Genomic DNA, 57,671 nt, shown 5'->3' on the forward strand with positions numbered 1-57,671 from the left:
TTTTTTAAAGCGGTCAATTATTTTAATTTGTAAAAAAACACTATCTTTGCACCGTTATTTATTAAAAACTAGATAATGAGGGGACGAATAGTCCCCTCTTTTTATAAAAATATGACATTTAAAGAAAAGTTACATTCAGTTTTGGGCGATTGCTTAGCAGAGAAGCCTTCGATATTCCTAATTGACCTAGTGGTTACAGATGCTTTTAAAGTTATCGTTGCGCTAGATGGAGATCAAGGTGTGGCCTTGCAAGACTGTATTGATGTGAGTAAATTTATTGACAGCAAGCTGGATAGAGAAGAGCAGGATTATTCTCTGGAGGTGGCCTCAGTAGGAGTTGGATCTGCCTTGAAACAAGTAAGGCAATACAAGAAAAATATAGGTAGAACCTTGATTGTGAAGACAAATGCAGAAATTATTGAAGCAGAATTAGTAGATGCTAATGATGATTTTGTAATTTTGTCATGGCAAGCAAGAGAACCTAAAAAAATAGGTAAGGGGAAAGAGACAATTCAAAAGGAATTACAACTTCCTTATGGAGATATTAAAGAAGCAATTGTTACAGTAACATTTTAATTAAAGAATTCGCATGGAAAATTTAGCATTAATCGATTCATTTTCAGAGTTTAAAGATGATAAACTCATTGATCGTGTAACGCTTATGGCAATTTTAGAAGATGTATTTAGAAATGCATTGAAGAAAAAGTACGGTTCAGATGATAATTTTGACATCATCATAAATCCTGACAAAGGAGATATGGAGATATGGCAAAGAAGAGTAATCGTTGCGGATGAAGATTTAGATTTTGATCACCTTGAAATAACTTTAACAGAAGCTAGAAAGATTGAACCAGATTTTGAAATTGGTGAAGAAGTATCTGAAGAGGTAAAACTTATTGATTTAGGTCGTAGAGCTATTCTTGCTTTACGCCAAAACTTGATTTCAAAAATACATGAGCACGACAATACGAATCTTTACAAGCAATTCAAGGATTTAATTGGTGATATTTATACTGCCGAAGTACATCATGTACGCCCTAGAGTTGTTATTTTAGTAGATGATGAAGGTAATGAAATTGTACTTCCAAAAGAAAAACAAATTCCATCTGACTTTTTCCGTAAAGGTGATAACGTTAGAGGTATTATAGAAAGTGTTGAATTGAAAGGGAATAAACCGCAAATAATTATGTCTAGAACTTCTGAGAAGTTTTTAGAGAAATTATTTGAACAAGAAATTCCTGAAGTTTTTGACGGTTTAATAATGGTTAAAAAAGTGGTAAGAATACCTGGTGAAAAAGCAAAAGTAGCCGTAGATTCTTATGACGATAGAATTGATCCTGTAGGTGCTTGTGTGGGAATGAAAGGTTCTAGAATTCATGGTATTGTTCGTGAATTAGGAAATGAGAATATTGATGTTATCAATTATACTAGTAATATTCAGTTATTAATAACACGTGCTTTAAGTCCAGCAAAAGTTTCTTCAATTAAAATTAATGAGGAAACTAAAAGAGCTGAAGTTTTCTTGAAATTAGAGGAAGTTTCTAAGGCTATTGGTCGTGGAGGACACAATATTAAATTAGCTGGATTATTGACAGGATATGAATTAGACGTGATTCGTGAGGGTGATGTAGCTGGTGCTACTGCTGATGAGGATGACGTTGAGTTAACTGAATTCTCAGATGAAATTGAGGATTGGGTTATTGAGGAATTTGCTAAAATTGGTTTGGATACTGCAAAAAGTATCTTGAGCCAAGATGTAGATGACTTAGTTAGAAGAACAGATCTAGAAGAGGAAACGATCTTAGATGTAATGAGAATATTAAAAGAGGAATTTGACAGTTAGTCAACAGGTCTTCAACTATAAACATGCCATTTTACAACAAATCTAGTTCGGTAGGTATCGAATAGGAGTAAAATGAGGAATAACAAAAAAGGTAAATATAAAAAGGTTTTATGTCTGAAGAGAGAATTATTAGAATAAACAAAGTTTTAAGGGAATTGAATATTTCTTTGGAAAGAGCTGTGGATTATCTAAAAGATAAGGGAATTGCAATCGATGCAAATCCAAACGCAAAAATTTCTGACGATATATACAATGTTTTGTGCGGTCAATTTGCTGGTGACAAAGGGAATAAAGAAGCTTCTAAAGAAGTGGGAGAAGAGAAAAGAAAAGAGAAGGAAGCATTACGTTTAGAGCGAGAAAAAGAAATCGAGGATAAACGTAAACTTGATGAAGAACGAGCAAAACAACAGGAAGTTATCAAAGCAAGAGCGGTGATATCTGGACCTGTTCAAGTAGGTAAGATTGATTTAAATCCAAAAAAAGCTGCAATTGTCCCTCCTGTAAAAGAAGTGCCAAAAGTAGAGTCTGCACCTAAAAGTGTAGAGGTTCCTGCTGTAAAGATTACGCCAGCAGAAAATAAAATTGTTCCGAAACCTTTGGATACTAAAATTACTTCAGATGCGAAAGAATCAAAACCTGTAATTACTCCTAAAGAAGTAGCAAAGGAACCTGTAGCTGAAATACCTGAAGCTCCTAAGGTTGTTGAAAAAGTTGAACCGGTAAAATCTGAAGAGGTTGCTGCTGACGAAACTATTACCACTCAATACCAAAAATTATCTGGTACTACTCTAACAGGGCAGATTATTGATTTATCGCAATTTAATAAGCCTAAAAAGAAAAAAGAAGAACCAAAGATTACACCTAATAAGCCAGGTGCTCCAGGTTCTGCGGCAGCTAATGCCAATAAGAATAAACGTAAAAGGATAGCTCCTAAACCAGGTGCGCCAAGGCCTCCTGCTGTTCCAGGTGCTCCAAATCCAAATAAAATTACGCCTAACACAGGTGGTGGTGGATTTAATGCAAATAGAAGTGCAAGACCTGGTTTCGTAAAAGGAAACAGACCTGCAATTGTTGCAAAAGTTGAGCCAACAGAAGAAGAAGTTAAAAATCAAATTAGAGAGACTTTAGAAAAACTACAAGGTAAAGGTGGTAAATCTAAAGCTGCTAAATACAGAAGAGATAAAAGGGATACACACCGTCAGAAATCTGATGATGAGCAAAGAGCTTTAGACGAAGGAAGTAAAACTATTAAGGTTACTGAATTTGTAACTGTAGGTGAAATTGCAATCATGATGGATGTGCCAATTACCAAAGTTATTGGTACGTGTATGTCACTTGGAATCATGGTTACCATGAACCAACGTCTTGATGCAGAAACGTTGACTATTGTTGCTGATGAGTTTGGTTATGAAGTTGAATTTATCACTGTTGATATCGAAGAAGCAATTCAGGTTGTTGAAGACAGAGAAGAAGATTTAGTTTTTAGAGCGCCAATTGTAACGGTAATGGGTCACGTCGATCACGGTAAGACATCGTTACTGGATTACATTCGTAAAGAAAACGTAATTGCAGGTGAGTCTGGAGGAATTACACAACATATTGGTGCCTACGGAGTAACTTTGGATAACGGACAAAAAATTGCATTCTTAGATACACCGGGTCACGAAGCGTTTACTGCGATGCGTGCGCGTGGTGCTCAAGTTACCGATATTGCTATTATTGTGATTGCTGCTGATGATGATATCATGCCGCAAACTAAAGAGGCAATTAGCCATGCTCAAGCAGCTGGTGTTCCTATCATATTTGCTATCAATAAAATTGATAAGCCAAATGCTAATCCTGAAAAAGTAAAAGAAAGATTAGCAGGTATGAATTTACTTGTTGAAGATTGGGGTGGAAAAATTCAATCACATGACATTTCTGCGAAAGTAGGAACAGGTGTTAAAGAATTATTAGAAAAAGTATTGCTTGAAGCAGAACTTTTAGATTTAAAATCAAATCCAAACAAAGCGGCACAAGGAACTGTTGTTGAGGCATTCTTGGACAAAGGAAAAGGATATGTTTCTACGATTTTAGTTCAAAACGGAACTTTGAAAATTGGAGATTATATGTTGGCTGGTAAGCATCATGGTAAAATTAAAGCCATGCATGACGAAAGAGGGAATATTGTAACTGTTGCGGGTCCTTCGACTCCGGTTTCAGTTCTTGGTCTTGATGGAGCAGCAACAGCGGGTGATAAGTTCAATATTTTTGAAGACGAAAAAGAAGCGAAACAAATTGCTTCAAAACGTTCTCAATTGATGCGTGAGCAATCTGTACGTACTCAACGTCATATTACATTAGACGAAATCGGACGAAGAATAGCATTGGGTCAATTTAAAGAATTGAACATTATCCTTAAGGGAGATGTTGATGGATCTGTTGAAGCATTGTCTGATTCGTTCTCTAAATTATCTACTGAAGAAATACAAATTAATATTATTCATAAAGGTGTTGGAGCAATTACAGAAACTGATGTAATGTTGGCTTCTGCTTCAGATGCAATTATTATCGGATTTAATGTTCGTCCAGCTGGAAATGCAAGACAATTAGCAGACAAAGAAGAAATAGATATCCGTTATTACTCTATTATCTATGCAGCTATCGATGACTTGAAAGATGCAATGGAAGGAATGTTAGCTCCTGAAATGAAAGAAGAAATCCTTGGTACAGCTGAGATTAGAGAGATTTTCAAAATTTCTAAAGTTGGTTCTATTGCCGGAAGTATGGTTATGGATGGTAAAATTGTTAAGAATGCCAAGATGCGTGTTATTCGTGATGGTGTAGTTGTATTCACTGGAGAGTTATTAGCTCTTAAACGTTTTAAAGATGACGTTAGAGACGTAGCCAAAGGATACGATTGTGGTATTCAAATTAAAGGATATAATGACATTGAAGAACGTGATGTTATTGAATCTTACCATGAAGTTGCTGTTAAAAAGAAATTGAAATAATTTTTTCTATTATAGTTTTAAAATCCCGATTCGTCGGGATTTTTTTATTTTAGTACTTTTTATAAAATGCTATTTTGTAATTGAAGAGGTTTAAATTTATTAATGATATTCAGTAATACCTATCATTTTATGCGTTTTGTAATTTTTCAATCCTATGCTCTTTTAATTAAATTTTTTTACTTCTTTGTGTATAAAAAAAAGCCATTCAAAAAGAACGGCTTTAGTGGATGTGTTTAAGAGTTTTATACAATCTTTATTTGTTGGGACGAATCAAATTGAGATTTGGATACTTTTTTTTGATAGCTACTATATGTCTTTCGGCTTCTATTCTAGATTTGAAATTCCCTATCCAAACTTTATAATTTGGCGCAAAGAATACGATGGTTCCCTCAATGTCATTAAACTCTTGTCTAAATTCATTTAATGTCGATTTTGCTTTCTCACTATCGCCACTGTAAATTTGAATTTTAAAACGGTCATTTACAGTGTTTGATTGATTTGTTTTTCTTTTTTCTGTAAGTAATTGCTCAAATTTTGAGTCTTGTTTTATGGAAATATTTTGCTGTTGTGCAGTTGATTTCGAATGAAAAAATGCTGTTGAAATAAGGGCGATAAGTGAAGCTTTCAGGCTTAAAATTCTCATAATGTGTATGTTTTTATGCAAAATTAATATTTAGTGTTTAATACCAAATCAAATACGTTATTTAGAATAAATATAAATTGAAATTAAGACTATTTTAGGGTTTTGAGAATAGTTCTTATATCGTATTTTTGTCCAATATTTTAAACAAAGGAGCAGTCCTTCTAAGTCTATTAGTAAAGACTGTGCCAATTTTTAGTAGATAATCATTATACTATATGAAAAAGGTGGGTAACCATAATTCGATCACAAGAAAATTATTTTTAGGCGTAGCCTTATCGTTAATTTTCTCTTTCACTTCATTTGCTCAAGAAGCTGCCGCTGTTGCTGCTCCTGATGCGGCCGCGGCTCCTGCTGCTGCTTCTGGTGGAGATGCTGCTAAAGGTAAAGAATTGTTTAATGCAAATTGTGCTGCATGTCACAAGTTAGATGCTAAAGCTACAGGGCCTGCACTTAGAGGTATTGCTAGTAAGTACGAAATGGCATGGCTTTATAAGTGGGTAAAAAACAGTTCAGACTTTATTAAATCAGGTGATGCACAAGCTGTTAAGGTTTTTGAAGAAAACAACAAGTCAGTAATGTCTTCTTTTCCTCAATTATCAAATGCTGATATTGATAACATTATAGCTTACACTTCTGAGCCAAAAGCGGATAAAGTTGTTCCGCCAACGGATGGTGCTACTGCTGTTCCTGGTGGTCCAGTTGCTGATAGCGGTATTTCAAACAATCTTATATTAGCTGCTCTTGCACTAGTATTAGTGGTGTTGGTGGTAATGTTAGTTTTAGTAAACAAAGTGCTGTCTAAAGTTGCAAAAGCAAACGGGATAGTAGTTGAGCCAAAAGCTAAAACAACTCCAATTTGGCAAGCGTTTGCTAAAAATCAATTTTTGATTTTGGTAACTGTTATTTTCTTACTTCTTACAAGTGCTTATTATGTGTATGGTTTCTTTATGCAGGTAGGTGTTGATCAAGGGTATGAGCCAATACAGCCAATACATTACTCACACAGAATTCATGCTGGTGATAATGAAATAAACTGTAAATACTGTCACTCAGCTGCACGTGTAAGTAAAAACGGAGGTATTCCATCACTTAATATATGTATGAACTGCCATAAAAACATTGCTGAAGTTGCTGAGACAACTGCCACTCCAGAGTACAGTAAGGCTTTTTATGATGAGCAAATTCAAAAGTTATACACGGCTGTTGGTTGGGATCAAGCAACTCAAACATATACTGGGAAAACGCAGCCAGTAAAATGGGTTCGTATTCACAATCTTCCAGATTTTGTTTACTTTAATCACTCACAACACGTAACTGTTGCTGGAATTGAATGTCAAACATGTCACGGTCCAGTTCAAGAATATGAAATTCAAAAACAGTTTGCTCCGTTAACAATGGGATGGTGTATTGATTGTCATAGAAAAACTGAGGTTAAAATGGAGGGTAATGAATATTACACTAAAATCCATGATGAGCTTTCTAAAAAATATGGTGTAGATAAGTTGACTGCAGCACAAATGGGTGGTTTAGAGTGTGGTAAATGCCACTATTAATCAAATTATTAAGATTTTAATATTTATATATGTCATCAAACAAAAAATACTGGAAAAGTGTTGAGGAACTAGACCAAAATAGTTCTATTGTTGAGGCGCTAAGAAATAACGAATTTGTTGAAGAAATTCCTACTGATGAATTTTTAGGAAATAGTGATGCATTATCATCTTCTTCAACATCACGTCGTGATTTCTTAAAGTACGTTGGTTTTAGTACTGCTGCTGCTACTTTGGCAGCATGTGAGGGTCCTGTTAATAAATCAATACCATACGTTCTTCAACCTGAGCAAATTATTCCTGGAGTTGCGGATTATTACGCTACTTCAGTTTTTGACGGATTTGATTTTGCAAATCTTTTGGTGAAAACCAGAGAAGGACGTCCTATTAAGATTGATAATAATACTATTGCTGGAGCTAAATTCACAGCAAATGCAAGGATTCATGCATCTATCTTATCGTTGTATGATAGTATGCGTCTTAAAGAGCCAAAGATTGAGGGGAAAGATTCAACTTGGTCTGCTGTTGATGCTAAGATTAAATCAAGTATTGCAGATGCAAAAGCTAAAGGAGGACAGGTTGTTCTTTTAACAAATACATTAGCTAGTCCATCTACTGAAAGATTGATTTCTGAATTTGTATCAAAAAATCCTAATTCTAAACATATAGTTTATGATGCGGTATCAGAGTCTGAAGCTCTTGATGCTTTTGAATTGGTTTATGGTGAAAGAGCATTAGTAGATTATGATTTTTCTAAGGCTTCTTTGATTGTTTCTGTAGGAGCTGATTTCCTTGGAGACTGGCAAGGAGGAAGTTTTGATACTGGTTATGCTAAAGGTAGAATACCAAAAGCTGGAAAAATGTCACGTCATTTCCAATTAGAGTCTAATATGACTTTATCTGGAGCTGCTGCTGACAAGCGTTTGCCAATGTCTGTTTCAGCCCAAAAGCAAGCTTTAGTTCACATATATAATATTGTAACAGGTTCTTCTGTTTCAGTTAAACTTGAAGATAAATTTAAATCAGAAGTTACCAAAGCTGCACAGCAGTTAAGAGCAGCTGGAAGTAAAGGTGTTTTAGTTTCTGGAATTCAAGATAAAAATGCTCAATTACTAGTTTTGGCGATTAATCAAGCTCTTGCTAGTGAGTCATTTGTTACTGCAGGTTTAAGACAAATTAGAAAAGGTTCAGCATCTAATGTATCTCAATTAGTAGCTGATATGAAAGCTGGGAAAGTTCATACTCTTATCATGAGTGGTGTGAATCCTGTATATACTTTGTCAGATAGCGTAAGTTTTCAAGAAGGTTTAAAGAAGGTTAAAACATCTGTTGCATTCTCTTTGAAAGAAGATGAAACTGCTTTGTTGTCTACAGTAGCTGCTGCTGTTCCTCATTATTTAGAATCTTGGAATGACTTAAGTTTGGTAAAAGGAACTTATTCTTTGACTCAGCCAACTATTCGTCCGCTTTTCAATACAAAACAATTTCAAGATGTTTTGATGTCATTAAACGGAACTGCAGGTTCTTTTTATGATTATATTAAAAATACTAGTTCTTCAATTATTTCAGGATCATCTTGGAATAAAGTATTACATGATGGTGTTTTTGTTTCTACTGTACCAACTGTAGGTACAGGAAGTGCTGATTATTCTGCTGCTGCAAATGCTTTAGCTGCTACTAAGTCATCTCAAGGACTTGAGTTAGTTTTATATACTAAAACAGGTTTAGGTGATGGTCAACAAGCAAATAACCCTTGGTTACAAGAGTTTCCAGATCCTATTACAAGAGTGTCTTGGGATAATTATGTAACTGTATCTAATGCTGACGCAATTAAATATGAATTGTCTAATGAGATTGTTGCTAACGGAGGCTTAAACGGAAGTTATGCTACAATTACGACTGCAGATGGTTTAAAACTTGAAAATGTACCTGTAATTGTACAACCTGGTCAAGCTGTTGGAACTGTAGGTTTAGCTTTAGGTTATGGTCGCAAAGCTGCTTTGAAAGAAGAAATGATGGTAGGTTTAAACGCTTACTCTTTATATAAAGGTTTCAATAATGTTCAATCTATTACATTAGCTAAAGCTGATGGAGAACATGAGTTTGCTTGTGTTCAAGGTCAAAAGACATTAATGGGTAGAGGTGATATTATTAAAGAAACTTCTCTTGAAATATTCAATACCAAAGATGCTCATATTTGGAATGAACAACCGATGGTTTCTTTGGATCACAAAGAAGTTGAGGCAACTAAAGTAGATTTATGGGATTCATTTGATCGTTCTACAGGTCATCATTTTAATCTTTCAATTGATTTAAATGCTTGTACTGGTTGTGGAGCTTGTGTTATCGCTTGTCATGCTGAAAATAACGTTCCTGTTGTAGGTAAATCTGAAGTTAGAAGAAGTCGTGATATGCACTGGTTGCGTATTGATAGATACTATTCATCAGAAAGTACTTTTGAGGGAGATAATGAAAGAAAAGAAAATATTGCTGGTTTAACAAGTTCTTTGTCTACATTTAACGAAATGGAAAAAGCAGGAGATAATCCTCAAGTTTCTTTCCAGCCTGTTATGTGTCAGCACTGTAACCATGCGCCTTGTGAAACTGTTTGTCCAGTTGCTGCAACTTCACACTCTCGTCAAGGTCAAAACCACATGGCTTATAACAGATGTGTTGGAACGCGTTATTGCGCTAACAACTGTCCTTATAAAGTACGTCGTTTTAACTGGTTCTTGTATAACAAAAACAGTGAATTTGATTATCATATGAATGATGATTTAGGACGTATGGTTTTAAACCCAGATGTTAATGTTCGTTCAAGAGGTGTTATGGAGAAATGTTCTATGTGTATTCAAATGACACAAGCAACTATCCTTAAAGCCAAAAGAGAAGGAAGACCAATTGTTGATGGCGAATTCCAAACTGCATGTTCAAATGCATGTTCTACAGGAGCTATGATTTTCGGAGATGTAAATGATAAAGATGCTGTAGTTGCAAAGCTTGCAGCTGATGATAGAATGTATCATTTATTAGAACATGTTGGAACTAAACCTAATGTGATTTATCATGTTAAAGTTAGAAATACTTAGTACAAAAAAAATTAATTAAGAATCAATATAAAGGATTATGTCGTCTCACTACGAAGCAACCATTAGAAAACCCTTAGTTATAGGTGATAAAACTTATCATGATGTAACTGTAGACGTAGCCGCACCTGTTGAAGGTAAGGCAAATAAACATTGGTGGATTGTATTTTCAATTGCATTAATAGCCTTCCTTTGGGGACTTGGGTGTATCGTATACACTGTATCTACAGGTATTGGTACATGGGGTTTAAACAAGACAGTAGGTTGGGCTTGGGATATTACTAACTTCGTTTGGTGGGTTGGTATTGGTCACGCTGGTACACTTATTTCAGCTGTACTTTTACTTTTCCGTCAAAGATGGAGAATGGCAATTAACCGTTCTGCTGAAGCAATGACTATTTTTTCGGTTATTCAAGCAGGTTTATTTCCAATCATTCACATGGGTCGTCCTTGGTTGGCTTACTGGGTTTTACCAATACCAAATCAATTTGGATCATTATGGGTAAATTTTAATTCACCATTACTTTGGGATGTATTTGCAATCTCTACTTATTTATCTGTATCATTAGTTTTCTGGTGGACAGGTTTATTACCAGATTTTGCAATGCTTAGAGATCGTGCTGTAACTCCTTTTAATAAAAGAGTTTATTCAATTTTGAGTTTCGGTTGGAGTGGTAGAGCAAAAGATTGGCAACGTTTTGAGGAAGTTTCTCTTGTTCTTGCTGGTTTAGCTACTCCTCTTGTATTGTCAGTACACACTATTGTATCGATGGACTTTGCTACCTCGGTTATTCCAGGTTGGCATACCACTATATTTCCTCCATATTTCGTTGCTGGGGCTGTATTTTCAGGTTTCGCTATGGTTAACACGTTGTTGATCATTATGAGAAAAGTTTCAAATTTAGAAGCATACATTACAGTACAGCACATCGAGTTAATGAATATAGTAATCATGATTACGGGTTCTATCGTGGGTGTTGCTTATATAACTGAGCTTTTTGTAGCATGGTATTCTGGAGTAGAGTACGAACAATATGCTTTCTTAAACAGAGCTACTGGACCTTACTGGTGGGCCTATTGGGCAATGATGACTTGTAATGTGTTTTCACCTCAGTTTATGTGGTTCAAAAAATTACGTACAAGTATTATGTTTTCATTCATAATATCAATTGTTGTAAATATTGGAATGTGGTTTGAAAGATTTGTAATTATTGTTACCTCTTTACATAGAGATTATTTACCATCTTCATGGACTATGTTTTCACCTACCTTTGTTGATATTGGTATATTCATTGGTACAATTGGTTTTTTCTTTGTGTTGTTCCTTCTTTATTCAAGAACTTTCCCGGTTATTGCACAAGCTGAAGTTAAAACAATTTTAAAAGCAACTGGAGATAATTACAAACGCGCAAGAGAAGCAAATAAAGATTCACATCATGAGTAATAAAGTAATATACGCCATTTATAATGACGATGATATTTTGATGGACGCAGTAAAGAAGACTAGAGCAGCTCATCATCATATTGAAGAAGTTTTTTGTCCATTTCCTGTTCACGGTTTGGATAAAGCTATGGGGATAGCCCCTACAAGATTAGCTATTTGTGCTTTCTTGTATGGATGTGTTGGAATTTCGGTAGCAACTGCTATGATGAATTTTATTATGATTCAAGATTGGCCTCAAGATATTGGAGGTAAGCCTAGCTTCAGTTACATTGAAAACATGCCTGCATTTGTGCCAATTATGTTTGAGCTTACTGTATTTTTTGCAGCGCACTTGATGGTTATTACTTTTTATATGAGAAGTAAATTATGGCCTTTTAAAGAAGCTGAGAATCCAGATGTAAGAACTACAGATGACCATTTTTTAATGGAAGTTGCTGTACATGATAACGAAGAAGAATTAGTTTCTTTCTTTCAAAATACAGGTGCGGTTGAAGTTAAAGTAATAGATAAGCATTAATTATAGTTATGAAAAGCATATATAAAATAGCACTATTATTTGGTATCGTAATTTTAGTTTCATCTTGCCATGATAATAAGGCACCGAACTATCAGTATTTTCCAAATATGTATGAGTCTTTAGGTTATGAGACCTATTCAGAGTCTGATGCGTTTAAAAATGGTCAAGAAGCACAATTACCTGCAAAAGGTTCATTGAATAGAGGTTTTGTACCTTATGAGTATGAAAATACTACAGCTGGTTATGAATTGGCTAAAGCCAATTTGAAATCTCCTCTTGATTCTTTAGGTAGAGATCTTGAGAAAGGTAAAGCACTATTTGAAATTTATTGTATTAGTTGCCATGGTGCATCTGGTAACGGTAAGGGTAAATTAGTTGAGCGTGAAAAATTCCTAGGTGTACCTAGTTATAAAGACAGAGTTATTACTGAGGGTAGTATATTTCATGTTATAACTTATGGTTTGAATTCAATGGGTTCACATGCAAATCAGTTGAGTCCCCAAGAGCGTTGGTTAGTTACTGACTATGTTCTGAAATTAAAAAGTGAATTATAATTGTTGAACAAACTGATCGTAATAGATATGTATACATTTTCAAGTAAATTAAAAACTGTTTCTTTTGTCTTAATGGCCATTGGTTTATTAGGTATAGGTTATGGTTTTTACACTGCACCAAAAGATATTAAAGAAGTTGAAGAACTTCTTGCTGCTGATAGTCATGGTACACACGCTGTTCAAAAAGAACATGGAAGTTCCAATGAATCAGATTCTCATGAAGTTCATGGTTCAACAGAGGAAAACCATACTGAAGCTAAGTCTTCTTCACAAAAACATGAAGTTTCATCTGATGATGAACACACTGAGCATTTAAATCATGTTTTGCATCAATTGCAAAATAAACCATGGTCTGCCTTGTATGTTGCCTGTATATTTTTTATGCTTGTTTCATTAGGTGTTTTAGTTTTTTATGCAATCCAACAAGTTGCTCAAGCGGGTTGGTCTCCTGTGCTTTTCAGAGTTATGCAAGGTATTACATCTTACCTACCTGTGGGAGCTGCTTTTTTCTTTGTTTTGTTAATCTTATGTGGTTTACATTTTAATCATATTTTTATTTGGCTGGATCCTGAAGTAGTTGCTACTGATAAATTAATTGCTAATAAAACAAGTTTTTTAAATTTTCCTTTTTGGATTGTTAGAGCTGCTATATTTTTGACAGGTTGGTGTCTATATCAATTCTATTCTAGAAAAAATTGTCTTGCACAAGATGAGGCATCTGATGATTTGTTGTATAAGAAAAACTTTAAACTTTCTGCAATGTTTCTTGTGTTTTTCATTGTTTCTGAATCTATAATGTCTTGGGACTGGATTATGTCAATAGATCCACACTGGTTTAGTACTTTGTTTGGTTGGTATGTTTTTGCAAGTTTCTTTGTTAGTGGTGTTACTACAATAGCATTAGTGACTTTATATTTAAAGTCAAGAGGTTATCTAGAATTCGTTAATAATAGCCATATACACGATTTAGCTAAATTTATGTTCGGCCTAAGTGTTTTTTGGACATACTTGTGGTTCTCACAGTTTATGTTAATCTGGTATGCTAACATTCCTGAGGAGGTAACTTATTTTATAACTAGAATTCAATTATACAATTTGCCATTCTTTGGAGCGGTAGTTATGAATTTCTTGTTCCCATTGTTAATACTTATCAATACAGATTTCAAGAGAATTTCTTGGGTAATTGTTATGGCTGGTGTTATTATATTAATGGGTCATTATTTAGATTTTTTCAATATGATTATGCCAGGTACAGTTGGTGACAGTTGGTTTATAGGTGTATCTGAAATAGCTTCAATCCTTTTCTTCCTAGGTTTGTTTATTTATGTAGTGTTCACTGCTTTATCTAAATCCCCTCTGCTAGCAAAAAGAAATCCGTTTATTGAGGAAAGTAAACATTTTCATTATTAATTTTTAAAGAAAAAAACAGATGACAAGTTTGTTAGTAATTATAGTTTTAGTTTTATTAGCTATTGCTTTATGGCAATTGACTAAAATCTTCGACCTAACGCAAGTTGGATCTACTTCAGATAATACAGAAATCGCAACTGATAACGATAACAATATTCAAGGTTATTTAATGTTTGGTTTCTTAGCTTTTATCTATATTTTCACCATTTACGGTTTAATAAAATGGGGTCCTTTAGTACTGCATACTCCTGCTTCAGCACATGGTGGTCAAGTTGATAATTTAATGAACATTACTTGGATACTTATTTTTATTGTTCAAGCTATTACACAGGTTTTAGTTCATTATTTTGCTTTTAAATACAGGGGTAAAGAAGGTCAAAAAGCTTTGTTTTTTGCTGATAATAATAAGTTAGAGGCTGTATGGAGTATAATTCCAGCCGTAGTACTTGCTGGTTTAATTTTGTATGGATTGTATGCGTGGACAAATATAATGTTTGTTGATGAAGACGAAGATACAGTTGTTATTGAGCTTTATGCACAGCAATTTAACTGGAAAGCAAGATATTCAGGTGAAGATAACGTTCTTGGGAAAGCTAATGTTCGATATATTGAAGGCGTAAATGCTGTAGGTATAGACTTAGCAGATCCTTATTCACAAGATGATATTGTAGTTACTGAATTACATATTCCTAAGGGGAAAAAAATTCTTTTTAAAATGAGATCTCAAGATGTGCTGCACTCTGCTTACATGCCACATTTTAGAGCTCAAATGAACTGCGTGCCTGGTATGGTTACACAATTTGCTTTTGAGCCTATTTATACGACTTCTGAGTATAGAGAATTGCCTTTTATGGTTGAAAAAGTTGCTAATATTAATGCTTTAAGAGCAAAGAAAAGTGAGGCATTAGTTGCTAAAGGTGAACCAGCTCTTGATCCCTACACTTTTGATTATCTTTTATTGTGTAATAAAATTTGTGGTGCATCACATTACAATATGCAAATGAAAATTATTGTTGATACTCCAGAAGATTATCAAGCTTGGTTAAAAGATAAAGCAACAGTAGTAAATGAAGTTAAAGCTTCATTAGCTGCTCCAGCTGCAACTGGTGATACAAAATCAGTTGACAGTAGTAGTGCAAAAAAAGATGATGTTGCTGTAATGGCAGCTAAATAATTATTAAGAAAATTTAAAGTATAAATATATGTCAGCAGAAGGTCACGATCACGCTATAGATCACGAACACGAACACCACCACAAAGACACTTTTATTACTAAATATATTTTTAGTATAGATCACAAAATGATTGCTAAGCAGTACTTGATAACAGGTATTATCATGGGTATCATTGGTGTTGGTATGTCGATGTTATTTAGAATGCAACTAGCATGGCCAGAAGAATCTTTTAAAATATTTAATATTTTATTAGGTGATAAATTTGCTCCTAATGGAGTTATGGCAAATGATATTTACCTAGCTCTTGTTACCATACACGGAACCATAATGGTTTTCTTTGTACTAACCGCCGCGTTAAGTGGGACTTTTAGTAACCTTCTTATACCACTTCAAATTGGTGCTAGAGATATGGCATCTGGTTTCATGAACATGGTTTCATACTGGTTGTTTTTTGTTTCTAGTATTGTAATGATTTCTTCTTTGTTTGTTGAAGCTGGTCCAGCATCATCTGGATGGACAATTTATCCTCCATTGAGTGCTTTACCACAAGCTATTCCTGGTTCTGGCATGGGTATGACACTTTGGTTAGTTTCTATGGCATTGTTTATTGCTTCTTCTTTGATGGGGTCTTTAAATTATGTTGTTACGGTTATTAACTTAAGAACTAAAGGAATGACTATGACAAGGTTGCCTTTGACTATCTGGGCATTCTTTGTTACTGCTATTATTGGTATTGTTTCCTTTCCAGTACTTTTGTCAGCTGCTTTGTTGTTGATTTTTGATAGAAGTTTCGGTACTTCTTTCTTCTTATCTGATATATACATTGCTGGTGAAGTATTGCATTATCAAGGAGGTTCTCCTGTTTTATTTGAACACTTGTTTTGGTTCTTAGGACATCCTGAAGTTTATATTGTATTATTACCTGCTTTAGGTATTACATCTGAAGTTATTGCAACAAATTCGCGTAAACCAATTTTTGGTTACAGAGCGATGATTATGTCAATTCTTGCAATTGCTTTTTTATCAACAATAGTTTGGGGTCACCACATGTTTATCTCAGGAATGAATCCTTTCCTAGGTTCTGTGTTTACTTTTACAACTCTTTTGATTGCAATTCCATCTGCTGTTAAGGCATTTAATTATATTACTACCTTGTGGAAAGGTAACTTACAGCTTAATCCTGCTATGTTATTTTCAATAGGGTTGGTGTCAACTTTTATTACTGGTGGTTTAACTGGTATTATTTTAGGAGATAGTACGCTAGATATTAACGTGCACGATACTTACTTTGTAGTAGCTCACTTTCACTTAGTAATGGGTATTAGTGCTCTTTATGGAATGTTTGCAGGTATTTACCATTGGTTTCCAAGAATGTTTGGAAGAATGTTGAATAAGAACTTAGGTTATATTCACTTCTGGGTTACTGCTATTTGTGCTTATGGTGTATTTTTTCCTATGCATTTTATCGGTTTAGCTGGTTTACCAAGACGTTATTATACTAATACTAACTTCCCTTTATTTGATGACTTACAAAATGTGAATGTTTTAATAACAACGTTTGCTCTTATAGGTGGTGCTTTTCAATTGATTTTCCTATACAATTTTTTCAGTAGTATTTTTTACGGTAAAAAATCTGTAATGAATCCATGGAAATCTAATACATTAGAATGGACTGCTCCAGTTGAACATATCCACGGTAACTGGCCAGGTGAGATTCCTGAAGTACACCGTTGGCCGTATGACTACAGTAATCCTAATCATGAAGAGGATTTCGTACCACAGAATGTACCAATGAAACCTGGAGAACAGGTTCTTCATCACTAAAATTTAAGCCTCTACTCTGTAGGGGCTTTTTTTTGTTCATTTTATTTGGTGAAGTGTATTCTCAATGGTCCTCTTTATTATCTTTGTATTATGAATGAGAATCTAGATCCTACTGCAAATAATTATAATATTGAAGATTTCGATATCGAAAGGAAGCTTCGCCCTTTATCCTTTGATGATTTTGCTGGACAAGATCAAGTTTTAGAAAATCTAAAGGTTTTTGTACAAGCAGCCAACCAAAGAAATGAAGCTCTTGATCACACTCTTTTTCACGGTCCTCCGGGACTTGGTAAAACTACTCTTGCCAATATACTTGCTAATGAACTTCAAGTTGGTATAAAAATAACTTCTGGACCTGTACTTGATAAGCCAGGAGACCTTGCTGGTTTGCTTACAAATCTAGAGGAGCGTGATGTACTTTTTATCGACGAAATTCACAGGCTTTCTCCAATTGTTGAAGAGTATTTATACTCTGCAATGGAAGATTTTAAAATTGACATTATGATTGAATCTGGGCCCAATGCGCGCACGGTACAGATCAATTTGAATCCTTTTACCCTTATTGGTGCAACTACCCGTTCTGGGCTGCTTACGGCACCTATGAGGGCTAGATTTGGAATATCCTCTCGTTTGCAATATTACACTACAGAATTGCTTACTACTATAGTTGAAAGAAGTGCTGCAATTTTTAAAATGCAAATTTCTATGGAAGCGGCTATTGAAATTGCAGGTAGGAGTAGAGGTACACCCCGTATAGCTAATGCATTGCTGAGACGTGTACGTGATTTTGCTCAAATTAAAGGAAATGGTTCTATTGATATAGAAATAGCTCGTTATGCTTTAAAAGCATTGAATGTTGATGCTTTTGGTTTAGATGAAATGGATAATAAAATTTTGAATACCATTATTGATAAATTTAAAGGAGGTCCTGTTGGTTTGAGTACTCTGGCAACTGCAGTTTCAGAGAGTAGTGAAACTATTGAGGAGGTTTATGAACCTTTTTTAATTCAAGAAGGTTTCATTATGAGGACTCCAAGAGGTAGAGAGGTTACTGATAAAGCGTATAGGCATTTAGGTAAAATTAAAACAAATATTCAGGGTGGTTTATTTTAGAATTCTTTAAAAATACAATTATTCAAACTAGATCGAATTATACAAATTTTATTAAGGATGAGGCTTCTAGACTTGGTTTCATGTCCTGCGGTATTTCTAAAGCTGAGTTTCTAGAGACAGAAGCTCCACGTCTTGAAAAATGGCTAAATTTAAACCATCATGGAAAGATGGCTTACATGGAAAATAATTTTGATAAAAGATTAGATCCTACTCTTCTTGTTGAAGATTCAAAAAGTGTTGTCTCATTATTGCTTAACTATTATCCTAGTGAATTTCAAAACCAAGAGAGTTTTAAAATTTCGAAGTATGCCTATGGTATTGATTACCATGACGTCATAAAGGGAAAATTGAGAGAACTTATCCATTCTATTCAAACTAATATTGGTGCCGTTTCTGGGCGTGCTTTTGTAGATTCAGCTCCAGTTTTAGATAAAGCATGGGCTGCTAAAAGTGGCTTAGGTTGGATAGGAAAAAACAGTAACCTATTGACTAAAAAAGTAGGTTCCTTTTATTTCATTGCCGAGTTAATAATAGATTTAGAATTAGAGTATGATTCGCCCACTACAGATCATTGTGGTGCCTGCACTGCATGTATTGATAGTTGTCCCACTAATGCTATTGTAGCTCCTTATGTAGTTGATGGAAGTAAATGTATATCCTATTTTACAATTGAATTAAAAGAGAATATCCCGACGGAGTTTAAAGGAATGTTTAATGACTGGGCTTTTGGTTGTGATGTGTGTCAAGACGTTTGTCCTTGGAATAAATTTTCAAAGCCACATAGTGAACCTCTTTTTAATCCAAATCCAGATGTATTGGCGATGTCTAAAAAAGACTGGATAGAAATAACAGAAGAAACATTTAAAGTTGTTTTTAAAAATTCTCCTATTAAACGTACAAAGTTTGAAGGAATAAAAAGAAATATTGATTTTTTATATTAGATATTATTTTTTTTAAAAGTAGACTCTCTTGCAATAACTTTTGTTTCGAGTTCAATAGTTCTAGGCGAAAAAGGAATTTCTTTTTTGTGGCAATTCATTTCTTCTAATAATAATTTAAAAGATGTTACTCCCATTTCATGACTAGGTTGATCAACTGTACTAAGTTTAGGGGTTAGCACTTGAGACATGAACCAATTACTGAAGCCTATAACGGCAACTTGTTCTGGAATTTTAATTCCTTTATCATTAAAATAAGAAAGTACTCCTACAGCAACAAGATCTGTAATGGCAAATATTCCTTCAACATCAGGATGGTCAGCCATAATTTGTTTTGCGAAATCTATTCCTTCTTGAAAAGTTACTTTTTCACAAGTATACACTAAAGAAGGATCAAAGGGGATGTTGTTTATTTCTAATGCTTTTTTATAACCAATAAAACGATCAATGGCATTTTGAGGATTTAAAGGCCCTCTGATGTGTGCAATTTTTCTATAGCCGTTGTCTATTAAATGTTGAACTGCATTTCTAGCCGCAATTTGATCATTAATAACAACCTTTGAACTGTGTATCAATTTTGCAATTTTGTCAAATTGTACAAACGGAATCTTGCGTGTTATAATTTCCTTGAGATGGCTATCATCATTAGATTCATTAGATAGTGAGATGATAATTCCGTCTACTCTTTTATTAAGTAGTAAGGCAACTTGTTTTTTTTCTAATTCTAATGATTCATTTGACTGCAGAATGATGACTAGATAGCCATTTTTTTCAGCCTCAGCAACAATCCCGTTTATAACATTTGAAAAGAAATGATGAACGATTTCGGGAATAATTAAGCCAATGGTTTTTGATTCTTTTGTTCTTAGGTTGACAGCGAAAGAATTTGGACTGTAGTTGAGTTCTTTTGCTAATGAAATAACCGCTTCTTTTGTCTTTAAACTAACATCTGGATAGTCTTTTAATGCCTTAGAAACAGTGGTAATGGATATGCCCAATTTTTCTGCAATTTCTTTAAGAGTAGCTTCTTTCATTAAACAAATATGGTGAAATATTTTTTTATATCAAATCGAAAACGTTTTCGGTAATTCGAAAACGTTTTCGTTTGTGTGATTCGTTATTTTATTTCTTTATAATTATACATTTGATAATTAAACCAACTAAAATTTATTAACTAATTTATTTTAAAACCATGAAAAAGTCTATTTCATTCATCAGGAAAATAGGGGTTATTGTAGCATTACTACTATTTAATCTTTCTTTTGCGCAAAATTCGACCGTTACAGGAGTTGTTTCGGATGTTAATGGAGCACCAATACCAGGTGTTAATATTTTAATTAAAGATTCCTCAAAGTCAGTTGTTACAGATATCGATGGAAAATATAATTTTTCAAATCTTAAAAATGGAACTTTTGATTTTATTGCTTCATACATTGGATATAAAAATGTTATGTTTAAAATTGAAGTAAATGGAAATGTAATTAAGAATATAACTTTAACCGAAGATAATAATGTGCTAGATGATGTTATTATTACAGGTGTAGTTAATCCTAGAACAAAAATTAAATCTAGTGTTTCTATTACTTCAATAAATACAAAAGAAATAGAGCAGTCTGCACCAAGATCTACTGCTGAGATTTTTAGAACAATTCCAGGTATACGCTCAGAATCATCTGGAGGAGAAGGAAATTCTAATATATCAGTTCGTGGTGTGCCAATATCATCTGGAGGTTCTAAATATTTGCAAATTCAAGAAGATGGCCTTCCGGTATTATTATTTGGAGATATTGCTTTTGCAACGGCTGATATCTTTACAAGATTTGATGGTAATGTGGCAAGAATTGAGGCTATTCGTGGAGGTTCAGCTTCAACATTGTCTTCTAATTCTCCTGGAGGAATTATCAATTTCATTAGTAAAACTGGGAAAACTGAAGGAGGAACTATGAGTACTACTTTTGGACTAGATTATGAAAATTTCAGAACAGATATTGATTATGGAGCTAAAATAGGTGATGGATTGTATTTTCATGTAGGTGGTTTTTATAGAACTGGTGAAGGCGTTAGAAAAACAGGATTTAATAGCAATAATGGTGGCCAAGTAAAATTCAATATTACAAAAGAGTTTGAAAAAGGATCAGTAACAGTTTATGCTAAATTTTTAAATGATAGAGCAGTAGCATATATGCCAATGCCTGTTCAGGTTTCTGGAACAAATGCTAATCCAAAGTGGACGAGCGTAGATGGCTATGATGCTACAAGAGGTGCCATGCAATCTATTTATTTAAATCATAATGTAGGACTTGGGACAGAAGGAAATGTAAGAAGAGAAAAAGTTGCTAATGGAATGCACCCTATTTCAAAATCCATAGGTGCAAATGCTACTTTTGATTTAGATAATAATTGGAAAGTTTCGGACAATTTACGTTACTCTGCTAACAGTGGTGGCTTTATATCTCCTTTTCCTGCTGAATTAGGAACGGCATCAGCTATTGCAAATTCTTTTGGTGCAGGTTCTACGCTAAGTTATGCAAATGATGGGACAGTTTTTAATACTCCAAATGGATTAGTTGCTAGAGTTCATATGTTTGACACACAGTTGAACGACATGAGTAATTTTATGAATGATTTGAGATTGACAAAGAAAATAGATAATTTAGGTGTCACTTTTGGATTTTTCAAATCGATGCAAAATGTTTCAATGTCTTGGTTATGGAACTCTTACTTACAAGAAGTATCAGACAATAATCCGCGTTTAATTAATGTAAAGGATGTTAACGGAAATCTATTATCTGAAAACGGACTCTATGCTTATGGAACTCCTGCTTGGGGTAATTTAGCCAGAAATTACGATACGCAGTATAACGTATCTGCACCTTACGTAAATGTTTCATTTGATTTATCTAAAAACCTATCTTTTGAAGGTGGGGTGAGATATGATAACGGAAAAGTTACAGGTTCTTTTACAGGCGGGACAGCAACAAGTTACGATATCAATAATGACGGAATATTATCAGCACCGGAGAACAATGTCTTTGCTGTGAATACTGCAAATGATACACCAGTTAATTATACTTACGACTATTTTTCATACACGTTAGGAGGGAACTATTTGTTAAATGCGAAACAATCATTATTTGCTAGAGTTAGTAGAGGAGCATCTGCAAAGGCTGATAGAATTTTATTTAATGGCTTGGATTATTTAGATGGAGATAAAATCAACGCTTTGGATTTTTTAATGCAATCAGAAATTGGATACAAACAAAAATTTAATAAAGGATATGTTTATGCAACAGCTTTTAGTTCTAAAACTGATGAGCAAGCAGGTTATGAGGCTGGTGCAAATGTGATTAGACAAAATAATTACAAATCTTTAGGTTTAGAATTAGAGTCAGCGTATGATTTATCAGACAATTTGAACCTTAGAGGGTCAATGACGTATACTAAAGCAGAAATAACATCAGGTGCAGATAAAGGAAATGAGCCAAGAAGACAGCCTAAATTGATGTATGGTGTAATGCCAACGTTTAAATTTATGGATAAGAAAAATACTTTAGGTCTAAGTTTTATTGGTCAGACTAAAGCTTTTGCTCAAGACTCAAATCAACTTGTAATGAATGGTTTTGTAATTGTAAATGGTTTTGTAGAAGTTGGTTTGACAAAAGGTTTATCAGTGAATCTATCTGGTAATAACATTTTTAACTCGTTAGCAATTACAGAGGCAGAAGAAGGAAGTATAACTGAGAATACAGTAAACTATGTAAGAGCAAGGTCATTGACTGGAAGATCAATTTCTATGGCTTTGTCATATAGATTTTAATGAAATGTTTCATGATTAATTAGTGATTAGACAATTCCTATATTTTTCAATGTAGGAGTTGTTTTTTTTAATTTAAAAAAAGAATAGGAGCATGTTTAAAAAGGTAAAACTTAATTTTTGGCAAATATGGAACATGAATTTTGGGTTCTTTGGAATTCAATTCAGTTTTGGGTTGCAACAAAGTAACATGAGTGCAATTTATAAATATCTAGGAGCTGATGAAGGCAGTTTACCGATGTTATGGCTTGCTGGTCCTATTACCGGTTTGATAATTCAGCCAATTGTTGGGGCGATTAGTGACGGCACGTGGTCACCAAAATTTGGTCGTCGAAAACCATTTTTCCTTATTGGAGCCTTACTATCTAGTTTGGCATTATTAGTTATGCCTTTTTCTAATTCTATTTTTATGGCAGCAAGTTTGCTGTGGATTTTAGATGCTGCAAATAATTTGGCCATGGAGCCATATCGTGCCTTTGTAGCTGACAAATTAGATCAAAAACAACAATCATTAGGTTTTTTGATGCAAAGTTTCTTTACAGGATTAGGTATAACATTGGCTAATTTTACCCCTGCTATTTTAGTGGCATTAGGGATTTTAGCAATTACGGATAAATTATCAAATGGAATTCCAACCTATACTTATTGGGCTTTTTTCATTGGAGCATTTGCTTCTATTACATCGGTTCTGATTTCAGTTTTTACAACAAAAGAATACCCGCCTACTGACGAGGAGTTAGCATTGATTATTGAGAAGAAAAAACAAAATATTTTTAATACGGTTTTAGTAGACATTGTAAAGGCTTTCAAAACAATGCCCTTAACAATGAAACAATTAATACCGGTTAAATTTTTTACTTGGTATGCCATGTTTTGTTATTGGCAATACATCACATCTACACTTTCAATTTCAATTTTTAAGACTACAGACCAAGCATCACAAGGGTTTTCTCAAGCTCAATTGTTGACTGGCAGCTTAAATGGAACCTATAATATCATTTGTTTTATGGTTGCTTTTTTATTGGTTCCATTAGCACTTAAAATCGGTGCAAAAGGAGTTCATTTTTTCGCTTTATTATTGGGCGGAATAGGTTTATTGAGTATTCCATTTTTAAACAATGTAGATGTTCTATTTGTAATGCACAATCCGTTTGGAGAAAACGTAGCCGTAACAACCATCTTTTTATACTCATTTGGTTTAGGAATTTCTTGGGCTTCTATGATGGCTATGCCTTATCAGCTTTTGGCTGGTTCTATTCCAAAAGATAAAACGGGTATCTATATGGGAATTTTCAACATGTTTATTGTTATACCAATGGCTATTCAAGTCTTGACCATGCAATACTTTGTGTATGACTTATTAGGAAGAAATCCATTGAATGTGATTAAACTAGCAGGTGTCTTTTTAATTTTAGGTGCAGTTTTCACTCTTTTTATAACTGTTAAAAACCGAAAAGAAGCTATAGTATAATGGAAAATATAGATTATAAAAAAGCAATTGAATTATTACATAATGCTTCGTCTAAAGAAGGGTTTTTAGCGAGTGCACAAAACATTTCAAATTACAAAAGAGTTTGGGCTAGAGATGGAGTTATTTGTGGTTTAGCAGCATTAGCCTCTGCCGATGAAAAATTGATTGAGACCTTTGCTGATACATTAGAAACATTAGCAAATAATCAGCATCATAACGGTACAATTCCTTCAAATGTAATGATAGATGGCGATGTTGTAGAAGTGAGCTATGGAGGTTTAGCAGGTAGAGTTGATGCAGTGACTTGGTTTATTATAGGTGTTTGTCAATACGCTTTTTATAAAAAGGATCACGCATTCATTCAAAAATATGAGAGTAATATTCAAAAGTGTTTGCAGCTTTTAGAAGCTTGGGAATTTAATAATAAACATTTGCTTTATGTTCCTCTTTCAGGAAATTGGGCGGATGAATACATAACGGATGGTTATGTGCTATATGATCAATTATTGAGAGTATGGGCTCTTAAAAGTTATAATTATTTTAGTAAAAGTGATTTGATAGCAAGTAAAATTGAACAAATAACGCAACAGTTAGTAATTAATTTTTGTCCTGATTCAGTAGGAGAGAAATACCATGAAAGGGCATATATGGAAGCTAATATTCAAAAATTCATGCCTTGTTCGTTTTCGCCAGCAGGTTATAAGATGCAGTTTGATGCTTTTGCTAATTCCTTAGTACTACTCTTAAAGATTGGAACACCTGCACTTCAAGAAGATGTAGTGTCGTATTCATTAAGCTTGAAAAACAAAATGCCATTAAAGTTGCTGCCTGCTTTCTGGCCACCAATAAAAGAGAATGACCCTGACTGGAACTTGCTTAAAAATAATTATAAATTCGAATTTAGGAACTTTCCAAACGAATTTCATAATGGTGGAAGTTGGTCTATGGTTAATGGTTTTTATGGACTCGCCTTATTATCTTCAGCAAAAAAAGAAGAAGCTATAGAAATACTTCAAGCTATAAATGCTATTAATAAAATTGATAATTATAGTTTTTACGAAAATTTCAATAGTAAAACCCAATTGCCTAATGGAGTTTTATATTGCACATGGAGCGCAGCTGCAACTGTAATGTTGCATCAAAGTATTTACAGTGATTTTAAATATTTAGTTTAAAAAAATGAAAAAATCTATTGATATAATTTGTATTGGGGAAGTTGTAATTGATTTTATAGGTCATCAAATTGACACTTCAATAAATAGAACTAAAGATTTTCATCGATTTTTAGGTGGATCCCCTACAAATGTTGCTGTTAATGCAACAAGATTAGGCTTGAAATCAGCTTTAGTAGCCACTTGTGGTCAAGATGGATTAGGAGAGTATATCGTTCGTAAGTTAAAGGCTAATAATGTTATTACGTCCTATGTTAAAAAAATTGATGATAAGCCAACTTCGGTAATATTTGTTTCTAAATCTACGGGAACTCCTGATTTTATTCCTTTTAGAGAAGCTGACTCTCAAATTGACCCGAGCCAGATTACAGATGATTTACTTGAAAGTGCTAAAATTTTTCATACAACTTGTTTTGCATTAAGTAAAGAACCTGCTCGTACCACCATTCTTGAAAGTGCTAAAAGAGCGAAGCAATTGGGACTAAAGACAAGTATCGATATTAATTTTTCGGAACGAATTTGGAAGGATAGAGAGGAAGCTAAATCGGTGTTGAAACAGTATTTAGCAACGGATCCATTAGTAAAACTAAGTGAAGATGATTGCTACAGGCTGTTTTCAGAAGCAAAAACCGAAGATTTTATTTTTGAATATTTTCATAACCTAGGTGCTTCAACCATTTGCTTGACAAAAGGAAAAGAAGGAGTGGTTTTGTCTGACAAAGAGTTTGGACTTTTTCATCAAGAATCAATTCCAGTTCTAGAGATAAAAGATGCCACGGGTGCAGGTGATGCATTTTGGACAGGCTTTTTATATGCGCAGCTTTTGAATAAAAATTTTAATGATACTATTACTATAGCTCAAAAACTTGCAGTTCTGAAATTGCAAAATGTTGGCAGACTTCCTACTAATATTGATATTGGTTCATTTATAGAATTAGAGTAGCTAACTGCCTAAAGATATTCTTATTGCAAATTATATCCTTTTATGTTTATTTTTTATAACTTTATCATTCACTAAATGAATTGATTATGACAGTAAACCAAATTTTAAGCACAAAGGGGAAAGAGGTATTCTCTATACTATCAACCCATACAGTCTACGAAGCTCTGACCATTATGAGTGAAAAAAACATTGGAGCCATCCTCATTATTGAAGATACAGAACTAAAAGGAGTTTTATCAGAGCGGGATTATGCAAGGAAAATTGTTTTAAAAGCTAAATCCTCAAAGAAAACATTGGTTCATGAAATTATGGAGACGAATGTGGTGACCGTAAAACCAACAGATAATTTGGATTTTTGTATGGAATTAATGAGTACAAAAAGAGTGCGTCACCTGCCCGTTTTAGAGAATGATATTGTAATAGGAATTATATCCATAAGTGATGTTGTAAAAGCAATAATAGAGTTGCAAAAAGATACTATTCAACATTTAAACACTTATATTACTCAGTAAATTAATATTTTATAATAAAGAAATAGCTGCATTTAAATGCGGCTATTTTTGTTTCTAAGTTAATAAATTAGCCCAAAATTGGAAAAGAATAGTATAAAAGCTGACTTTTTAAACCAAGTCTTCTATCTTTGTGATCTAGAATAAAAGCAAAAAAATGGACAAAAATAACAAAAGAAGAGAAGCATTATTATACCACGCAAAGCCTACTCCAGGAAAAATTCAAGTTGTTCCAACTAAAAAATATGCCACACAAAGAGATTTGTCATTAGCGTATTCTCCAGGTGTTGCTGAGCCATGTTTAGAAATTGCAAAAGATATCAATAACGTTTACAAATATACTGCCAAAGGAAATCTAGTAGCCGTAATTACAAACGGTACCGCTGTTTTGGGTCTAGGGGATATAGGTCCCGAAGCCTCAAAACCAGTTATGGAAGGAAAAGGTTTGTTGTTTAAAATTTTTGCAGATATTGATGTTTTTGACATTGAAATAGGAACTAAAGATATTGAAGAGTTCATCCAAACGGTTAAGAATATTGCTCCTACTTTTGGAGGAATCAATCTTGAGGATATTAAAGCACCAGAGTCTTTTGAAATAGAAAGACGTTTAGTAGAGGAGTTAAATATTCCTGTAATGCATGATGATCAACACGGTACAGCTATCATCTCATCAGCTGCATTGTTGAATGCGCTTGAACTTGCTGATAAGAAAGCCGAAGATGTAAAAATGGTGGTTTCAGGAGCAGGATCGGCGGCACTTGCTTGTGCTGATCTATATGTTTTATTGGGCGTTAAAGTTGAGAATATTTTCATGTTCAACAGCAAAGGTTTGTTGACAAGTGACAACCCGAGTTTGTCTGAACTGCAATTAAAATATGCAAAAAACATTCCTTCAATGTCTCTTGCCGAGGCTTTAGTAGGTGCTGATATTTTTCTAGGGTTGTCTACTGGCGGACTAATGTCACCAGAGATGTTGCTTGCAATGGCTGATAATCCTATCGTGTTTGCAATGGCAAATCCGGATCCAGAAATTGATTATAATGTAGCAATTGCAACCCGTAAAGATGTTATTATGGCCACAGGAAGATCAGATTTTCCTAACCAAGTTAATAACGTTTTAGGGTTTCCTTACATTTTTAGAGGTGCTTTAGATGTACGTGCTACCAAAATCAATGAGGCTATGAAAATGGCTGCAGTAAAAGCACTTGCTTTATTGACTAAGGAGTCTGTTCCAGAACAAGTAAATGTGGCTTATGGAGCTACAAAACTTAATTTTGGTAGAGATTACATCATTCCAAAACCTTTTGATCCAAGATTGATATCTATTGTTGCACCGGCTGTAGCCAAAGCAGCTATGGAGTCTGGCGTAGCATTAAACCCTATTACAGATTGGAAAAAATACGAAGAAGAATTGAATGATCGTTTGGGTAACGACAACAAAATGGTTCGTTTGATTACCAATAGAGCCAAGATGGATCCAAAACGCATCGTTTTTGCCGAAGCAGATCATCTCGATGTTTTAAAAGCAGCTCAAATAGTACACGAAGAAGGTATTGGTTTCCCAATTTTACTAGGAAACAAAGAAATTATATTGGAACTCAAAGAAGAAATAGGCTTTGATGCTGATGTGCCTATTATTGATCCAAAAATTAAAGAAGAAGAGGCGAGAAGAAATAAATTTGCTTCAACATACTGGTCTTCAAGACAGCGTCGTGGGATTTCACTTTTTGATGCACAAAAGCTCATGCGCGAAAGAAATTATTTTGCTGCTATGATGGTCAATGAAAATGAAGCCGATGCACTGGTAACAGGACATTCTAGAAGTTATCCATCAGTAGTGAAACCCATGTTACAACTGATTGATAAAGCGGCGGGAGCTTCAATTGTTGCTACAACAAATATGATGATGACGGCTCGTGGGCCAATGTTTTTATCAGATACCGCAATAAACATCAACCCATCAGCGGATGATTTAGCTAAAATAGCAATCATGACTGCTAAAACAGCTAAAATGTTTGGAGTAGAGCCCGTAATAGCTATGGTGTCGTTTTCTAATTTTGGATCTTCATCAAGTGAAAACGCCTCAAAAGTGCGCGAAGCAGTAGCTTTCTTGCATAAAAATTATCCGGATATGATCATTGATGGAGAAATTCAAGCCGACTTTGCTTTAAACCCTGAAATGTTAAAAGAGAAGTTTCCATTCTCTAAACTAGCTGGAAAAAAAGTAAATACTTTGGTTTTCCCAAATCTAGAATCAGCCAATATTACGTATAAACTATTGAAAGAACTTAACAAAGTAGATTCCATAGGACCGATCATGTTGGGAATGGGTAAGCCAGTACACATCTTTCAATTAGGCGCAAGTGTTGAGGAAATGGTAAATATGGCCGCAATTGCAGTGATTGATGCACAAGAAAAAGCTATCAAGAAAGCCAAACAAGTTTAATTTAATGCATTGTAAACAAATTGTATCGTAATTTTTTATCAGAAATTTATGCGTGTACAAATTTTGTTATATTTGGAACTATTTTATATACATCATGATAGCACACTTACAAGGGAAACTCGTTGAAAAATCGCCAACACATATTGTTATTGATTGTGGGGGCGTAGGCTACCATATAAATATTTCCTTACATACATATTCATTATTACCCAATACCGATTTTATAAAAGTATATACGCATCTTCAAATTAAAGAAGATGCGCATACACTTTTTGGGTTTATTGAAAAATCTGAAAGAGAAATTTTCAGACTCTTATTATCTGTTTCAGGTATTGGGGCAAGCATTGCTAGAACAATGTTGTCCTCACTTGATCCAAAACAAATTACAAATGCGATAGGATCTGCAGATGTAGTAACTATTCAATCCATCAAGGGAATAGGTAGTAAAACAGCACAGAGGGTGATACTTGACCTCAAAGAAAAAGTATTGAAACTTTATGATTTAGATGAAGTTTCTATGTCTCAAAGCAATACAAATAGAGATGAAGCGTTATCAGCATTGGAAGTATTAGGTTTTGTACGAAAAAGTTCGGAAAAGATTATTGAAAAAATTGTCAAAGAAAATCCAGATGCAACCGTTGAAACTATTATCAAACAAGCTTTAAAAAACCTCTAAAAGGGATTTAAGAAACAGGAGTTATATGCATAAAAATTGTATTTTTTGGCTTGTTCTATTGTGTGGTTACATATTGCATGCTCAAGTTAAAACGGGAACTCAAGATACGGTAAGTAAGGGTTTCTCTGTGGGGAAATTACAACTTAAAAATCCACCAAGTATACTCTCGTCATATACGTATGATCCAGCTATTGATAGGTATGTGTACACAAGTTCCTTTGATGGACTTTCCATCAATTACCCTATCATATTGACTCCAAAAGAATACGAAAAATTAGTTTTGAAAGAGTCTATGCGCAACTATTTCAAGACAAAAGTAGATGCAATTGACGGTAAAAAAGAGGGGAGTGAACTAGCAAAAAAAGATTTATTACCGAGATATGTAATTAAATCAGGTTTGTTTGAATCTATTTTTGGTAGTAATACAATTGATGTAAAGCCTACAGGATCTATTGAAATGGATTTAGGTTTGCGTTTTACAAAACAAGATAATCCTTCATTTTCTCCTAGAAACAGGTCTAATCTTTCCTTTGATTTTGATCAAAGAATCAGCATGAGTTTGATGGGGAAAGTAGGAACAAGACTTAATGTAAATGCTAATTATGATACTCAATCTACTTTTGCATTTCAAAACTTAATAAAACTAGATTACGCACCCACTGAGGACGATATCATTCAAAAAATTGAAGTCGGAAATGTGAGCATGCCACTAAACAGTTCTCTCATTCGTGGCGCCCAAAGTTTATTTGGTTTCAAAACCCAATTGCAATTTGGTAAAACAACTTTCACAGGAGTATTTTCAGAACAAAAATCACAAACAAAAAGCGTAGTAGCACAAGGCGGAGGAACGATTGAAAACTTTGAAATGTTTGCTTTGGATTACGACAGTGACCGTCACTTTTTCTTATCGCAATATTTTAGAGACAGGTATGATAAATCTCTAGCAAACTATCCTTTTATTGATAGTAGAGTTCAAATCTCTAGAATCGAAATTTGGGTTACCAATAGACAAAATAGGGTAACTACAACCAATAATAATTTAAGGAATATTATTGCACTTCAAGATCTTGGTGAAGCTCAGATCACAGGTATTCCAGATAATGAAGTTGTTGTGCTAGACCCATCTACAGGAATCTTTAATGCTCCAGCTAATACTCCCTCAAATAATGCTAATAACGATTATGATCCAGCTCAAATTGCTGCTGGGACAGGATTATTAAATGCTAATATTAGAGAAATTGCAACTTCAAATTCGGGTTTTAATACTACCGTAAGTGAAGGCCAAGATTATTCTAAACTGGAAAATGCTCGAAAATTAAACCCAAATGAGTATACTTTTAACCCACAACTAGGATTTATTTCTTTGCAACAACGTTTGGCAAATGATGAGGTTTTAGCAGTGGCTTATCAATACACCATTGGGGACCAAGTGTATCAAGTAGGGGAGTTTGGTAATGACGGTGTTGATGCTACTGTGGTTACAGGTAACACGCCCGCTACACAAGCCATTATTTCTCAAAGTTTGATATTGAAAATGCTGAAAAGCAATTTGACCAATGTTAAAAATCCCATTTGGAACTTGATGATGAAAAACATCTATCAAATTCAAGGAGGATATCAATTGAAACAAGAGGATTTTAGATTTAATATTTTGTACACAGATCCTTCTCCGCTAAATTATATTACGGAAGTTTCAGGAACTCCATTTCCAGCAAATCCTGATCCCGATTCAAAAGTGGCAGAAACGCCTTTATTAAAAGTTTTTAATTTAGATAAATTAAATTTCAACAATGATCCTCAAGCTGGTGGAGATGGTTTTTTTGATTTTTTACCTAATTTGACTATTGATGCGCAAAACGGTCGTATCATGTTTACCACTAAGGAGCCTTTTGGGGAATTATTATTTTCTAAATTGTCTAATACTGCTATTGAAGATTACAGGAATCCATCTACTTATAATGACAACCAGCGTAAATATGTGTTTCAAAGTATGTACCGCAATACACAAGCAGGCGCATTACAAGACAGTGATAAAAATAAGTTTTTGTTAAGAGGAAAGTACAAATCTAGCGGAAGTGATGGAATTCCTATTGGAGCTTTCAATGTTCCACAGGGATCAGTAGTAGTTACTGCCGCAGGCAGACGCTTGGTTGAAGGGGTAGATTACAGTGTTAATTATCAATTTGGGCGTGTGCAAATTCTTGACCCATCGCTTCAAGCTTCAAATACACCTATAGAAGTGTCTTTAGAAAACAATTCTGTTTTTGGTCAACAAACCAGACGTTTCATAGGCTTAAACGTAGAACATAAAATATCAGATAATTTTGTGGTAGGGGGAACATTTTTAAAAATGACCGAGAGACCTTTTACACAGAAATCAAGTTTTGGTCAAGAGTCTGTAAATAATACTGTTTTTGGATTGAATACAAATTACTCTACTCAGGTTCCTTTCTTGACACGTCTTGTTAACAAATTACCAAATTTAGATACTGATGTACCCTCTAATTTATCCATAAGAGGTGAAGTTGCATTTTTAAGACCGGATACCCCAAAAGCGGATCAATTTCAAGGTGAATCAACTATTTATGTAGATGACTTTGAAGGGTCTCAATCAACAATTGACATGCGTTCTCCAATGGCTTGGAGTTTGTCATCAACACCAGAAAGAACAGCAGCAAGTACTTATAATTTTAATGGTAGCGCAACTGATTTAAGCTATGGGTTCAAACGGGCAAAACTGGCTTGGTATGCTATTGACCCTATTTTTTATACCCAAAAACCACCTGGAGTTTCTGATGCTGATTTGTCATTCAATAAAACAAGAAGGGTTTTTAGTAGGGAATTGTATCCCTTAACTGATATTGCACAAGGGCAAACACAGGTAATAAGCACGCTTGATTTAACCTATTTCCCATCGGAGCGAGGACCGTACAATAACAATAGCGCTGTGGGAGCTAATCCTACTGAAAATTTTGGCGGAATTATGCGTTCTTTGAATTCAACAAATTTTGAGCAAGGAAATGTTGAGTACATTCAGTTTTGGGTTTTAGATCCGTATGTGGGTAATGGCCCAGCCCCACAATCAAATATAGGAAAGATCTATTTTAACCTAGGTGAAATTTCCGAAGACATTTTAAAAGATGGAAGGAAACAATATGAAAATGGTCTTGGGCCGGATCAAATTGTAGTAAATCCAAGGCCACTTTGGGGAGATGTTCCTGCATCACAATCCTTGATCTATGCATTTGATACGAATGTAAATAACAGGCAAAATCAGGATATTGGTCTTGATGGTTTGTCAAATTCTAATGAAGGGTCTGTTTATACTAATTTTGCATCAGAGCTTGATCCAGCAGCCGATGATTATGCTTTTTATTTGAATGCCAATGGTTCAATAATAGACCGATATAAAAACTATAATGGTGTAGAGAATAATTCTCCAGTAGATATTAATACAGCAAACAGAGGTTCTAGTACTGTACCTGATGTTGAAGATATCAATAGAGATAATACCATGAATACTATCAATGCCTACTATGAGTACAGTGTTGATATGCGTCCAGGAATGGATATTGGACAAAATTATATTACTGATATTCGCAACACACAAGTTACCTTACCAAATGGTTCAACTACTGAGGCTAGATGGTTGCAGTTTAAAATACCGGTTTCTCAGCCTGAAAATGTTATAGGTTCCATCTCTGATTTTAGATCTATTCGATTTATGAGAATGTTTATGACAGGTTTTAATGATGAGGTTACAGTACGTTTTGGTGCACTTGACCTTGTGCGCGGAGAATGGAGACGTTACACTAATGCACTTGATTTTAATGATACTAATCCTGATGATGACGGTACTAATCTGGATGTTCTTGCTGTTAATATTCAAGAAAACAACGAGCGATGCCCCGTAAATTATGTAACACCACCAGCGGTTCAAAGGGAACAATTATTCAATAACAACACGGTAATCAATCAAAACGAGCAATCACTTGCGTTACGTGCTTCGGGAGACGGGTTAGAGCCACAAGATTCTAGAGCAGTTTTTAAAAATGTAAGTATAGACATGAGACAATTTAATAAATTGAAAATGTTTTTACATGCTGAATCACTGCCAAATGAGATTGCACTAAGCGACAATCAAATGGTAGGTTTTATCCGTTTTGGAAACGATTTTAATCAGAATTTTTATCAAATAGAGATTCCATTAAAAGTAACATTACCCTCTGGTGGTAACACTTCAGATTGTGGTCCTTTGAGTCCAGAACTAGTTTGGCCATCCGAAAACGAAATAGACTTACCTCTTGAATTATTGACTAGAATGAAAATTTTAGCCATGAAAGTAAATCCAAATACACTTCCGCTAGACGGGATTTATTATCCGGATACTGATGCATCTCTTCCTGATGGAGATAAATCAACTACGCTTAAGTTAGGGATTAAAGGAAATCCTAACTTTGGTTTGGTGCGAACACTTATGGTGGGAATAAAAAACAATGATCCTCTAAATGACATAAAAGGTGAGGTTTGGTTTAATGAATTACGTTTGGCTGATATGGATAACAAAGGCGGAATGGCTGCCGTTTTAAATATTGACACTAATCTAGCTGATTTTGCTACCGTTTCTGCATCGGGTAGAAAAACCACTATAGGTTTTGGTTCCCTAGAGCAAGGACCAAATGAGAGAAGTAGAGAGGATACGCAACAATACAATATTGTAACCAATGTAAATCTAGGTAAACTATTGCCTCAGAAATGGGGTGTGAACTTACCATTCAACTATTCTGTAGGGGAAGAAACTATCACTCCAGAGTACGATCCGTTCAACCAAGATATTAAGTTGAAACAATTGTTAGAGAACACCACAAATCAAAAAGAGAAAGATAATATTGCAAACAGAGCAATTGATTATACAAAAAGAACAAGCATCAATTTTATTGGAGTAAAAAAAGAACGTCAACCAGAACAAAAACAAAGAGTGTACGATCCTGAGAATTTCACTTTTTCTCAGTCTTTTAATCAAGTAGAACGTCATGATTTTGAAATAGAGGATTATGTAGATCAACATGCTAATTCTGCGGTAGATTATGCCTACACTTTTAAACCAAAACCTGTTGAACCCTTTAAAAAATCAAAGTTTTTAAAGAAAAGTAATTATTGGAAAATGTTGAGCGATTTTAATTTTAATTATTTGCCGTCAACCATTTCTTTTAATACGAATATCAATAGACAATACAACCGTCAACAATTTCGTCAAGTTGAGGTTGAAGGCATTGGACTTGATCCTTTGTATAGAAGAAATTTTGCATTCAATTATCAATATGGTTTTAATTACAACCTTACAAAATCATTAAAGCTAAATTACACAGCTTCTTCCAGTAATATTGTGAAGAGTTATCTTAATGAGGATAATGAACCTATTGACAGTTTTACAATATGGGACAGTTATTGGGATATGGGTGACCCTAACCAGCACATGCAACAATTGGTTGTAAATTATGAATTACCTATTAACAAGATTCCGTTGTTTAGTTTTATAAAAGCAACCTATTCTTATACGGGTGATTACAGCTGGCAGCGTACTTCCAATGCTTTGTCACAAATTTCAATAGGAGGACAAGATTATAATTTAGGAAATACAATTCAAAATGCAAGTTCAAGTAATTTGAATGCAAGTTTGACCATGGAAACGCTTTATAAATATTTAGGTATTTCAAAAACCAGTACGAAAGCTGCTCCTAAGCCAAAAACAGGTCCGCCAAAACCGGGTGAGAAAATAGTAAATACAAATGTTGCTGCAGCCACAGCTAAAAAAGGTCCTTTTGTAGATGGATTATTAGGCGTACTTACAAGTGTTAAAAATATACAGGTAAACTACACGCACAATAGTGGTACTGTTTTACCAGGTTATACTCCGGGTTTAGGTTTTCTAGGTTCTTCTAGACCTTCATTAGGGTTTATCTTTGGAAGCCAAGATGATATACGTTTTGAAGCAGCAAAAAAGGGATGGTTGACAAACTACCCAGACTTTAACCAAAATTATACGCAAGTAGACAATAAAATTTTGAAGGCTACGGCCAATGTGGATTTGTTTCCTGATATGAAAATAGATTTAACCTTTGACAGAGCATTGTCTCAAAATGATTCAGAGCAATATGATGTCACTAACGGGATGTATAATGCTAGATCACCATTTAGCACAGGAATTTTTTCAATCTCTACCGTATTAATTAAAACTTCCTTTTTAACAAGCGATCAAAATTCGGCAGAAGCATTTGATGATTTTAGAGAAAACAGACTTGTAATTGCAAATAGATTAGCTACTGCGAGAGGAATAAATATCAATAATCCTGCAAATCTTGACGGTGAAGGTTTTCCTAAAGGTTTTGGAAAAAACAATCAAGCCGTTTTGTTACCTGCTTTTCTTGCTGCTTATTCTGGGAATGATGCTGGAGGCGCTTCATTGGGTATTTTTAGGAGTTTTCCGTTGCCAAATTGGTCTGTAAAATACAACGGATTAATGCGTTATGCTCCGTTTAAGAAGAACTTTAAACGCTTTTCATTATTACACAATTATAGAGCTTCCTATACTATTAATGCGTTTCGTTCTAATTTTGAATATGATAAAGATCCAAACGGTATTGATGCTAGTGGCAATTTTTTTAATAAAACCATTATGTCTAACATCAATTTAGTGGAACAATTCAATCCTTTGGTTCGAATGGATTTTGAGCTTAAAAGTTCGCTAAAAGTACTTACTGAAATTAAGAAAGATAGAGCACTATCAATGAGTTTTGATAACAATTTATTGACAGAGGTTAAGGGACTTGAATATGTTGTTGGACTTGGATACAGGTTTAAAGATGTAATTTTTTCATCAAGATTGGCTGATAATCCAACGGGAGTAATAAAAAGTGATATCAATCTCTCTGCAGATGTTACGTATAGAAATAATGAAACGATAGTGCGTTATTTGGATTATAATAACAATCAGTTGGCAGGTGGACAAAACATTTGGACCGTAAAAGTTAAGGCTGACTATGCATTTAGTAAAAACTTGACGGCCATTTTTTATTACGATCACTCTTTCTCTAAGGCTGTTATATCAACTGCTTTTCCACTTACCAACATCCGATCTGGATTTACATTGCGTTATAATTTTGGAAATTAATTTTTAAATTCTAATCGGTAATTGAAAAGAAGATTGTTACATTTGTCAATAAATTCAAAAAAAATAAAAACTAATAAATAATTACAATTTAAATGAACATACCTGCAAATTTAAAGTATACAAAAGACCACGAGTGGGTTAGTATAGAAGGCGATATCGCAACAATAGGAATCACTGATTTTGCTCAAAAAGAATTAGGTGACATTGTTTATGTAGAAGTTGAAACTTTAGATCAAACACTTGATAAAGATGAAGTTTTTGGTACTGTAGAGGCAGTAAAAACAGTTTCGGATTTGTTTCTTCCTCTTGCTGGCGAAATCATCGCTTTTAATGATGACTTAGAGAGCAATCCTGAAAGTGTAAACTCAGATCCTTATGGAGCTGGATGGATGATCAAAGTAAAAGTAGCGAATGTTGCTGATTTTGACTCTTTACTATCAGAAGAAGCGTATAAAGAATTAATAGGTGCTTAAAAAAATATATCCATGGGCGCTAATACTCTGGATAGGAACTATAACTTTTTTTTGTTTGGCAACCTTCAATAGTGTGCCCTTAGGAAGCGTTTCTAATTTAGATAAAATCGTACATGCATTTTTTTATTTGATATTTACAATTCTGTTTTACCTTTCTATTAAAAATAGCTTCTCAAATACGAGTAGTTTTAAAGCAATGGCATTATCGTTTTTTTGTGCGGTTTTGTACGGCATATTAATAGAAATTATCCAAGATAAATTTACAGCTACACGCCATGCTGATATGTATGACGTTTTTGCAAATACTATTGGAGCAACTATTGCGGTACTACTAATTTACTTTTCAAATAAAATACTATCATCAGAATCAAAAAAAATCTCACACTAGTGGGATTTTTTTTTGAAGTGAAGTCATTCTATTTTTTTTAAAATAGAGTTCTGGAGCATTTATTGCACCCCTTTCAAATTGTAACTTTTAAGTGTCCTTAGTGTGGAGATAAAATGTATTTTTGTAAACAAGTTTAGTAAAATCAATAATCAAGACGACTATGGATATTAAGCAATATTTAGATGCAACCTATTTAAAAACTGCGGAACAAGCTGGTCTTACTCCAGAAGAAAATACAGTTGTTGTTAAAAAAAATGTTCAGGAAGCAATAGAGGAGGGTTTTAAACTAGTGATGATAAGGCCAGATATGGTTTCACTAGCAAAAAAAATGATTATTGATGCTAATGCGGTCTTGCAAGTAGGAACTGTTATTGATTTTCCTAATGGTGAATCCTCAGTTGAAGATAAATTAGAAGAAGCCCAAATAGCCATTCAAAATGGAGCTGATGATTTGGATTTTGTGTGCAATTATAAAGCGTTTAAAAATGGTGAAATAGATCTTGTCAAGCAAGAAATATTTGAATGTACACAACTTGGTTTAGATCATAATAAAGTGGTTAAGTGGATCATTGAAGTGGCAGCTTTAACAGATAAAGAGATTATTCAGATTTCTAGTTTGATTAAAAATGTAGTGGTGACTGCTTTTAGTCAAGAACAATTTTCACGTGTTTTTGTAAAATCATCTACAGGTTTTTATGAGACTGAGATAGGTGTGCCAAATGGTGCAACTTTACACACCATAAAAATAATGTTAGATAACGCTTCACCTTTGCCTGTAAAAGCTGCTGGTGGCGTGCGTACTCATGAAGAGGCGGTAACAATGATAAATCTTGGTGTGAAAAGAATAGGGACTTCAGGAGCTAAAATAATTTCCGACGGTCAAAAGGCCACAAAAGGATACTAAATTGTACAAATATTAAGGATGAACAAAGTATTAATAACACTGCTATTTTTATTTTCTATTGTAAGTGCAACTGCACAAGACAACTCTAATAATGGAAACCGTCCAGTCAATACGTCTGAACGTTTTCCTGTGTTTGCGGAGTGTAATTCTAAACAATTCAAGGAACTAGAAAATTGTTTTTACAACCAAGTACAAACCTATATTACTTTGAATTTTAATGTGCCTGAAGAATTAGTTTCTTCTAATTTCAAAGGGAATATAAAAGTGCTTTTTGAAGTAGACTCAAACGGAATCTTTAAAGTGATTCATGTAGATGCAAATGATGAGAATCTTATTTTAGAAACCAAGCGTGTTTTTAGTAAAATACCTAAAATTCAGCCTGCAACATATAATGGGAATGCCACTTATTCTAGATTTACCTACACAATTGCGGTTCCTTTGGTAAACAATGTTGTGACTGAAAATGTTTCTTTGGCGAAAGCCAAATCCAGCATTACAAAAGATAAAACTTTGTCAGAACTTGATAGCATCGTATATAAAAAATTCGATAATCCAGAATTAGAAAGTCAATTGAATATTCCATTTTCACATGGTTATTATGCACAATTTGATGCAGCACTAAATCAAATGGGGAGTAATAATCATACAGCTTCAAAGCCATTTACATATGCAGAAGTATCGAAATATTACAATCTCAAAGCAGTGCAAGCGTCTCTAATGAAGAAAACTTCAAGCTGGTGGTCTCGAAAATTATGGAATGAGAACATGGTTGCCATTCAAGGAGAAGGATATTGGTTTACACTTAATCCTGTTGTAGATTTACAGTTGGGAAAGGCTAGTAAAAGTTCTGATTCATATACCTTTGTAAATACTAGAGGTCTTAATTTTAGAGGAGCTCTTGGTAAAAACTTGCATTTTACAACCACAGTTTTTGAAAGTCAAGGTCGTTTTGCTCCTTATTATAACGCTTATGCTTCCTCTATAAAACCAGCGGGAGGAAATCCCGCCATAATTCCTGGAATAGGAATTGCTAAGGATTTTAAAACAACAGGTTTTGATTTTCCTTCGGCAGATGCTAATTTGACTTTTACCCCAAGCAAACATATTGATATGCAATTAGGCTATGGCCGAAATTTCATTGGAGATGGATATAGATCGTTACTAGAAAGTGATGGCGCTAGTCCATACCCATATTTTAAATTGAATACAAATTTCTGGAAGATCAAGTATACTAATACCTACATGTGGCTCAAAGACGTACGTCCTGAGGTGACTCTTGAACGTACATATGCAACTAAGTTTATGGCTAATCATTATTTGAGTTGGAACGTGTCAAACAAGTTGAATTTAGGTTTTTTTGAATCGGTGGTATGGACAAATACAAATGATAGAGGGTTTGATGTGAATTTTGTTAATCCATTAATTTTTTACAGAGCAGTCGAGTTTACGTCTTCGGCAAGAAGTGGGAATGCAGTTTTGGGTCTAACTTTTAAATACAAATGGAACAACCAAATCAATTTTTATGGGCAGTTTATCCTAGATGAATTTTCATTGAATGATGTCAAAGAGCGAAATAACAGTTGGAAAAACAAGTATGGGTATCAGTTAGGAGCAAAGTATTATAATGCTTTCGATGTAGAAAACTTAGTGGTACAATTAGAATACAATCATGTTAGGCCATATGTTTATTCTCATAGCATGCCAATTACAAACTACGCACACAACAATCAAAGTTTAGGGCATCAATGGGGAGCAAATTTTAGCGAGTTAATCCTTTTAGCCCGTTATCGAAAAGAACGATATTACGCTGACGCAAAATTTACAATGGGAACCAGAGGTTTTGATTTTGACACCACTGAAGATGGATTTAATTATGGTGGTAATATCTACAAAGATTATGATGAAAAAAGACCTTTTGATTCAGATGTAAAAGTAGGTCAAGGGAATAAAACAGCAGTGTTTATTGCGGATCTTCAAGTAGGGTATGTAGTAAATCCGTCTACTAACTTAAAAGTATTTGGGAGTTATATATACAGGACATTTGACCCAACTAAAAAAATATTGACTGCACAAAATCAAGACACAAGTTGGCTTAGTTTAGGTGTTAGAACCGATATTTTTAATTGGTATTTTGACTATTAAAAGACATCCATTTATTTTTATACTTTTTTGTGAATTGTTTTTTGTCAAATCCCTTTTGATAGCCTACTTTTGCATAAGTTTTTAGAAATAAAATAAATAGTAGCATTGAGCGCATCACAAAGTACACTTTCATTAAAATCAGTTTATATAGACTTCAGAGAAATCACAAAAGCACGATTAGCGGTTAGTGTCGTTTTTTCGTCTGTTGCGGGTTTTATGTTGGGTATTTATGATTTTCAGTCTTTAGATTGGATGGTTTTATTAAAACTGGCAATTGGCGGGTATTGTATGGTAGGTGCTTCAAATGCTTTCAATCAAATCATTGAGAAAGATCTTGATGCTTTAATGGATCGTACAAAAGGTAGGCCTGTTCCAGCAGGACGAATGACACAAACCACAGCGCTATTTATAGCTGCGTTGTTGACCATAGTAGGACTTGTGTTGTTGTATACGATAAATGGAAAAACAGCAATGTTTGGTGCTATCTCTATATTTTTATACACTAGTGTTTACACGCCATTAAAAACGATGACTTCTTTATCTGTTTTTGTAGGTGCTTTTCCAGGAGCAATTCCTTTTATGTTAGGTTGGGTTGCTGCAACTGGTGAATTTGGTATCGAAGCAGGAACCTTATTTTTAATTCAGTTTTTTTGGCAATTTCCTCATTTTTGGGCTATTGGTTGGTTCTTGTATGAAGATTACGAAAAAGCAGGTTTTTTTATGTTGCCAACGGGAAAAAAAGATAAAGGAACAGCATTACAAGTTATTTTATATACTATTTGGCTCATATTGGCTTCATTGTTACCAGCTTTTGGATATACGGGTAGGTTGTTTATAACTCCTATCGCAGCAGGAATTGTTTTCTTATTAGGATTATGGATGTTGTTTTATGGCGTTAAGCTATATCAATTAAGAACCGCAAAAGCAGCTAGAACACTTATGCTTGTAAGTGTTTCTTATATTACATTATTACAGTTAGTATACATATTTGATAAATTTTTAAGATAATTATGGAAATGACAATGACGGCTGAAGAGCAAAAATCCAGAACAAATAGATCCTATAAATTGATCCTTTTGTTCGCAATGGCAAGTATGACCATGATGTTTGCGGGACTCACAAGTGCTTTTGTAGTGAGTAAATCAAGAGCAGACTGGTTGAAAGATTTTCAACTGCCAGTTGCATTTTATTACAGTACTGCTGCTATTATAGGCTGTAGTATAACTTTTCATTTGGCAAAAAAAGCAATACAAAAGGATAATAATAGCGCCACAACAATGTATCTTTTAGCAACATTGGGTCTTGGCATTTTATTTGTAATTTTACAATTTGTAGGTTTTGGACAAATAGTAGAAAGTGGTTATTATTTTACTGGAAGCGGGAGTTCAATTACGACTACATTTCTATATGTAGTAACGGTTGTGCACCTAATTCACCTTGCTGGTGGTGTGATTTCGCTTTTAATTATAATTTATAATCATTTTAAACAAAAATACAACTCATCTCAAACCCTTGGTATAGAACTAGGTGCAATGTACTGGCACTTTCTAGACTTATTGTGGGTTTATTTGTTTTTGTTTTTATATTTCTTTAAATAAGAAAAAAACGTAAATTTGGGAACTTTTTAACGAATAACTTTTATGGAAGCGACAGTTACTACTGCAAATAGTGAAGAAAAAACTTGGGGAGGCGGCAATGAGCCAATGGGAGCAAGTTATGGCAAATTAATGATGTGGTTTTTTATCGTGTCAGATGCTTTAACGTTCTCTGGATTTCTAGCGGCGTATGGTTTTTCTAGATTTAAATTTATTGAAACATGGCCATTGGCTGATGAAGTGTTTACTCACTTTCCGTTTTTACACGGAGTTTCAGCGCCAATGTATTATGTGGCATTAATGACTTTTATTTTGATTTTCTCGTCGGTAACTATGGTTTTAGCCGTAGATGCTGGTCACCAAATGAAAAAAGACAAAGTGGTATTGTACATGTTCTTGACCATCATTGGAGGTTTTATTTTTGTTGGTTCTCAAGCTTGGGAGTGGAAAAATTTTATCAAAGGAGAGTACGGAGCAATTGAAACAAAAGGAGGTAGTTTACTTCAGTTTGTTGATAAAGATGGGAAACGTGTTGCGCTTGCTGATTTTGCAGTGACTTTACCTGAAGAGCGTGAACAGCTTAAAAGAAACAAAGCTAAATGGTTCATGGAAGAAGGTGAATTACCGTCTTACTCTGTTGCAGAGGTACAAGCTGGTTTCAAAGCGCATCCAGATTTATTGATTAGAACAGAGATTGTCAATGCGAACAAACAAAAAACAATTCTTTCTAGAAAAGATTCAGAAACTAGACTTTCTCAAGCACATTATGTTGTAGAGGGTGCTAACTTGATTAGAAATGAATACGGAAGTAAATTATTTGCTGATTTCTTCTTTTTTATAACTGGTTTTCACGGTTTTCACGTTTTCTCTGGAGTAATAATTAACATTATTATCTTTTTCAATGTACTACTTGGTACATATGATAAAAGAAAAAGTTACGAAATGGTAGAAAAAGTAGGTCTATATTGGCACTTTGTAGATTTAGTTTGGGTATTTGTATTTACAGTTTTCTATCTAGTTTAATTTCTAAAAAAAATTATTATCATGTCACACGAACACGCATCAAATGTAGGTAGAATCTGGAAAGTATTCGGAATATTATCTGCTGTAACCATATTAGAAGTATTTTTGGGTATTTTTAAACCAGAAGCCCTTCACATGAATAGTCTAATGGGTATGAACCTACTTAACTGGATATTTTATTTGCTAACCATTTACAAAGCATATTATATCGTTTGGGCTTTCATGCACATGGAAGGTGAAAAGAGCTCATTGCGAAATGCGGTTGTTTTTCCACTTATTTTTCTGATATTATACATTCTTTTTATCTTTTTGACTGAAGGGGATTATATTTATGAGGTTTTTAAAAATTCCACAATTAAATGGAATTTTTAACAAGATATTAATTCAATAAAAGGGTACGCATTGCGTACCTTTTTTTATTTTTGTACTATATATTTAAAATGTGATGAAAAAAAATATTGTCCTTTTTGTTCTCTTTATTTTACCAATAGTTGCTTATTTGTTTTTTGCTTCTGGAGTTAATGGTTATACTAAATTACCTATTGTTACTCCTAATACGGCAGATTTTGGTGCTTGGAAAACTTTAGATAGTAAACCTTTAACTTTAAATGGGAAAGTTACTATTTTGGGCTTTTGCGGTACAGAATTACTTAAAAACAGAGGTAATCTTTTTAATCTAAATCAAAAAATTTATCAACGTTATCACGAATTTAAGGATGTTCAGTTTGTAATGTTGTGTCCTGCTGGAACTGAAAGTGATGCCAAGAAAGTAGTTGATGCTTTAGGTGCTTTTACAGATGTTGCTCAATGGAGATTTGTTTTTGCTTCTCCTGAAGAAATATCAGCCTACTATACTCAATTAAAGTTAGTGGAAAAACTTGATGATAAGTTGGGGACTCCAAAGGTTTACATCATTGATAAAAAAAGAAATTTACGTGGGCGCAAGTTAGTAAAAGATGTTATGGAAGGATATAATACGTTTCATCCAGCTGAATTAAGCAATGAAATGTTAGACGATTTTAAAGTTATTCTATATGAATACAGAGCTGCACTCAAGAAAAATAACAATGCTACAAGAAAAATTTAATTGTTATGTTTAAAAATAAATCTTACATCGGTATTTCATTTATTATTTTGGTATTTGGTATTTATGCTATACCTAAGATTGTGGATCGTGTTAAAAACGATAAAATTGTCCAAGGTGATAGACTAGATAATGTTAAGGCTGAAGTTGCTGAGGAAGGGAAGTTATTAAAAATTGGAGCTGCACCTAAGTTTGAACTTACAAATCAAGATAATGTAAAAATTACAAACGAAACGTATAAGGGCAAAGTATATGTTTTAGAATTCTTTTTCACAACTTGTCCTACTATTTGTCCAAAAATGAATGAAAGTATGTTGCTCATTGAAAAAAAATTCTTTGGTAATCCTAACTTTGGTATTGCTTCTATAACGATTGATCCTGTAACGGATACACCTGCGGCATTAAAGGCACATTATGATTTGTTAGGAGTTCGATCTAAAAATTGGAATTTTTTAACAGGTGAGAAAGATTATATTTTTAAATTGGCTAACAAAGGCTTTAACTTGTATGCTGGTGAGAACAAAAAAGTAGCTGGAGGATTTGAACACTCTGGTTTATTTGCATTGATTGATAAAAACGGAAACATCCGTTGTCGTAATGATGAATTTGGTAATCCTATTTTATATTACGATGGACTCGATAAAAAAGGGGTGAGAAACCTACAACAAGATATTAATATTTTATTAGAAGAATAGATATGAAAAACAATTCCTTAGAACAAAAATTCAATAAATACATCATTGCGGTATCTATAGTAATTCCTGTTGTGGTAGCTATTTTGTTTAAAATTAAACTGAAAGATTTTGGAATTGATGTAGCTCCATTGTCCTTTTTACCTCCAATATATGCTACTACAAACGGTTTAACGGCTGTTTTATTGGTAGCGGCTGTAGTAGCTATTAAAAACGGTAATAGAAAATGGCATCAGTATTTCATGACTACAGCTATTGGTTTATCGCTTGCTTTTTTAGTGATGTATGTTGCTTATCACATGACGAGTGATTCTACTGTATTTGGTGACAGTAACCATAATGGCATATTGGAAGAGTCTGAAATAGTTAGTATTGGATTTCTACGTATTGTGTACATATTGATTTTAATCACTCACATTATTTTGTCTATAGCAATCATACCAATGGTATTGATTACTTATGTTAGAGCAATAGGGCAGGATTTTGTTGCTCATAAAAAAATCTCTAAAATCACATTCCCTATTTGGCTTTATGTTGCAGTAACGGGTGTTATTGTCTATTTGATGATTGCGCCTTATTATAGTTATTAATTTTACAGTTAGAAAGATGAAGTTAATTAATCCTATTGGGAGTAAGTTTTGGTTTCTTTTTATAGCTTTTGTTTGCAGTGCTAGCGTAAATGCGCAATGTGCTATGTGTAGAGCTGCGCTTACTAGTGGTGATAATACTACTCAGGCTGCCGCTGTAAATGACGGAATTGTATACCTAATGGTTATTCCGTATTTACTAGTTGCAATTATTGGGTATTTGATTTATAAAATGAAGAAAAATAAGGCTTCGTAATTTATTGTTTCTGTCAATGTTTATTTTAAACCATTGATAGAAACATTTATTTTCCCTTTTACTTTTACAAATGCTATAATAGCTTGATTGGTAAGTTGTATTTTTTGGAATTCTATTTCTTCCATTTTTCCATTTACAAATACGCCTTGCATGGGTGAATAATTTTTTAGATAACCCAACATACTTTTTTGGCCTTCGTCAAGGTTTGGTTGAATAGAATACCTGCAACTTTGTTTTATTTTTTTTAGGATCAATGTTTGAGCCATCCAGTTTGCGGTTCGCATTAATTTGTTTTTTGTATCCAAGGCATAGTCTAAATCCTCAAAGTAAACTTCTTTGGTTTTGCCATTATATTGGGGTAGGCCAGATAAATATAAAGTTCCATTTACACTTCCTAAAACATCTAAGGCAATAATTATTTTTCCTTTTTTGTGCCAAATGTCCACGTTTTGTACTTGAATTTTTTTGGAACCCGATCCAAATTCTTGACCTTTAAAATTTTTAGTCATTATTTTAGACGCTTCTTGATAGGATGAAATAGCAATAATGTTTGCATCTATATCATTAGGAATTTTGGTAACTGGTTTAAGCGTAATCTTAGAGGCATTAAACTTCGATTCAGGTTGTTTCCCTATAAAAGCTTCCATATTGCACTTCATTCCCATTTCTATAAGTAAGGCATCATTTTTTAATGTCGCATTGGTAGTGTAAATCTCTAAGGGAACTATTCGTAACCAACTTTCATACGTGTCATTCATTAAAAAAGGAGTGGTGATTTTTTCTAATGCACTCAAGACATTTGGTTTAAAATCCATTGATTTTCCTATGGCTTCGTCAATTTTACGTTCAATTTTTGATCTAAATATTTTGACTGCAGGATTGATTAGATAGGTTACAGGTACGTTTTTACCAAAGACAACCATGGTTGGGCTTTCGTTCCAGTCAAGGGATTTTAATTCGGTTTTAGTGTTTAGTTTCCAATTTGTCAAGGTAACATCACTAGATAAAGTCACAACGCCATCTAAATTAAACTCTCTAGTATCATAGAGCTCTATCCCCATTTTTTTGGTACCAATTCGGTATTTTATTACAGCTTTTAAAGGAAGAATTGTTTTTATTTTTTCTCCTTTTTCAGATGTAATTGTTATTGGGGCTTGTTTCCAAACTTTCATTTCAATGTCATCGTCCTCAATTGTGTTGTCCTCATAGATCAATCCTGTTAATATTTGATTAGTCTGATTCTCGATATCTTTTAACTTGACCGAAATAGGAAGATTAATAAAAGAAGGATTGTTTTCATAAACCAATGGTACAGCATCATCTGGCTCGGGTTTTAAAGCATTTATCTTGTTTGTAGTAGCGCAAGATCCACATGAAATTATAGCTGTAAAAACGAAAATGATTCGATAGAATGCGTACATTTATTTTATTTTAGAAAACAAAATTAGTAAAACAATTCTTTTTTTATGATTTTTTGTAACAAATGCTACGAACGAAAGTCTTATTGTTTAATTATTGATTATGAAAGGCTATACTTTGGAGTTTCAGAGATTGTAATTAAACTAAGTTAAATGTGTTTGACCCCATAAGTCAGACAATTATTTAAAAAAATATGAAAAAAAAGAGTTTTTTTAGTTTATTCATTGTTCTTGTAGGATTGTCTGTTCAGGGACAAGCCAAAAAGTGGACATTGCAAGAATGTGTGAACTACGCCATTCAAAACAACATCTCAATTAAACAATCCGCTCTAGATACTAAAACGGCATTGATTGATAAGAGAGGTGCTATTGGTAATTTTTTACCCTCATTGAATGCCAGTGCTTCTCACTCTTGGAACATTGGTTTGAATCAGGATATTACCACTGGTTTATTGAGAAATCAAACAACCCAGTTTACTTCAGCTGGTGCTAATGTAGGTATTGATATTTATAAAGGATTGCAAAATCAGAACACGCTTCGTAAAGCCAATCTTTCCATAGTGGCTGCAAAGTATCAATTGTTAAAAATGCAGGAAGATATCGCTTTGAATGTTGCCAATGCTTTTTTGCAGGTTCTTTTTAATAAAGAAAATTTAAAAGTACAGAAGGAACAATTGGGAATCAATGAAAAGCAATATGCACGTTCAGAAGAATTGGTTAAAGCTGGATCTATTCCTCGTGGTGATTTATTAGATATCAAAGCGACCGTTGCTCAGAATAATCAGAATGTTATAGTTGCTGATAATGCTTTATTGATTTCAAAATTAAGTTTAGCGCAGTTGCTACAGCTTAAAGATTTTGAAAATTTTGATGTTGTAGATGACACTAATATGAGAGATGAGAATAATATTATGGCTCAAACTCCAAGTGCTATTTATAATAAAGCGATAGAAGGCAGAACAGAATTAAAAATTGCTCGAACTAACTTAGAGATTGCCCAAAAAAATGTGGACATTGCAAAAGGAGCTTTTCAGCCTACTTTACAGGGTTTCTACAGTTTTAATAGTAGGGTTTCATATGCTAATGTTCCTGTTTTTAATAACATGGGAAATATAACTGGTACCCGAAATGCAGCCCCATTTTTCAATCAGTTTAGCGATAATAAAGGACAGTCTTTTGGAGCACAATTATCAATACCAATATTTAATGGGTTTTCTGTTAGAAACAATGTAGAGCGTTCCAAAGTGAGTTTAGAACGATCGAAAATTGCCGTAGAACAACAAGATTTGGATTTGCAAAGAAATGTTTTTACTGCATTTACAGATGCTAAAGGCGCCTTAAAATCATACGAATCTGCTGTAATTGCTGTTGAGGCTAGACAAGGAGCGGTTGATTATGCTAAAGAACGTTATAATGTTGGGTTAATGAACTCATTTGATTACAATCAAGCCCAAACATTGCTTACTAATGCACAATCTGAAGTATTGAGAACCAAATACGATTATATCTTTAAAATTAAAATATTAGAATTCTATTTTGGAATTCCTCTTATCAAAAACTAATTATTATGTCAAAAAAAACAGTTTATATCTTAATAGGTGGTGCAGTAGTAATTATTGCTGGTTTAATTGTTCTTTCTAAATCAGGTGTTATAGGTAAAAAAGACGTGGGAACCGAGGTTGAAACAGCACAAGTGAGTCCATCTACAATAATTGAAACGGTATCTGCTACTGGAAAAATTCAACCAGAAATTGAAGTTAAAATATCCTCTGAAGTTTCGGGAGAAATCATAGCCTTAAATGTAAAAGAAGGTCAAGTAGTGAAAAAAGGGGACTTATTAGTAAAAATAAATCCAGATTTATATACCTCAGGATACAATAGATCTGTTTCTAACTTATCCGGAACTAAAGCGAGTTTGAGTCAAGCAGATGCTTCTTTCAAAGAATCAAAAGCAAATTACGATAGAAACAAAACATTGTTTGATAAAGGAATCATTTCAAAGTCGGATTGGGACAAGGCTATTGCTTCGTTTGAAGTTGCAAAAGCTTCAAAACAATCAGCTTATTACAACGTTCAAAGCGCCTCTGCAACAGTAAATGAAGCCAAAGATAATCTTGGACGTACAACTATTTATGCGCCTGCTGACGGAACTATTTCTATGTTGAATGTAGAATTAGGAGAGCGTGTTTTAGGTACACAACAAATGACAGGAACCGAAATTTTGAGAGTGGCCAACTTGAATAATATGGAGGTTGAAGTAGATGTTAATGAGAATGACATTGTAAAAATTAAAGTTGGAGATGAAGCTAATGTTGAAGTAGATGCATATCTAAAAAAACAATTCAAAGGTGTTGTTACAAGTATCTCAAATTCAGCAAGTTCAGCTTTGACAGCAGATCAGGTAACTAATTTTAAAGTTAAAGTAAGAATATTGAAAGAATCATACGAAGATTTATTAGAAGGGAAACCAAATACGTACTCTCCTTTTAGACCAGGTATGACGGCTACCGTAGATATTATTACTGAAACTAGAAGCAATGTACTTGCTGTTCCTATTAGTGCGGTAGTAGTAAAATCAGATACTGCAGCCGTAAAAGAAATAAAAGTTGAGGATACAAGTGAGGATCAAAAAGATGCTGCCCCTAAAAGCGACAAGAAATTTGAGTGTGTTTTTGTTAAAGTAGGGGATAAAGCAAAAATTAGAATTATAAAAACTGGTATTCAAGATGATACTAATATTGAAATCCTGACTGGCTTGAAAAAAGGAGATGTAATTATTACAGGGCCTTATGCCACAGTTACAAAAGAACTAAACTCAGGAGATAAAGTGGCAATTGCTACAGATAAAGATAAAAAGGACAAGGACAAGAAGTAATCTATTACACGTACCATTTTGAAATCACAATCATAAAATCTAATTTTGTGATTGTGATTTTTAATTTAAACAAAAACCAAATTGAGTTATATACTAAACATTGAAACCGCCACTAAGAATTGCTCTGTTTCATTAGCTAAAGATGGAGTAACAATCCTTTGTAAAGAAATTGCAGAAGAAGGATATTCACATGCAGAGCGACTACATGTTTTTATAGAAGAAATTTTTAAAGAATCAGGTTATAATCTCAAAGATTTAGATGCCGTTGCAGTTAGTCAAGGTCCAGGTTCTTATACGGGTTTGCGTATAGGCGTATCAGCTGCAAAAGGATTGTGTTTTGCATTAGATATTCCACTAATAGCTATAGATACGCTGGAAACTCTTGCGGCACAAGCTAAAATTAATAAGGGTTTAATTATTCCGATGATTGATGCCCGAAGAATGGAAGTATACAGTGCAATTTTTGATTCAAAACTTGAAAAAAAGCGTGAAGTTCAGGCCCAAATAATAGATGAGAATTCATTTAATGAGCTTCAAGATGATTTGTATTTTGTGGGAGACTGTGCTGTAAAATGCAAGAGCGTACTCAATAAAAGCAATCATTTTTTTCTTGAAACTTTAGTTTTTCCTTCGGCTAACGAAATGAGTTTTCTTAGTTTTGAAAAATTCAAAATAAACGACATTGTTGATGTCGCTTATTTTGAACCCTATTATTTAAAAGACTTTATGATAACTGCTCCTAAAAAAAAGTAAATTATGCTCACTAGTTTTAGGTTGCAGTGTTTGATGTAAACGAAGACTCTTTAACAAAAGGTTGCATAGTAATTCCGGCAATATCAAAGGCTTCTTTGCATCCTTGAAGCGTTTCTGCACATACATTTCCAAAATCTTCATTTGTTGCCCATGGTTTAACAGCTAGTTGAATTGCATTGTCTGTTAATATTTTGACAGCAACTTCGGCTTCTGGTGTTTTTAAAACCTTAGGGTTGTTTTCCAAAACTTTAGTTATGATGTCTTTCGCAATTTTAATATTGGTGTCATAGGATATTGCAATAGTCAAATCGGCTCTTCTAATTTTTTCCATAGAATAGTTAATGATATTCCCATTTGATAAAGCGCCGTTAGGAACAAAAATAGTTTGATTGTTACCTGTAATTAATTTGGTAACAAAAATTTGTATTTCACTTACAGTTCCTGTTACACCTTGTGCTTCTATTGTGTCGTTTACACGAAAGGGCTTAAATAGAATTATTAACATTCCGCCAGCAAAATTTGAAAGAGATCCTTGTAATGACAGTCCCACGGCAAGTCCCATGGCTCCTAAAATTGCAACAAAAGAGGATGTTTCAATCCCTAATTTAGAGATAAACGATACAAACAAAATTACTCGTAAAACCCAAAGTAAAATATCAGCTAAAAACCGAGTTAGGGTAGGGTCTAGATCTCTCTTGACCATTAAGGTCCTAATAAATCGATTGATTAATCGGATGATGTACAATCCAGCGATTAGGATGATAAATGCCGAAATTAATTTTGGAGAATAATCAATTAATACTTGCGCAAAAGTGTTAGCGTAGCTAGTGATTTGATTTGGGTCTAGATTCATAATTGTAAAATAAAAAACCTTCTCAATAGGAGAAGGTTGGATTTGTAGGTCAAAAATACAATTATTTTATTTTTTATTAAATTAATCTGCGTCTTCTTCGATTTTATTTACAACTTCTTTTATTTCTGTTGTAGCAATTTCTTTTCCGTCGTCAGCTAAAGCTACAGTTTTCTCAGCTGTAGTTTCAATTGCCTTTTTTGCATCTTCGGTGCCGTCAGCAATTGCATCGCTAGTGTGATTCAATTTTTCTTTTACAGTATCCGTAAGGTTTTCTAAAGTTTCTTCGGCTTTATCAGCAAATTCAGCTACTTTTTCTTTTGCTTGTCCAGCAAACTCCTCTGCCTTATCCATAATAGGCGCTGCGTGTACTTTAACTTTATCAATGGTTTCTTCGGCAAAGTTTTCTGCTTTTTCAAGGTAAGGAGCTGCAGCTTCTTTGGCTTGCTCCAGTTTATCTTCAATAAAATCTTCGGCTTTGTCTAGATAAGGTGCGGCATTTGCTTTTGCTTGTTCTAGTGTTGCTTCGGCTTTATTGGCCAATTCAGTCGTTGTTTCTTTGGCAGAGCCAAATAAATTTTTAAAAAAAGAGGTTAGTCCCATGGTATTTTTTATTTGATTAGTCCTACAATGTTAGTGATTTTTTTTCAATTATAGTTTAACCTATTATTAATAATTTATTGAAAATCAGTTGTGAAATGTATGTTATTTGTCAAAAGTATTGATTTTACTCGTTTTGTGGGATCTTGATTTTGGGAATAACCAGCCCTTTATATTTTAATTGGAATGTAAATTTGAATCGTGCTATTACTTTCTATTCTCTACTAAACACAAAAAAGCGCTTCGATAGAAACGCTTTTTAAAATAAATAAAGTATATAATACTTTAGGATTTAATCAATGCCAAACAAAAGTAAAAGTACTTATGCATTAACGGCTTCTACTTTGATACTTTCGTCATTTAGCATGCTTTTTAACATGTTTTCGATACCGCTTTTTAAAGTAAAAGTTGATGATGGACAACCACTACAAGCTCCTTGTAAAATAACTTTTACCAGTTTTTCCTCCTCATTGTACGAGTCAAAAGCTATATTACCTCCATCAGCCTGAACAGCTGGTTTTACATATTCTTCTAAAATATTAATAATTTGTTGCGACGTGGTGTCTAAATTATCAAACTCTTGCGCCTTGATAGTTTCGGTTTCAGTAGTGCTTGCAATGTAGCTTTCATCTAGTACAATACCCCCGTTTTCTATATATTGTTTAATAAAACTTCTCAGATCTAATGTGATTTCTTGCCATTCATTGATATCATATTTTGTAATTGAAATATAATTTTCATCAATAAAAATCTCTTTTACGTAAGGAAATTTAAATAATTCCTTTGCTAAAGGTGAAGCACTAGTTTGATCTATATTTTTAAATTCTACAGCATTTTTGGTCAACATTTTACTAACTACAAATTTTAATGCAGCTGGATTTGGAGTAGTTTCTCCATAAACATTAACTGGTTGCTTTTTTGTAGTAGTTTCACTTTTAGTTACAATTACGCCTCCGTCTATTATAAATTGTTCAATCTGCTCTGCAACTGCGTCCTTGACATCATCCCATTCTACAATGCTAAATCTTTCGATTGCAATAAAATTACCAGATATATACACGGTTTTTACAAAGGGTAAATAAAATAATTTTTGAGCCAATGGCGATTCTTTTGCTTCGTCGATATTCTTAAACTCAAAATTTTCATTTTGTGTAATAAAATCTTCAAATTCAAATTTTAATATAGTTGGATTTTGCGTTTTTTTTATGGTGATTTTGCTCATGATTTTTGAAATTTTTACAAATTTACTAAAGTTATTTTCTATGAATACCTATATTTGATTTTTTAAAGAAGAAATTAACTTTTGTTATCTAGTTTATGGTTTCAAGATTTGATTTTACGCAATTATAGCCAGTGAATTCATTTGGTGAATTAAATTATTTTCGATGTATCAAAAACTTACTGTTTTACTTGTTTTTTTCTTTTGCCAATATTCTTTTGCTCAAGAGGGAATTCCCGTTTATTCCGATTATCTATCTGATAATTATTACCTTCTACATCCTTCTATGGCAGGAGCTGCAAATTGTTCCAAAATAAGACTTACTGCCCGTAAACAATGGTTTGATCAAGAAGATGCTCCAGCTTTACAAACACTGAGTTTTAATGGTAGAATAAGTGATAATGCTGGTGCTGGTATTATTGTTTTTAATGATAAAAATGGATTTCATTCTCAAAAAGGTGTGAAACTTACTTATGCTTATCATTTGATGTTTTCTAGGGATGAAGTAGATCTTAATCAACTGTCTTTTGGTATTAGTGCGGGTTTTATTCAAAGTCAACTGGACCAAACCTCTTTTTTAGAGCCAGGACAAAGTGATCCTTCTGTAGATGGAACTGTGATCCTTAAAGAGGCTTATTTTAATACTGACATTGGTTTGTCATATAATTTTCTCGATTTTTATGCACACGCGACTGTTAAAAATGCTTTAGAAACCAGAAGAACTGTTTACAGTGAATATGAAAGCGATAATCTTAGAAAATATTTAATCAGTGCAGGATATAATTTTGGTAATCCAAAAGGGTTGCTTTGGGAACCATCTGTTTTGTTTCAAATGGTAGAAATAACAAAAGAAAAATCAATGGACTTTAATTTGAAAGTTTATAAAAACATTGATTTTGGACGTGTGTGGGGTGGTCTTTCGTACAGACGTAGTTTAGAGGGTGCACAGTTTAATAATAACGGTGTTATTGGTACCCAAAAATTACAATATATTACCCCAATTGTAGGGGTGAATGTTAATAAGTTTATGTTTGCTTATACCTATTCTCAACTTTCGGGAGCTGTGCAATTTGATAACGGTGGTTATCATCAAATTACCTTAGGGATTGATTTATTTTGTAAGCCAGCTAAATATTCATGTAATTGTCCAGCCATAAACTAATTTTTTTATGATCATAAAATCGGTTCTAGGAAAAACGCCTGCTATACCTGAAGATTGCTACGTTGCAGAAAATGCAACCATTGTAGGCGATGTAAAATTTGGAAAAAATTGTAGTGTTTGGTTTAATGCTGTAATTAGGGGTGATGTAAATTTTATTACTATAGGAGATAAGGTAAATATTCAAGATGGTGCCGTTATTCATTGCACTTATAAAAAGCACCCCACAATTATAGGGAATAATGTTTCTATAGGGCATAATGCTATTGTGCACGGTTGTACCCTACACGATAACGTTTTAATAGGTATGGGAGCTATAGTTATGGATAATTGTATTGTAGAAAGTAACTCTATTGTAGCTGCAGGGGCTGTGATTACTCAAAACACAGTTGTAACTTCGGGCTCTATTTGGGCTGGGGTTCCGGCAAAAAAAGTTAAAGATATTGATCAGTCTGATTTTGCTGGCGAAATTGAACGTATCTCTAATAATTATGTGATGTATTCGAGTTGGTTCAAAGAAGAGTAACTTACTTTAAAAGTCTTTACTAATGGCGATAAATTCATTGCCAATAATTTCTTGAAGTACTTTTGGATTTGTATTCGTGTAAAATATATTTTCAGACTCCGAACTATTTGTGAAACCTACTTTTTCTCTTAGTACATTTTGTGTTTGTTTGGCTACAGCCTGGCCTGAATCTATAATTTGAATGTGATCAGGGAGTATTTTCTTTATTTGCGGAATCAAATAGGGGTAATGGCTGCATCCCAGCACGAGATAATCGATGTTTTCTCGAATCATTGGTGCAATATAAGATTCTAGTAAAAGAGTCATTTCTGGGGAGTTTATCTGTCCATTTTCTATCAATTGAACCAAACCGTGTCCTACTTGTTCAATTATTTTTGTATCCTGATATTTTTCAGTTGTTTTATTAAAGAGTTCGCTATTGAGTGTGCCTTGTGTAGCTAAAATGCCAATTACTTGTGTTTTTGAATGCGTAACAGCTGGTTTTATAGCTGGCTCTATACCAATGAACGGAATACTATATTTGGCTCTTAATTCTTGAATGGCATTTGTGGTAGCTGTATTGCAAGCCACTACTATTAATTTACAACCGATATCCAATAAAAAATCAGTGTTTTTCATGCTCAAGGCAATGATCTCTGATTTTGATTTTTGACCGTAGGGAGCATTTTTGCTATCGGCAAGATATATTGTTTTTTCATTTGGAAGTAATGCATGTATAGCACGCCATATTGAGGTGCCACCTATTCCTGAGTCAAAAATTCCTATCGGCTGATTGTTGTAGTCCATAATAACAAAGTTATGTGCTTAAATTTAATATTGCAATACTGTATTGAAACAAAAAACTGCTCAAACTTTAATAGTAGGAGCAGTTTTTATAATTTAAAGCTTGATTTTTTTAGAAACCTAAATCTTTTTTAACATCAGCTGTCAAGTTTGGTCCGTCAGCAAGTAATAAAGAAGATCCATCAACGATATATTGAAAACCTTTTGCTTTACCAATTTTTTGGATTGAAGCTCTTACTTTTTCCATAAGTGGTTTCATGATATCTGATTCTTTTTGTTGCAATTCTTTTTGAGCATTGTCTCTGTAATCAACAATTCTTTTTTGCATGTCTTGTACTTCTTTTGAACGTTCACCGTTTATAGCTTCAGTTACTGTAGCAGCTTCTGCTTCGTACTTTTTTAATTTCCCTTGGTATTCCTCTACCATTTTTTTGTATTCAGCATCGTATGTACCACTCAATTTATCTAATTGTTTTTGACCATCTAATACTGCTGGCATTTTTGTCATAATTTCACTTACATCAACATGAGCTGTCTTTGCTTGTGCATTAACGGTTTGGTTTGCTCCTAACATTAATAGTGCAGCAATTAATAGAGTTTTGATTTGTTTCATCGGTTTTAAAATATTAAGTAATTAATTGTTATTTGTGTTCTTCTTTTGTAAATCTTCTTTTGCTTTTCTTTGAGCTTCGCGATCTTCAAGGATTTTTTTCTTTTTATCCTCTAAAGCTTTCTTGCGCTCTTCAAAAATTTTCTTTTTCTCTTCGGCTGAATTTAATTTTACTTCTTCCGTTTTTTGGGTCGTTTTACTTGCTTCATTTGTTGCGGTTTTAGTTGCGTCATCTGAAGTTGGTTTTGCTAAAACCGTGCCATTTTTTTTAGCTAATCTTTCCTCTTGAATTCTTTTTTTGTTGTCCTCGAATTCTTTCTTCTTTTGCTCTTGCAATGCTTTGCGCTCCTCAAAAGCTTTGTCTCGAGCCGTCTTTTTCTCTTCTAGAACTTTTTTTCTCTCTTGAACAAGCTCATTGTCGGCATCGGCATCTTCTTTGCTT

Annotated in this window: 47 protein-coding genes (1 of these 47 running past the window's edge); 38 read left to right on the forward strand and 9 right to left on the reverse strand. The window is 33.7% G+C overall.

The annotated features are described in order from the left end of the window. Positions 1 to 111 precede the first annotated feature (111 nt). From rimP to infB, 3 genes are all read left to right on the forward strand, one after another. Positions 112 to 576 carry a ribosome assembly cofactor RimP gene (gene rimP / locus DNC80_RS07840; protein WP_182650626.1) on the forward strand — a complete coding sequence of 155 codons (465 nt, stop codon included), beginning with the start codon at positions 112 to 114 and terminating at the stop codon, positions 574 to 576. A 13-nt stretch (positions 577 to 589) separates the two neighbouring features. Further along, positions 590 to 1,843, forward strand: coding sequence for a transcription termination factor NusA (gene nusA, locus DNC80_RS07845; protein ID WP_144889586.1), 1,254 nt, complete (start codon positions 590 to 592; stop codon positions 1,841 to 1,843). 110 nt (positions 1,844 to 1,953) lie between these two features. Beyond that, positions 1,954 to 4,836: a translation initiation factor IF-2 gene (infB, locus tag DNC80_RS07850; protein ID WP_182650628.1), complete on the forward strand. Its 2,883-nt coding sequence runs from the start codon at positions 1,954 to 1,956 to the stop codon at positions 4,834 to 4,836. A gap of 253 nt (positions 4,837 to 5,089) precedes the next feature. Here the strand turns inward: infB and DNC80_RS07855 are convergent, their stop codons facing one another. Further along, positions 5,090 to 5,479 carry an SPOR domain-containing protein gene (locus tag DNC80_RS07855; RefSeq protein WP_144889583.1) on the reverse strand — a complete coding sequence of 130 codons (390 nt, stop codon included), beginning with the start codon at positions 5,477 to 5,479 and terminating at the stop codon, positions 5,090 to 5,092. A gap of 215 nt (positions 5,480 to 5,694) precedes the next feature. Here DNC80_RS07855 and DNC80_RS07860 point away from each other — a divergent pair, with 215 nt between their 5' ends. From DNC80_RS07860 to queG, 10 genes are all read left to right on the forward strand, one after another. After that, positions 5,695 to 7,032, forward strand: a complete 1,338-nt coding sequence (locus tag DNC80_RS07860; RefSeq protein ID WP_182650630.1) for a c-type cytochrome — start codon at positions 5,695 to 5,697, stop codon at positions 7,030 to 7,032. 29 nt (positions 7,033 to 7,061) lie between these two features. After that, a complete protein-coding gene (locus tag DNC80_RS07865; protein WP_182650632.1) occupies positions 7,062 to 10,118 on the forward strand; it encodes a TAT-variant-translocated molybdopterin oxidoreductase in 3,057 nt (1,018 codons plus the stop codon). A gap of 37 nt (positions 10,119 to 10,155) precedes the next feature. Continuing rightward, positions 10,156 to 11,559 (forward strand): NrfD/PsrC family molybdoenzyme membrane anchor subunit, encoded by a 1,404-nt coding sequence (nrfD, locus tag DNC80_RS07870; RefSeq protein WP_144889577.1) that lies wholly within the window; start codon positions 10,156 to 10,158, stop codon positions 11,557 to 11,559. Then, positions 11,552 to 12,076: a DUF3341 domain-containing protein gene (locus tag DNC80_RS07875; RefSeq protein ID WP_182650633.1), complete on the forward strand. Its 525-nt coding sequence runs from the start codon at positions 11,552 to 11,554 to the stop codon at positions 12,074 to 12,076. Before nrfD ends, DNC80_RS07875 begins: the two co-directional genes overlap by 8 nt. Before the next feature lie 8 nt (positions 12,077 to 12,084). After that, positions 12,085 to 12,630 (forward strand): cytochrome c, encoded by a 546-nt coding sequence (locus DNC80_RS07880; protein ID WP_144889573.1) that lies wholly within the window; start codon positions 12,085 to 12,087, stop codon positions 12,628 to 12,630. Between the two features lie 27 nt (positions 12,631 to 12,657). Next, positions 12,658 to 14,040, forward strand: coding sequence for a quinol:cytochrome C oxidoreductase (locus DNC80_RS07885; protein WP_182650635.1), 1,383 nt, complete (start codon positions 12,658 to 12,660; stop codon positions 14,038 to 14,040). A 19-nt stretch (positions 14,041 to 14,059) separates the two neighbouring features. Further along, a complete protein-coding gene (locus DNC80_RS07890; RefSeq protein ID WP_182650637.1) occupies positions 14,060 to 15,214 on the forward strand; it encodes a cytochrome c oxidase subunit II in 1,155 nt (384 codons plus the stop codon). A gap of 28 nt (positions 15,215 to 15,242) precedes the next feature. Beyond that, complete coding sequence (locus DNC80_RS07895; protein WP_182650639.1) at positions 15,243 to 17,039, forward strand: cbb3-type cytochrome c oxidase subunit I; 1,797 nt, start codon at positions 15,243 to 15,245, stop codon at positions 17,037 to 17,039. 90 nt (positions 17,040 to 17,129) lie between these two features. Beyond that, positions 17,130 to 18,152 (forward strand): Holliday junction branch migration DNA helicase RuvB, encoded by a 1,023-nt coding sequence (gene ruvB / locus DNC80_RS07900; RefSeq protein WP_182650641.1) that lies wholly within the window; start codon positions 17,130 to 17,132, stop codon positions 18,150 to 18,152. A gap of 20 nt (positions 18,153 to 18,172) precedes the next feature. Beyond that, positions 18,173 to 19,093, forward strand: a complete 921-nt coding sequence (gene queG / locus DNC80_RS07905; protein WP_167496924.1) for a tRNA epoxyqueuosine(34) reductase QueG — start codon at positions 18,173 to 18,175, stop codon at positions 19,091 to 19,093. Here queG and DNC80_RS07910 read toward each other — a convergent pair. After that, positions 19,090 to 20,124: a LacI family DNA-binding transcriptional regulator gene (locus tag DNC80_RS07910; protein ID WP_182650643.1), complete on the reverse strand. Its 1,035-nt coding sequence runs from the start codon at positions 20,122 to 20,124 to the stop codon at positions 19,090 to 19,092. The two genes, queG and DNC80_RS07910, sit on opposite strands and share 4 nt — an antisense overlap. Before the next feature lie 158 nt (positions 20,125 to 20,282). Between DNC80_RS07910 and DNC80_RS07915 the strand changes: the two genes are divergently transcribed. From DNC80_RS07915 to DNC80_RS08010, 20 genes are all read left to right on the forward strand, one after another. Next, positions 20,283 to 22,907 carry a TonB-dependent receptor domain-containing protein gene (locus DNC80_RS07915; RefSeq protein ID WP_182650644.1) on the forward strand — a complete coding sequence of 875 codons (2,625 nt, stop codon included), beginning with the start codon at positions 20,283 to 20,285 and terminating at the stop codon, positions 22,905 to 22,907. A 91-nt stretch (positions 22,908 to 22,998) separates the two neighbouring features. Then, positions 22,999 to 24,375 (forward strand): MFS transporter, encoded by a 1,377-nt coding sequence (locus DNC80_RS07920; RefSeq protein ID WP_182650646.1) that lies wholly within the window; start codon positions 22,999 to 23,001, stop codon positions 24,373 to 24,375. Continuing rightward, positions 24,375 to 25,550, forward strand: a complete 1,176-nt coding sequence (locus tag DNC80_RS07925; protein WP_182650648.1) for a glycoside hydrolase 100 family protein — start codon at positions 24,375 to 24,377, stop codon at positions 25,548 to 25,550. The genes DNC80_RS07920 and DNC80_RS07925 overlap by 1 nt, the downstream gene beginning before the upstream one ends. 4 nt (positions 25,551 to 25,554) lie before the next feature. Then, on the forward strand, positions 25,555 to 26,490 hold the full coding sequence (locus tag DNC80_RS07930) for a carbohydrate kinase family protein (RefSeq protein ID WP_182650650.1): 936 nt from the start codon (positions 25,555 to 25,557) through the stop codon (positions 26,488 to 26,490). An 86-nt stretch (positions 26,491 to 26,576) separates the two neighbouring features. Continuing rightward, on the forward strand, positions 26,577 to 27,002 hold the full coding sequence (locus DNC80_RS07935) for a CBS domain-containing protein (protein WP_144889552.1): 426 nt from the start codon (positions 26,577 to 26,579) through the stop codon (positions 27,000 to 27,002). Positions 27,003 to 27,156: 154 nt separating this feature from the next. After that, positions 27,157 to 29,445 carry an NADP-dependent malic enzyme gene (locus DNC80_RS07940; protein ID WP_182650652.1) on the forward strand — a complete coding sequence of 763 codons (2,289 nt, stop codon included), beginning with the start codon at positions 27,157 to 27,159 and terminating at the stop codon, positions 29,443 to 29,445. 94 nt (positions 29,446 to 29,539) lie between these two features. After that, complete coding sequence (gene ruvA / locus DNC80_RS07945) at positions 29,540 to 30,121, forward strand: Holliday junction branch migration protein RuvA (RefSeq protein ID WP_182650654.1); 582 nt, start codon at positions 29,540 to 29,542, stop codon at positions 30,119 to 30,121. Positions 30,122 to 30,146: 25 nt separating this feature from the next. Next, a complete protein-coding gene (gene sprA / locus DNC80_RS07950; protein ID WP_182650656.1) occupies positions 30,147 to 37,292 on the forward strand; it encodes a cell surface protein SprA in 7,146 nt (2,381 codons plus the stop codon). A 92-nt stretch (positions 37,293 to 37,384) separates the two neighbouring features. After that, positions 37,385 to 37,765, forward strand: coding sequence for a glycine cleavage system protein GcvH (gcvH, locus tag DNC80_RS07955; RefSeq protein WP_086452894.1), 381 nt, complete (start codon positions 37,385 to 37,387; stop codon positions 37,763 to 37,765). Between the two features lie 55 nt (positions 37,766 to 37,820). After that, entirely contained in the window at positions 37,821 to 38,153 is a 333-nt protein-coding gene (locus tag DNC80_RS07960; protein ID WP_220485214.1) for a VanZ family protein, read from the forward strand. 160 nt (positions 38,154 to 38,313) lie between these two features. After that, on the forward strand, positions 38,314 to 39,057 hold the full coding sequence (deoC, locus tag DNC80_RS07965; RefSeq protein WP_182650660.1) for a deoxyribose-phosphate aldolase: 744 nt from the start codon (positions 38,314 to 38,316) through the stop codon (positions 39,055 to 39,057). A gap of 18 nt (positions 39,058 to 39,075) precedes the next feature. Then, positions 39,076 to 41,199: a gliding motility protein RemB gene (locus tag DNC80_RS07970; protein WP_182650662.1), complete on the forward strand. Its 2,124-nt coding sequence runs from the start codon at positions 39,076 to 39,078 to the stop codon at positions 41,197 to 41,199. A gap of 105 nt (positions 41,200 to 41,304) precedes the next feature. Then, positions 41,305 to 42,207, forward strand: coding sequence for a heme o synthase (cyoE, locus tag DNC80_RS07975; RefSeq protein ID WP_182650664.1), 903 nt, complete (start codon positions 41,305 to 41,307; stop codon positions 42,205 to 42,207). A 2-nt stretch (positions 42,208 to 42,209) separates the two neighbouring features. Further along, on the forward strand, positions 42,210 to 42,797 hold the full coding sequence (locus tag DNC80_RS07980) for a cytochrome c oxidase subunit 3 (RefSeq protein ID WP_182650666.1): 588 nt from the start codon (positions 42,210 to 42,212) through the stop codon (positions 42,795 to 42,797). A gap of 42 nt (positions 42,798 to 42,839) precedes the next feature. Next, on the forward strand, positions 42,840 to 43,817 hold the full coding sequence (locus DNC80_RS07985) for a cytochrome c oxidase subunit 3 (protein ID WP_182650668.1): 978 nt from the start codon (positions 42,840 to 42,842) through the stop codon (positions 43,815 to 43,817). Between the two features lie 21 nt (positions 43,818 to 43,838). Continuing rightward, complete coding sequence (locus DNC80_RS07990; RefSeq protein ID WP_144889532.1) at positions 43,839 to 44,189, forward strand: cytochrome C oxidase subunit IV family protein; 351 nt, start codon at positions 43,839 to 43,841, stop codon at positions 44,187 to 44,189. A gap of 73 nt (positions 44,190 to 44,262) precedes the next feature. Then, positions 44,263 to 44,904 (forward strand): hypothetical protein, encoded by a 642-nt coding sequence (locus tag DNC80_RS07995; protein ID WP_182650670.1) that lies wholly within the window; start codon positions 44,263 to 44,265, stop codon positions 44,902 to 44,904. Between the two features lie 5 nt (positions 44,905 to 44,909). Beyond that, positions 44,910 to 45,596, forward strand: coding sequence for an SCO family protein (locus DNC80_RS08000; RefSeq protein WP_182650672.1), 687 nt, complete (start codon positions 44,910 to 44,912; stop codon positions 45,594 to 45,596). 2 nt (positions 45,597 to 45,598) lie between these two features. Then, positions 45,599 to 46,183 carry a DUF420 domain-containing protein gene (locus DNC80_RS08005; RefSeq protein ID WP_182650674.1) on the forward strand — a complete coding sequence of 195 codons (585 nt, stop codon included), beginning with the start codon at positions 45,599 to 45,601 and terminating at the stop codon, positions 46,181 to 46,183. A gap of 16 nt (positions 46,184 to 46,199) precedes the next feature. After that, positions 46,200 to 46,436, forward strand: coding sequence for a hypothetical protein (locus tag DNC80_RS08010; protein WP_182650676.1), 237 nt, complete (start codon positions 46,200 to 46,202; stop codon positions 46,434 to 46,436). Positions 46,437 to 46,456: 20 nt separating this feature from the next. Here the strand turns inward: DNC80_RS08010 and DNC80_RS08015 are convergent, their stop codons facing one another. Further along, a complete protein-coding gene (locus DNC80_RS08015; protein ID WP_182650678.1) occupies positions 46,457 to 47,857 on the reverse strand; it encodes a DUF4403 family protein in 1,401 nt (466 codons plus the stop codon). Between the two features lie 191 nt (positions 47,858 to 48,048). Between DNC80_RS08015 and DNC80_RS08020 the strand changes: the two genes are divergently transcribed. The 3 genes from DNC80_RS08020 (at position 48,049) to tsaB (ending at position 51,482) form a co-directional block, all read left to right on the forward strand. Beyond that, complete coding sequence (locus DNC80_RS08020) at positions 48,049 to 49,416, forward strand: TolC family protein (RefSeq protein ID WP_182650679.1); 1,368 nt, start codon at positions 48,049 to 48,051, stop codon at positions 49,414 to 49,416. A gap of 5 nt (positions 49,417 to 49,421) precedes the next feature. Beyond that, a complete protein-coding gene (locus DNC80_RS08025; protein ID WP_182650682.1) occupies positions 49,422 to 50,729 on the forward strand; it encodes an efflux RND transporter periplasmic adaptor subunit in 1,308 nt (435 codons plus the stop codon). 81 nt (positions 50,730 to 50,810) lie between these two features. Beyond that, positions 50,811 to 51,482 carry a tRNA (adenosine(37)-N6)-threonylcarbamoyltransferase complex dimerization subunit type 1 TsaB gene (tsaB, locus tag DNC80_RS08030; protein ID WP_182650684.1) on the forward strand — a complete coding sequence of 224 codons (672 nt, stop codon included), beginning with the start codon at positions 50,811 to 50,813 and terminating at the stop codon, positions 51,480 to 51,482. A gap of 16 nt (positions 51,483 to 51,498) precedes the next feature. Here the strand turns inward: tsaB and DNC80_RS08035 are convergent, their stop codons facing one another. From DNC80_RS08035 to DNC80_RS08045, 3 genes are all read right to left on the reverse strand, one after another. Next, complete coding sequence (locus tag DNC80_RS08035; protein WP_182650686.1) at positions 51,499 to 52,335, reverse strand: mechanosensitive ion channel family protein; 837 nt, start codon at positions 52,333 to 52,335, stop codon at positions 51,499 to 51,501. An 81-nt stretch (positions 52,336 to 52,416) separates the two neighbouring features. Further along, positions 52,417 to 52,935, reverse strand: coding sequence for a YtxH domain-containing protein (locus DNC80_RS08040; RefSeq protein ID WP_182650688.1), 519 nt, complete (start codon positions 52,933 to 52,935; stop codon positions 52,417 to 52,419). Between the two features lie 319 nt (positions 52,936 to 53,254). Beyond that, positions 53,255 to 54,154, reverse strand: coding sequence for a NifU family protein (locus tag DNC80_RS08045; RefSeq protein WP_182650690.1), 900 nt, complete (start codon positions 54,152 to 54,154; stop codon positions 53,255 to 53,257). A 163-nt stretch (positions 54,155 to 54,317) separates the two neighbouring features. Here DNC80_RS08045 and DNC80_RS08050 point away from each other — a divergent pair, with 163 nt between their 5' ends. Continuing rightward, on the forward strand, positions 54,318 to 55,313 hold the full coding sequence (locus DNC80_RS08050) for a type IX secretion system membrane protein PorP/SprF (RefSeq protein WP_182650692.1): 996 nt from the start codon (positions 54,318 to 54,320) through the stop codon (positions 55,311 to 55,313). 7 nt (positions 55,314 to 55,320) lie between these two features. Further along, complete coding sequence (locus DNC80_RS08055; RefSeq protein ID WP_144889509.1) at positions 55,321 to 55,836, forward strand: gamma carbonic anhydrase family protein; 516 nt, start codon at positions 55,321 to 55,323, stop codon at positions 55,834 to 55,836. A 6-nt stretch (positions 55,837 to 55,842) separates the two neighbouring features. Here DNC80_RS08055 and murI read toward each other — a convergent pair whose 3' ends face one another. From murI to DNC80_RS08070, 3 genes are all read right to left on the reverse strand, one after another. Then, on the reverse strand, positions 55,843 to 56,622 hold the full coding sequence (gene murI, locus DNC80_RS08060; RefSeq protein ID WP_182650695.1) for a glutamate racemase: 780 nt from the start codon (positions 56,620 to 56,622) through the stop codon (positions 55,843 to 55,845). 109 nt (positions 56,623 to 56,731) lie between these two features. Further along, entirely contained in the window at positions 56,732 to 57,232 is a 501-nt protein-coding gene (locus tag DNC80_RS08065; protein WP_144889506.1) for an OmpH family outer membrane protein, read from the reverse strand. 21 nt (positions 57,233 to 57,253) lie between these two features. Further along, on the reverse strand, positions 57,254 to 57,671 hold the 3' end of the coding sequence (locus DNC80_RS08070; RefSeq protein WP_182650697.1) for an OmpH family outer membrane protein. The gene runs 578 nt beyond the window's last position; the window shows 418 of its 996 coding nt (coding positions 579-996); the start codon falls outside the window, past its right edge; it ends in the stop codon at positions 57,254 to 57,256.

The organism is Flavobacterium sp. SOK18b, from assembly GCF_014156605.1.
In the GTDB taxonomy this organism is placed as follows: Bacteria; Bacteroidota; Bacteroidia; order Flavobacteriales; family Flavobacteriaceae; genus Flavobacterium; species Flavobacterium tiangeerense.

Excerpts from the sequence above, each read along its gene's own strand:
- rimP (WP_182650626.1), top strand. The coding sequence starts at position 112 with ATGACATTTAAAGAAAAGTTACATTCAGTTTTGGGCGATTGCTTAGCA.
- nusA (WP_144889586.1), top strand. The coding sequence starts at position 590 with ATGGAAAATTTAGCATTAATCGATTCATTTTCAGAGTTTAAAGATGAT.
- infB (WP_182650628.1), top strand. The coding sequence starts at position 1,954 with ATGTCTGAAGAGAGAATTATTAGAATAAACAAAGTTTTAAGGGAATTG.
- DNC80_RS07855 (WP_144889583.1), bottom strand. The coding sequence starts at position 5,479 with ATGAGAATTTTAAGCCTGAAAGCTTCACTTATCGCCCTTATTTCAACA.
- DNC80_RS07860 (WP_182650630.1), top strand. The coding sequence starts at position 5,695 with ATGAAAAAGGTGGGTAACCATAATTCGATCACAAGAAAATTATTTTTA.
- DNC80_RS07865 (WP_182650632.1), top strand. The coding sequence starts at position 7,062 with ATGTCATCAAACAAAAAATACTGGAAAAGTGTTGAGGAACTAGACCAA.
- nrfD (WP_144889577.1), top strand. The coding sequence starts at position 10,156 with ATGTCGTCTCACTACGAAGCAACCATTAGAAAACCCTTAGTTATAGGT.
- DNC80_RS07875 (WP_182650633.1), top strand. The coding sequence starts at position 11,552 with ATGAGTAATAAAGTAATATACGCCATTTATAATGACGATGATATTTTG.
- DNC80_RS07880 (WP_144889573.1), top strand. The coding sequence starts at position 12,085 with ATGAAAAGCATATATAAAATAGCACTATTATTTGGTATCGTAATTTTA.
- DNC80_RS07885 (WP_182650635.1), top strand. The coding sequence starts at position 12,658 with ATGTATACATTTTCAAGTAAATTAAAAACTGTTTCTTTTGTCTTAATG.
- DNC80_RS07890 (WP_182650637.1), top strand. The coding sequence starts at position 14,060 with ATGACAAGTTTGTTAGTAATTATAGTTTTAGTTTTATTAGCTATTGCT.
- DNC80_RS07895 (WP_182650639.1), top strand. The coding sequence starts at position 15,243 with ATGTCAGCAGAAGGTCACGATCACGCTATAGATCACGAACACGAACAC.
- ruvB (WP_182650641.1), top strand. The coding sequence starts at position 17,130 with ATGAATGAGAATCTAGATCCTACTGCAAATAATTATAATATTGAAGAT.
- DNC80_RS07910 (WP_182650643.1), bottom strand. The coding sequence starts at position 20,124 with ATGAAAGAAGCTACTCTTAAAGAAATTGCAGAAAAATTGGGCATATCC.
- DNC80_RS07915 (WP_182650644.1), top strand. The coding sequence starts at position 20,283 with ATGAAAAAGTCTATTTCATTCATCAGGAAAATAGGGGTTATTGTAGCA.
- DNC80_RS07920 (WP_182650646.1), top strand. The coding sequence starts at position 22,999 with ATGTTTAAAAAGGTAAAACTTAATTTTTGGCAAATATGGAACATGAAT.
- DNC80_RS07925 (WP_182650648.1), top strand. The coding sequence starts at position 24,375 with ATGGAAAATATAGATTATAAAAAAGCAATTGAATTATTACATAATGCT.
- DNC80_RS07930 (WP_182650650.1), top strand. The coding sequence starts at position 25,555 with ATGAAAAAATCTATTGATATAATTTGTATTGGGGAAGTTGTAATTGAT.
- DNC80_RS07935 (WP_144889552.1), top strand. The coding sequence starts at position 26,577 with ATGACAGTAAACCAAATTTTAAGCACAAAGGGGAAAGAGGTATTCTCT.
- DNC80_RS07940 (WP_182650652.1), top strand. The coding sequence starts at position 27,157 with ATGGACAAAAATAACAAAAGAAGAGAAGCATTATTATACCACGCAAAG.
- ruvA (WP_182650654.1), top strand. The coding sequence starts at position 29,540 with ATGATAGCACACTTACAAGGGAAACTCGTTGAAAAATCGCCAACACAT.
- sprA (WP_182650656.1), top strand. The coding sequence starts at position 30,147 with ATGCATAAAAATTGTATTTTTTGGCTTGTTCTATTGTGTGGTTACATA.
- gcvH (WP_086452894.1), top strand. The coding sequence starts at position 37,385 with ATGAACATACCTGCAAATTTAAAGTATACAAAAGACCACGAGTGGGTT.
- deoC (WP_182650660.1), top strand. The coding sequence starts at position 38,314 with ATGGATATTAAGCAATATTTAGATGCAACCTATTTAAAAACTGCGGAA.
- DNC80_RS07970 (WP_182650662.1), top strand. The coding sequence starts at position 39,076 with ATGAACAAAGTATTAATAACACTGCTATTTTTATTTTCTATTGTAAGT.
- DNC80_RS07980 (WP_182650666.1), top strand. The coding sequence starts at position 42,210 with ATGGAAATGACAATGACGGCTGAAGAGCAAAAATCCAGAACAAATAGA.
- DNC80_RS07985 (WP_182650668.1), top strand. The coding sequence starts at position 42,840 with ATGGAAGCGACAGTTACTACTGCAAATAGTGAAGAAAAAACTTGGGGA.
- DNC80_RS07990 (WP_144889532.1), top strand. The coding sequence starts at position 43,839 with ATGTCACACGAACACGCATCAAATGTAGGTAGAATCTGGAAAGTATTC.
- DNC80_RS07995 (WP_182650670.1), top strand. The coding sequence starts at position 44,263 with ATGAAAAAAAATATTGTCCTTTTTGTTCTCTTTATTTTACCAATAGTT.
- DNC80_RS08000 (WP_182650672.1), top strand. The coding sequence starts at position 44,910 with ATGTTTAAAAATAAATCTTACATCGGTATTTCATTTATTATTTTGGTA.
- DNC80_RS08005 (WP_182650674.1), top strand. The coding sequence starts at position 45,599 with ATGAAAAACAATTCCTTAGAACAAAAATTCAATAAATACATCATTGCG.
- DNC80_RS08010 (WP_182650676.1), top strand. The coding sequence starts at position 46,200 with ATGAAGTTAATTAATCCTATTGGGAGTAAGTTTTGGTTTCTTTTTATA.
- DNC80_RS08015 (WP_182650678.1), bottom strand. The coding sequence starts at position 47,857 with ATGTACGCATTCTATCGAATCATTTTCGTTTTTACAGCTATAATTTCA.
- DNC80_RS08020 (WP_182650679.1), top strand. The coding sequence starts at position 48,049 with ATGAAAAAAAAGAGTTTTTTTAGTTTATTCATTGTTCTTGTAGGATTG.
- DNC80_RS08025 (WP_182650682.1), top strand. The coding sequence starts at position 49,422 with ATGTCAAAAAAAACAGTTTATATCTTAATAGGTGGTGCAGTAGTAATT.
- DNC80_RS08035 (WP_182650686.1), bottom strand. The coding sequence starts at position 52,335 with ATGAATCTAGACCCAAATCAAATCACTAGCTACGCTAACACTTTTGCG.
- DNC80_RS08040 (WP_182650688.1), bottom strand. The coding sequence starts at position 52,935 with ATGGGACTAACCTCTTTTTTTAAAAATTTATTTGGCTCTGCCAAAGAA.
- DNC80_RS08045 (WP_182650690.1), bottom strand. The coding sequence starts at position 54,154 with ATGAGCAAAATCACCATAAAAAAAACGCAAAATCCAACTATATTAAAA.
- DNC80_RS08050 (WP_182650692.1), top strand. The coding sequence starts at position 54,318 with ATGTATCAAAAACTTACTGTTTTACTTGTTTTTTTCTTTTGCCAATAT.
- DNC80_RS08055 (WP_144889509.1), top strand. The coding sequence starts at position 55,321 with ATGATCATAAAATCGGTTCTAGGAAAAACGCCTGCTATACCTGAAGAT.
- murI (WP_182650695.1), bottom strand. The coding sequence starts at position 56,622 with ATGGACTACAACAATCAGCCGATAGGAATTTTTGACTCAGGAATAGGT.
- DNC80_RS08065 (WP_144889506.1), bottom strand. The coding sequence starts at position 57,232 with ATGAAACAAATCAAAACTCTATTAATTGCTGCACTATTAATGTTAGGA.